Here is a 57671-nt window from a genome sequence, read left to right on the forward strand (position 1 = left end):
ACACGTCCCGCCGAGCCGGCTTTGCCGGCACGATAATTACTAATCCCTTCAGCTAAGCATCTATCAAGAAGCGGGCATTGCTTCGCGTGCCATATCTAAAATCAACGTGTATTAGCGGGACGCTTACTGATAAACGCCTGAGTGTCGGTACCAAACTCAACATCGTCGAAAAAGTGCAAACGTGCTGGGTGCTCCTGGTTCTTCTCCAACTCTGGCCTGTTCTGCGAATACAACTCAGGGTCGAAAGGCAGAATTTCGAAACGTCGCGAGTAGGGGACTTCTTCGTAGATAGGATAGAAACGCTGTTGTTGCTCCGCATCAAATCGCCAGGCTTCGTGATACCCCGATAGCTTTTCAGCAAAGAGATGACCCACGCTAGGGTCGAAGGGAAAGTGAACTTTATCTGTAGGTCTTTCAGGTGGCACTTGCCCGAAGTCGCAGTAACTCAAGGTAGCCATCAGTGCCAATTGGTAAAGATTCAACGCACAGAAACTATCGTCGGTGGAAAATATCGGGCGAAAGGCTCGCAACGGCCGAACCTCAAGAACGGTGTGCTGGTTGGGGAACAGCACGACTCCCGACAATGTCCGTTGCGGCGGGCTGAATCCTAGTTCGGCCATCATTTTCAGGGCATGTCGTTGGGGACGAGAGCCCGTGGGTTCCACCGGGGGTAAATGAGCGATATGCCGAACAAGATCACTTACTTCAACCTGGTAGAACCTGTCCGCTTTGTTTTTCTTGGGATTACTTTTCGTTCGCTGACCATTTGCATTCGAAAAATGCGTTTTCTCCGCTCGAAATTGAAGCTCGGAAATTGGCAGCTGATACGTCTCACGCCCTCTCAGTTGCCTATATGGCTCCTCTTCCCCGGCATATTGTTCATTCAATGTGAGGACTACAGGGCCGCAGTACAGGTTTTGTAGCTTGGCGCCTCCATCGCCATTTAGCCTACCTTCATACTGAACACCAGCACTGTCACAGACCGTAAACGGAAGACCGCCGTAAGGTTTTCCGTCGCCGACTTCATCCACTAGATTGAAACTCACCCAGGCTCCTCGTAATGAACACGCGGGCTTTTTGTCATCGAAAAAAGGTTGCTTCCATGCTTCCTGATCCATGATTCACTCCTTGTTGCTACATGTTGGATAGATGTCGCATATCCGGCCGTCCGGCATTTTTATGGGTTTGAAGTCCGTAGTATTGCCACCGCAATAACCAAACGTATCTTCAAAACTTTTACCCTTACAACGCTTCCACCCACCCGGCACAGCCACCCAGTTATCCTTAAAATAGGGCTGTTCCTCATCTGTCAGCGCCAGCACCATCCTGAGCTTTTTCCCCGCCAACTGGTCTCGCTGCGCCACACCTCCCGCAAGCCTTTGCCGCCCCGTTGCGTCTAAAGAGCGGCACTGCAAAATCTTCCTGATCATGTGGAGCGGGCCGATCGTTCGGAACAACCAATGACATCGTCCAACTAACGTTTGAACACCTGACTCAGGCATACCGGTACCGTGATCCCAACGATCTCGAATACCGATAACTGCACGGTCTCCCCCCATATCCCAGAGGCGCACGCCCCATTTCGCACGAACGTCAAATTCCACACTGGTCAACACCGAAGGGCAGCCTTCAATTACTCGCGACAACGGCAAGTCAAAGCTCACTCGTTCAGCCTCAGGTTTGTATTGAGTGATTAACACCTTGCGCTCCGGCGTCCTGCCCCGACGTTGAGGTAACGTGCAGGTTTCCCCTGCTGCTGGGCTGTACTCGGCGACGGCGACAAAACGAAACTGCGCCGGTAAATCCACCTCCAACGTAAAACTGTCAACCGGCCTGCTCGCACACCCAGCAAGCCCCGCCATTCCCAGCGCAACCAACACATTCAACCTTCGCCTACTCATCCCGTTCCCTCATCAAACGCCACTGTTTCACTACTCGTTCAAAGTGATCTCCCGACGCCTCTCCTGGCATCGGTTGCCACCGAATGACACTGCTGCGAGTAGCCTCCTCTAACCTTCGCACCACCAAAAACTCCAGTTGCGAAGGCTCCCGCCATTGCCAGGCATGGGCCTGCATCAGCACCTGGGTCAGCCAGACCCTCGGGTCCTGGAATTCCATCAATGCCGCCAGGTCTTCACTGTGCTCGGCCAGCAGGTAGCGCAGGACATTCGCGTGCAGGATGGCGCTGGCGTGAGGGTTGGGGATGTTTAGCCAGGGAGCGGAATCGGGCACTGGATAATCGCCGGGGCTCGGGTTGTTACGGCTGTGCCAACCGCCTTCATGCCAGTAGCACACGCTGATCAACGGCCCGAGGAATGCCGGCCAGTGCTCCGGTGCAAGATGGTTCAATGCTCGCGCCAGCGTGCGATTGTCGTGAAAGCGGTACAACGCCGGATTATCCTGCGGCCCTACCAGCAATCGGTCGCGCCAGTGTCGAGTCACGCCCGCCAGGTCCTCGCTGGGCAAACTGCCCAGCCAGCCCGCATTCGTCTCAGGTCGTTGCAAAAGGTCGAGCAACCCGGGCTCGCTCATTTGTTGCAGCAGCACGATCATCGGGCCCCTCGTCTTCAGTTCCGCCACAACGGTCCCGGCATAGAAGCTGCAATATTGCGACACGGTGCGCACCTCCAGCAGCGACTGGCATACGTCGTTGTCACCCTCAAGAACCAGGCACAACCGGTGTCCAGCCTGTTGCTGCCGAGCCATCCATGGGTAGGGAAGGTTCATCAGGCGACCCTCCCATCACTGTCGCGACAGCCTTCGCATACCGGGCAAAAGTCCGCCCCCAGCAGCCTCGCCAAACCCATGATGGAGCCTTGCGCTGCACAAACGTTCTGCACAGCAGCAACCCGGGGATTCGCGAGCTGGGTAGATGACGGTAAACCGCCCAGCGTAATAGGCCGGCTGCTGAAAATACCGCCCGCCTGGATGACCAGATGCTCCCCGCCGGCCTTGAGGCTCAGTTGTGCGCCAGCATCGATCACCAAGCAGGCACCGGACATGAGGTGAAGCTGTTGCCCTGCCTCAACCACCAGCGTTTGCCCCACGTGCATGCGGCTATCGCCTTGTACATCCAGATAGTCGCTCGCCCTGAGAACGACTTTACGGTCGCCAGCGATATGACGATGCTCCTCGTTCTCCAGGTGAACCGTGCTCAGGCCCCGGATGACTTCACGTCGCTGCCCCGCTACCTCAAGACGGCTGTCATGACCAACGTGTTGCTCCAGGTCGCGTTGCGCGCGCAGGTAGATAAGTTCCTCGCCACGGCGGTCCTCCAGGTGCAGCTCGTTGGCGCCGGCGGCGCCCGGGCTGCTGCGACTTCTCAATACGCTGCGGGTCTTGTATCGGGGTAACGGGTAGGCCGGTTGTTGCGATGCATTCGGCAGGCAACCGTTGATCAGTGGTTGGTCCGGGTCGCCTTCAAGGAAGGTGACCAGTACTTCCATACCCACTCGCGGGATCATCATGGCGCCAAAACCGTCACCGGCCCAACCGGACGCGACCCGCACCCAGCAGCTGCTCTTGTCATCGTTCTTGTCCAGGCGGTCCCAGTGAAAGCGCACCTTCACTCGTCCGTATGCGTCACAGTGCACCTCCTCGCCCGCCGGCCCGGTGACCGTTGCGGTCTGGCTGCCGTTGATGGTCGGCTTGGGATGTTTAAGGGGCGGTCGATACGTTGCACGCCAGGGTGTGGCGGTGAACCGGTTGCGATAGCCCTGGAATGTGTGAGCGTCGCAAGTGGCCTCCTCCAACACCTGTGGTTGATAGCCCTCGTGACGTATAGAGGTGATCAGCCACAGGTCGTTGCAGGCAAGATCGGGATGGTCACGCAGCTCAAGGAAATGCCCGCTGCGCAGGACCGCTTGATCACTCTTGCCCAACGCGCGAAAACGGTCGCTTTGATGGCGTTCCAGCCCCCGACGCGCCAGGCGCTGGCCTCGCGCACGGCCAGTAAAACCTGAGGGGTAGTGATAATCCTCAAGCGGTTGTGTCGACACGGGCCCGGCGCTGTCTTGCAGGCGTAGCGAAGGGTGTTCGAAGTCATGATCCCGGCGCACTGTCTTTTGGCCGCGAGTAGCCAAGCGCACATCAAAACGCTGGATAACCTGCGTCTCGGCTTGCGGCCCACCCGCAGCGCAATAACGCTGCGCGGGCAACCGGCGGAAAACCGTCTGGTCGTCACCAAACACCAGCAGATGAGCATCCTGGGTATGGCGAAAGTGATAATGAATCCCCTCCTCTTCACACAGCCGCTGGATGAAGTGCAGGTCGCTTTCGGCGTACTGCACGCAGAACGTTCGCGGTGGATAAACCACGGGACCCAATTCAAACACGTAGGCGTCAGCCAGGATGCCGTGGTGCTCAAGGACCTGCGCGATGATCTGCGGCACGCTGCGCTGCTGGAAAATCCGATGGTCCCGACGATAGGCGAGGCACGCTAGCCGTGGCGCTAAGGTCAGGTGATAACGGGTGAGCCGTCGCCCTGGATCATCCCGGCCAATGGCATGAACCACGCCATGCAGGCCTTCGTTCACCTCGCCGAAATCCAGGTAGGCGGGTTGATGAAGCAATGCCTCCAGGTCAAGGGCAGGGTTTTCACTGACCCACTGCACCTGGATGAAATACGGTTGATCGAGGGCCTCACTGCCTTTAAAGGCAAGCACCTGAAAGTCGTTATTTAAACCTGGAAATACCAACTTGAAACGTGACGAAACAAACGCGCTATCCATCCGCTGTTACCCGCCATCCATTTTCCATACTGAAAGACTCTTTTCGCTCAACTTGAATAAGTTGCCGAGAAAAAGTCGCCTGAACGCCAGGAAGCTTAGCGATTTCAGACAGGAATCGGCCGCCACAAAATAAAAAAGAAGTTTCGTACAAAGAAGCTGCAAGTATCTTTTTACTAAATAAAAGCTCACCCAGCATCCACGCCTTATTAATAAGAAAGGCCCTACGCCGACTTAGTATTTTAGGAACTTACTAATAGAGAATCAGCTGACACTAAGTTAAGCCGTCAGCTGCTTTAAAAGCTCACACTTGCAGGCGCGCAGTCCCGAACAGGCTGACGCTCAGCAACGTCTCGCCTTGAGCAAACAACCTCACCGGCGCAGTGCCGCCTGGCATTGTCACGGCGATTTCGCCAGCCTCGACCCAACCCGCGCGCCACGCCGCACAGGCCACCGCACTGGCGCTGGTCCCGGAAGACGCGGTGGGGCCCTCGCCGCGCTCGAACACGCGGGCGATCACACGGTTGTCGGACTGCCGGGCAGCCCATTGCAAATTGACCCCAGCCCTGCAGGGCTGGCCACCGCCCACTGGGGGAGCAAAGGCAATCGCCTGTAGGGGGGCGAACAGTGGCGGTTGCTGCATCTGTTGATTGTCCGGCAATGCCGACGCTTGCTCGACCAGCGTCACACAATGTGGGTTACCCACCCGCACAAATTGGCTACAAGCCCATTGCGGGTTGATCGCGGCCAGTTCGGTCACATGACTGAGCTCAACCCCGCCCAGGAGCGTTTGCTCCACGCCCTGTGCGCCCACCGCGACCGGACCGAACTCGGGTGTACCCAACGCCAACCAAAACCCCTCGGTGTGCTCGTACACCGCTGGCTCAACCTGAGTGGCCACGGGGGATGGCGCATCCGATTTGTCGTGATGCACCCGCAGCTCACACGCTTCGGTCATCAAGCCTGCGTCACTGAGTGCCTGGGCGAAGATGGTCAACCCGTTACCACTACGTTCGGCCAGGGAACCGTCGGTGTTGACGATCAGCAGGTCAAACGGTGGTTCGGCCTGGAATGGGCCGACCAACAGACCGTCACAACGGTGAGCCTTGCCAGCAACCGGACGCGGACGGGAATCCCAGCCGCATTCGGACGCTACAGCGGACAATGTCCATGACGCACGATCACGCGCTGCCTGCGTTGCGCTCTGAGCAACCGCGATGCCCTGCTGACGCAGGACCTCGGGGCTGACTACCCCGTAAATATTGCCCCGCGCATCGTAGAACATCGTCATGGTGCTGCCTGCCAGAGAGTTTTCATCGGTTAGTCCGTTCGTTCACCTACACACTTGGCTGGCAGCGTATTACAGAACAGGCCTGGTGTGGGCAGCGACCCTGCAAGTCGTTATTCACCGAAAGCAGGCAGGGAACCCGGCTCGCACGGCGCGGCCTGATGTGCAAGGATGTCGCGCCGGACATCGTTCTCTGAACGCAAAACCAAGGATTTTTCATGACTGCCATCCCCACCCCAGCGCCCGTGGTTCCCGGGCGGCTGGAGCAAATGTCGACGCGTATCGCATTTTTCATCGCAGGCTTCGGCATTGCCGCCTGGGCGCCGTTGGTGCCGTATGCAAAGGCCCGCGCCGAACTCAATGAAGGCACGCTGGGGTTATTGCTCTTGTGCCTGGGCGTCGGCTCTATCATCGCCATGCCGGCGGCCGGTGCGTTGGCATCGCGCTTTGGCTGCCGACGGGTGCTGAGCGCCGGGACGATCATGATCTGCCTGGCACTGCCAATGCTGGCCACCGTCAGTTCGATTCCGTTGTTGATGGTTGGGTTATTCCTGTTTGGCGCCGGTCTGGGCACGGTGGATTCCACGGTCAATTTGCAGGCGGTGATTGTCGAGCGGGCCAGTGGCAAAACCATGATGTCGGGCTTTCACGGGCTGTTCAGCCTTGGCGGGATTGTCGGTGCGGCGGGGGTCTCGGGGTTGCTGGGGCTGGGGCTGTCACCGCTACAGGCAACACTGGTGGTGATCGTGATCACGCTGGCAGCGCTGTTCAAGGCGGCGCCCCACTTGTTGCCTTACGGCAGTGAGAGCTCAGGACCCGCCTTTGCGGTGCCCCACGGCGTGGTGCTGTTTATCGGGTGCCTGTGTTTCATCGTGTTCCTGGCCGAAGGTGCGGTACTCGACTGGAGCGCAGTGTTCCTCAGTGCCGAGCGCGGTCTGGATGAAGCCTATGCAGGCCTGGGCTACGCAGCCTTTGCCCTGACCATGACCGCCGGGCGCCTGACCGGTGATGCCATTGTGCGGCGCCTGGGCGCAACCCGGGTGATCGTGATCGGCGGCGCGCTGGCCACCGTGGGGATGCTGCTTACCACCCTGCTGCCAGCCTGGGAAACCGCATTGTTGGGGTATGCACTAGTGGGCGCGGGCTGCTCGAATATCGTGCCGGTGTTGTATACCGCCGTGGGCAAGCAAAAGGTCATGCCCGAACACATCGCGGTACCAGCCATCACGACCCTCGGTTACGCCGGCATCCTCGCGGGCCCGGCAATGATCGGTTTTATCGCCCACGGCAGCAGCCTGAATACGGCCTTTGTATTGATCGCACTGTTGCTGGCAGGCGTGGCCATCAGCGGCAAGATTCTCAAGGTGTAAAAAATACCGCGCAAAGCCAGGGCGCTACCTGGCTTTGTACATCTCATATTGTTCCAGCCAGCGTTCCAGGCTTTTATTGCTGAGGCACCCTTCATGCCTGGGTCGACCAAACAGACGGGGGTAATTGGCGCGTTCCAGCGAACGCAACAATCCCGGCCGTTCAATGATGTTTTTGGCCGTGTAGACACAATGTTCGCTGTACTTTTTACTGGGCAGCCCGGTAGCAGGCTCCAATTTCGGCAACCCCTGGGCATCGGTATCGTCAGGATCATTCATCACCGCTCTAAGGAGGATGATGTCCACATACTCCAACGCATCAAAAAAACCTGCTCGATCCTTGGTCGTGTCCTTCAACTGCTTGAAATAGCCTTGCAGCGCCTGGACGACCTTGGCGTTGCACTGGCCGTGAAAAGGGTCTTGGCTGTAGACGCAGGGGGAACTGTTGCCCCGCAACGCTGCTGCCGCCGCCTTTAGGCTGTCGCGGGTTATGAAGCCCTCGAAATCGATGATTGCGTCGTTCAACAGCGGGCGTTTGAGAATCTCCCTGACCACCAGGATAATGCGGTCCCGCACGTTAATCTCCAGCCAGCTCTTGCGCAGCGATTCTGCGCAGAGACGATTGCGTCAAGCGCCCCTCCTTGAAAAAAGAATGCAGTTCACCAAAGTGCTTATCCAGTTCGCTCGCCAATTGGCTATCAGTCGAATGCGGGCCGGGTGGGGTGGTATTCGCGCGAACAACCGGCGCACTCTGTAACGCCTGATAGCGCAGCGACGACAAGGCACCACGACACACCGCGTGTTGGCTCGGCTGCACATCCCACGCAATGCGTTGATCATCGCAAGGGTTATGGGCGATGGGCATTGCCACAGTTGAACGCTCATCTACCCCACCTCTAACCAGCGGTATTGCGAGAGGTGTTACACCATTAATTGTCATTCTTCATCTCCAGCCATTTACGTATACACGCTTGTCTGGCAGCCACGAAAAGATGGCCAAAGTCATCCAATAGACCCCAGTGAAGCGCGCCATCGATATGTGGTGGGGCGAACGCAATAGTTCCGAATTAAGGGCGCAGAGCAATGACAGCATGTAAACGTTGACACCGCGCGGCCTGAGTCAGTCGAGCTTGAACGCATCAGGCACAGGTCGGTCTTCGCCCCGTTGCCCAGTGCACAGGCTCCTTAACCCAAGCATCACCGAGGCCAGTGCGCCGCGAACGTCTACCAATGAGCCAGTGTCATGAACCGGGCCCTGCCCGGCTGGAAGCATGCCACGGGCAAAATCATCCGCGACAGGGGCCTGGAACCTGTGCCGGCCGGCAAAATCTTTCATCCGCTGGATTTCGCTGGCGTGGCGTACCAGGACTGTCTCTCTTTCCTGCGTGGGTTCTGGCGTTTCGCCATGGGTTCGAATGCTTACGGGTTGCCAATACTCCATCTGGCGAGTGTTCAGGGAAGACGTCGTCATATAGCCCCCAAGGGAAGTCGCCACGGGCGTCTCGTGGCGATCTACCTGTCTAATGAATGAGGCTGCGGCGCGGCTGTATCAACGAGCCATCTGGCGCAGCGTATCTTTGTGAATCCAACCGTCCTTGCCCCAATGATCTCCACCGTCCAGCGCTGCCAATGTATCGGAACGCTTGAGGATCTCCTGTGCGATCCAGGCCGGGTAGCCACTAAGCGGGGGGGAAGATCTGCGCAGCTTGTCGAGACTTATGTACTCCGGGTTATCGCAGTCTTGCAAATCCTCGAAATGTTTAAACATTTTCTGGGCCAATTGCTTGTCGTCCAGATACTTCATAGGACTTTGACTGCCGAGGGTCATTTCGATTTCGCGCCTGTAGATTTTGTCGTTCAATGCACCGGTGGTGCTGTGCCGATCGATTGCTTGTATCAGCTCGGGACGCTGGAGCAGTGCACGTGCAAGGCGGATGTTTTTGTCAGTGGCCTCAATACCTGTCGGGCGCTGCCCCGCAACTCTCTCAATGTCCTGCTTGGTGATATAGGTCCGGCAGCTTGAGTCTCTAAAGGCGTCGAAGTTGTCCAATAACTCGCGGGCAAGTTCATCATTGCGTTCATAGCGGCAAGGCTCAGGTTTACAAGGCGTAGGACGCTCCGGCGGCTTGCCATTGCACGGATCAGGCTTGCATGGCGTAGGACGCTCTGGCGGTTTGCTGTAGCACGGATCCGGCTTGGGCCGCTCAGGCGGGCATGGCTTGGGGGGCTTGGGGGGTTTGGCGTTGCACGGCGCAGGTGGGCAAGGATCCGGTTTTGGTGGGCGCTGCCCACCACACCAGCCTTTCAGGTTCTGCTTGAATTTATCGAAGAATCCCGGCGGCTGGGTATCCGACGCTGCCGACTGGCGGCTACAACCCTGTGACGCGTTACCGTCTGCACGCTCCTTAGTGGTCGACGCGTGAGCAGCAAACACCTTTCCGGGCTTGTCGTCGCTCGAGTTAAAACTGACTCGATCAGCCTTTTGCCCACTGACTAACGAGGGGGAAACGTCCTTACTTTTGAGCTCGGGCTTAGGGGGCAGCGGGCGCGGGGGTGGGTTGGAAACAGGTCTATCGAGGGCGGATACCGACATTTGAATCTCCAGTCCGGCTTTATCACAGGGTTCACCTGCCTATCCAACGTCTTTGCGAGCGCATGAATGCAGGCAATCTCTGTGTGGTGGCCCCGTCCGATTCAGTTCCTGACAGACGCGCCAAATAGCCGAGTACCGGTAGGAGGTTGGATCATCACGCAAAAAAAATCGCAGCATTGCGCTGCGATTTTTCCGTATAGGTTGCAGGTCAGAAACCAACGCTCGCCTGTACGAAGAACGTACGCGGCTCGCCCAGGTACAGGCCGGCATTGTTGTCGCTGGAACGCGTGTAGTGCTGCTGGTCAAATACGTTCTTCACGCCCACGCCCAGTTTGAGGTTGGACAGTTGCGCGCCAAAATCGTAGCCGCTGCGCACGTTGACCGAGACATAACCTGGGATGTCGCCATACCGGCCATCCGCGGTGCCCTGGGTGATGTAGGTCGTGCCAGTGCCCGGCGCGCGTTGGCCGGATTGAGCGTACACGTCCAGGTTGTGGGTCCAGTGGTTGACGTCGTAGCGCAGGCCCAGGGTCGCTACTTCACGGGAGTACAACGGCAGGTCTCGGTCTTTGAAGGGCACGTCGCCTACCGAGGTGGCCTTGGTGTAGGTAAAGCCCGCGTTGGCAGTCAGGCCGTCAAGGCGCGGGTCCAGGTTCGACAGGTCGTAATGGGCCGACGCTTCGACCCCTTCGTGCTTGGTGGCACCCAGGTTGGTCCAGCCTACGGCGTTGCTGACGTATTGCAGTTCATCCGAGAAGTCGATGTAGAAGAACGTCAGCTCGCCGCCCCACACATTGTCGTTGTAGCGCGTACCCACTTCGTAGGTCTTGGCTTTTTCCGGGTTCAGGCCGTTGGCTGTCTGGTCACCCGAGCCGCCTTGGCCCACCTGAAAGTATTGCAGGCTGCCAAACGAGGTCTCGTAGTTGGCAAACAACTTCCAGGCATCGGAGATGTGGTACATCACGCTCAAGGCCGGCAGCGGCTCGTTGCTGTTAACCTCGCGACGTTTTTCGGTGGTGCGGGCACCGGTCAGGGGAACAACCGGGCGGTCGTGCCATTCGGTGCGGATGTCTTCGAAGCGGATACCCGGGGTGATGGTCCACTTGCCGATATCGATCTTGTTATCGACGTAGAACGCGTTGGCCTCAGTGCCGCCAGTACGGTCCTGATAGACATGGCCATCACTGCGCCCGCCAGGCGTCGGCACATTGTTCGTCAGCAACAGGCTGGTGGCCTGCTCGTGCATGCCCTCCTTGAGATAGCGATAGCCGACGCTGACTTCCTGGGTGCTTGGGCCCACATCGAACACATGGGACACACGCGGCTCGATGCCAAAAGTGTAATAGGTGCGTGGGTACGAACCCAGGGTGAGCTGATCGATGTTGGCGATATTGCTGCCACGGAAGCTGTCGGAATAGTAGGTCAGCACTTCGGCCTGGGTACGGTCGTCGATCTGGCGGATGTACTTGAAGGACACGTCCTTGCGCCGGCCAGTGAAATTATCCCAGTCACGCACCGACTGGTACGGGTTGGCATCGAACTGCTTCTGGGTCAGGCCACCGGGCATGTCGGCGCTGGCGTCGTAGTAGTGGAAGTTCAGCGAGAAATCGTCTTGATCGGTCGGCGCCCAATGGGTCTTCAAGATCACGTCGTCGATGTCGTTAGAGTTGTTGCTGTTGCGGTAGCCGTTGCCCTTGACCCCGGAATACAGCAACGCCACGCCGATGCCGTTGTCGGCGGTGCCGCCGATAAAGGCGTTTTCGATGTGCTTCCAGCCGCCGTGCGCGGAGGTTTCCAGGGTGGTGCCGACTTCACCGGAGAATTGCTCGGGGATCGCGCGGGTCACGAAGTTGATCACACCACCCACGTTTTGTGGCCCGTAACGCACGGAACCGGCGCCACGGACGACGTCGATGCTGTCCAGGTTGCCGGAGGAGATCGGCGCCATCGACAGCTGCGGCTGGCCGTAAGGCGCAAACGCGGCCGGCACGCCGTCAATCAATACGGTGGAACGTGGCGACAGGCGCGATGTGAGGCCGCGTACACCGACGTTGAGGGAAATGTCACTGCCGCCGGTGCCGTTGGCTTCCTGCACTTGCACACCGGGGATACGCCGCAGCACGTCGCCGACGTTCATCGCGCCCTGCTCTACCATGGCTTCACGGCGTACCACCGTCCGCGCGCCGGGGTGGTTCTGCACCACTTCGGCATTGGCGTCACCGAGCCAGTCGCCGACCACCTTGATGTCGGTAGCACCCAGTTCCAGCGGCGAGCCAGCGGCACCGGTGCCGCTGCTCAGTGGGCGCAAGGTCACGGAGCCGGCATCGATCTGATAATCCAGGCCGCTGCCTTGCAGCAATTGGCGCAGGGCTTGTTCCGGTGAAAGATTGCCGTCGACTGCAGGCGCTTGCTTGCCGGCAACCAGGTCGGGGCTGAAGAACACTTGCAGGGAAGTCTGCTGACCCAGTTGGCTCAGCGCCGCCCCCAGGGGCTGGGCCTGGATGTGAATGCCGTCGGCAGCGTAGGCCGCAGGTAGCGCGGCGCTGACGGCGAGTGCCAGGGCCAGTGGCGCCCAGCGGGAGAATTTATTGTTGTGAGCGGCGAGTTTTTTCACGTCGAGCCTTGTCCTGTGATCGCAAGTGTGTGCGGCTGTTAATGCAAACCAGTTGCAGTTGCAGGAGAAGACGAAGAACTCAAAAAAAACCTGAATCTCAGCGCGAAATAATTTCCTGGCTGCCATCCGGCAGGTTGCGCAAGGCCACCGGCAAGATGTGCGGCAGGACCTTGAGCAAGGCATCGGTGTCGTTGGCCTTGAACACACTGGTCAGTCGCAGGTCTCTGACCGCCGGCGTGCTCACCCGCAACGGATGCTCTCGATAACGTGAGACTTCCCGAGCGACTTCACCCAGCGAAGCGTTGTTGAACACCAGCTTGCCAGTGCGCCAAGCCGTCAGTTCTTCGGCATTCACAGCGTAGGACGCCGCCACCTGGCCCTTGCTATCCACATGGGTGCCCAGGCCCGCCGTCAGCGTCACCACCTCGTCCGGCGAGCGGCCTCGCACTTTCACGGTACCGGCCTCGACCACCACGCGGGTTTGGTCATCATCACGACGCACATCAAAACGCGTGCCGGTGACTGTCACCTGCCCTACCCCGGCGGCGACCACAAAGGGTCGACTGGTGTCGTGCTCGACACTGAACATGACTTCGCCCTGCTTGAGCTCCACGCCGCGCCGGCCTTTTTCAAAGTGCACCGCGACCACGCTGCGGCTATTGAGGTCCATCACCGAACCGTCAGGCAATGCCACTTGGCGGTGTTCGCCCAGGCGCGTGCTGAATTCAGCGTTGTAGGGCTTGGGATGATCGAGACCGCTGAACAGGCCCAACCCCAAGGCGACGGTGACCAGGCTGGCGGCCACCGCATAACGCAACACGGTTCGGCGCTTGGGCCTTTCGGCCGGGCCGTCGCACAGTGCCCGCAAGCGAGCCCTGGGCAGCAAGTCCGTGGCGCTCCACACGCCTTGCAGCACATCGAATTCGTATTGATGCTCGGCTTTTTCAACACGCCACGCGTCGAACTGCTCACGCTCGCAGGCGCTCAGCTCAGTGTCTTGCAAGCGTACAAACCATTGCGCGGCTTCGTCGCGAGCACGGCTATCCATCATGGAAGGTCCTGTTTCAAAGCGGGCATGAGTCATGGGGCCATCGCATCCAGGCGGTCGCGCAGATGCCGCAGGGTGCGGATCATATACTTTTCAACCATGTTCTTGGACAGCCCCAGGCGCTCGGCGATTTCCTGCTGGGTCAGGCCCTCGATCTTCTGCCAGATGAAAATCTTGCGGCAGTTGAGCGGCAGTTCCGCCAAGGCCTGTTCAATGGAGTCCGCCAATTGGATCGCGTGCATGAAATGCTCCGGGTCGCCGCTGGGGGGCGTCTGATCGAGGGCTCCCAGCTCCATGGCTTCGCGACGGTCTTCGCGTCGATAGGTGTCCACTGCAATATTGCGCGCGGTCTGGTGCAGATAGGCGCGTGGTTGCTCCACCTGGATCGACTTGGCCTCCAGCACCCGCACAAAGGTGTCATGGGCCAGGTCTTCGGCCTCCTGACGGTTTCTGAGGCGGCGCGTCCAGGTCCGGATCAACTCTTCGTAATGCTCGAAAAAGCCTGTTCTGCGGGGCGGCTGAGGGATCATCGCGAGAGCACTGGAGAGGCGGGACGTGAATAGTAATGCTTCCTATTAAGTCGAGCAATTGCTGACTGCCAGGCGATAAAACTAAACCAAACCGGCCGCCTGCTTCAAACGGCTCAATTTCGCGCGGCTGCCGCACACGCTCATCTGGCACCATCGACGCTGCTTGTTCTTGGAGACGTCCAGGAATATCCAATCGCAGTCCGTGGAACTGCAACTCCTTAATGCGTGCAGATCACCAGAAACCAGCAACTGCGTGGCCTCGATGGCCAGGCGCCCCAATAGCATCGCCGTCAGTTCCTGGGCCGTCGCACAGGGTTTCCAGTCCCAGCCCGGCAGCCCGTCGACAGAACGCAGCACTCGCCAAGTCACGCCTTGTTGAAAGGCCAGGTTGATCTGCTGCAAATCCTCATCGGCAGCGGCCTGATCTAATGACAGCGCGTAAAACACGCGGTACAGGCATTCCCTGAACGCAATAATGGCGTCGAGGTTCGGCTGATAGGAAATAGGCGTCTCGAACACCATGGGTTTATAGGTTTCAAACTCCTGGGCAGAGATCACTGATGCATGTACTGCCCATTGAAAGAAGAACTGAAAACTGGTGAGCCGCTCTTCCATCAGGGTAAGTGTGGTGCCAGGACGTCGGCCGTTGTTGGTATTGATAAAGTCCAATGCCCGGGTGCCGCCAATCAAGCGAATCGACTTTGCAGTGCCCGTGAAATGTATCATGCGTACTCCTGGAAAACGGGGGTTCCTCCGATGGCGCAGAGTACCTTGTTTCCAGGAGTTGCAAATACCGTGATCCCCAAGCAAAGACCAACGGTTAAGTTTGCGTACCGCGCTGCGCGATCCACTCAAGAATAGTCACTACCGACTGCTCAACGGACAACGCCTGCGTATTCAAGTGCACTTCGGGAAAGATGGGCACGTCATAGTGAGAGTCGATACCGGTAAAGTGCTTGATCAGCCCCGACCGGGCCTTTTTATATAAGCCTTTGGGATCCCGTTGTTCGGCTGTTTCCAAGGGCGCATCAACATGCACTTCGACGAAGTGCTCGTTACCGATAATAGAGCGTGCGTAATGCCGGCTCGCCGATGAAGGTGAGATCAGCGCCACGATCACAATCAGCCCGGTATCGAGCATCAAGCGCGCCACCTCCGCGACCCGGCGGATATTTTCATCGCGGTCACCCTCGGTAAACCCCAGGTCGCGGCACAACCCGCCGCGCACCGAATCACCGTCAAGGATGCAGGTGAACAGGCCTTGTGCGTGCAACGCGACCTCCAACGCATCGGCAATCGTCGACTTGCCGGAGGCGGAAATACCGGTCATCCAGATGACCAGAGGCTTCTGCTTCATTCGAGTGTGTTCGGCCTGCAGATGGCTGAATGCAAACGCATGCAGGTTTTGGTTTTGACTGTTCGGAAAATAACTCATGGCCGCTCACCCTCCGTTGCTGAAACAGGCTGTTGACCCAACATGAACACCATCACGCACTGCACAAAGAGCAACAGCGCAACCACCGCATACACCATGGAAAACGAGCCCGTCAGGTCCTTGGAAAACCCACCGAGAAAGTTGCCGCACACCCCACCCAAACCAATCAACACATTGGCAATGCCGAAGGCCTGGGTCAGGCGGCTGACCGGCACGATTTGCCCGATATAGCTGGGGACAAGCCCGAAGATCGGGTAAAACGCCAACGCAAACAGAAACGCAGCCAGGTAGAACAGCGGGATGCTGTTGAAGCTGAACACCAAGGTCGCCGCCAGGCCTGCACTCAGAAAACACATCGCCAATGACGCCCGTACCCCGACCTTGTCGGCAATCCAGCCCACCAGGAAACCCGACGCCATGCCCACGGCGCCGATGGTGGTCCAGATAAACCCGGCGTCCTGCACCGACACGCCCAACTCATCGCGAAGAAACGGTGCCAGGTAGGTCTGGAAAGGCAGCAATGCCATGCCATTGAGAAAGGCGATGGCCCAGGTCAGGTACAGCGAACGGCTTAGCCAGGGTGCGTGGCTGTCGAGCGCTGCCGAGCGCTGCCTGGAAAACCCGCTGTCCTCGCCTGCCGCCAGGTTGCGCAACAGGAACCAGGCGATGACACACAGGGCCACCGATATCACACCGGCGGTGAGCCAGATCGAACGCCAGCCGCCGTGCAGCGTCAGGAACGACACCAACAAGCCGTTGATAAACACGCCGTAGCTGGTACCGCTGGAGATCAGCCCCATGACCCGTGAGCGATTGCCGGGGCTGAACCCCTTGGCAACGATCTCCGCCAGCGGGATATACACCGACGCCGAGCAACCGCCGAGCAAGATCAACAACCCTCCAGACAACCAGATGTTGTCACTGACACTCAGCCCCAGCAGCGCCAACGAGGTGATCACCGTGGACACCAGGCTGATCTTCCAGCCCTCGAAGTAACGGCTGATATAGCTCGTGACCGATGAAAACAGCAAGAAGCCAATCTGCGCACCGCCCGTGATCAGCCCGACGGTGGTGTAGTCGAAGCCGATGTCGCGGCGCATGTCCACCACCAGGTTGGCGAACAGGTACACACCAAAGCCATAGGTGCTGGCCACAAACCCGGTCAACACCACCGCCAGCACCACGCTGTCCAGGGTGCGCGGGGTGCTCTGTACAAGTGTGCTCATCGTGCTTCCTTACACAGCGCGTGCAGTGTGGATGACAAAGTCGCAATTCATCATGTCGTAGTTACGCTGGAAATCGCCGTAGCTCTCATGCACGGCAAACCCGGACGCAAGCACCTCAGTGGCCAACTCGCCAGGCAACAACGGGTAGACCTTCAGCCGGTACTGCTCAGCGTTATCGAAGGTGTAGATGAACTCACAGAGGTGCTGATCGACCTGACCCAGGCTGACCGACGCGTTCGTGCCGCAGTAGTAGTAATTACCGCTGGCTTTGAAATTACCCGCGCGAATGGCGAGGAAGTTGCGTTGGTCGACAATCAGCAAACCACCCGGCTTGAGCAAGGCCCGGAACTTCTCCAGCACATTGAGGCGATCATGGGCGGCGAACACATGGCACAACGAACTGCCCAGGCACACCACTGCATCGAACTGCCCCAAGTCCTGGGGGTCGAGGGACAGCCAGTCACGGTAGTGGGATTGAATCTCCAGGCCATGCTCACGAAAGTTCGCCCGGGCCTTGGTCAGCATGGTGCTGCTGCCGTCGGTGGCGACCACGTCAAAACCCGCCTGCTTGAGCTGCACCGCGTGAAAGCCACTGCCCGTCGATACATCGATCACCGACTGCACGCCATGTTCGCGCAGCAGCTTTTCAAAGAAGCCGCCCTCCCCGGCCTTGCGTTTTTCCCAGTCAATCAACTCGTCCCAGCGCTCGACGAAATTCGCCGAATACTGCGCGGAGTAACTGGCCACTTCGTTGTGTTTTCGCCCTGATACTTGATTCATCGCACACCTACCAAGTTGAATTCTTGAAAGACAGGTACTTGCTCGCCAGCTCGCGGGCAAAATCGGCCGACTGCTCGATCGACATGGTTTTCTTGGAGTAGCCCAGCAGCGTTTGCATGATCGCCATGCACTGCGGGTTGAACGTGACGGAACCGTCACAATGGATCTCGTCGATGCCGTCCTGGCTCTGGCAGATGGCGTTGATGCGCACGGCCTCGTCCTGCGGGCAGGCGTCGGAGAACTGCACGTCGATCTGCCCATCGTGCAGCCACACCGGATAACCACCCGGAAGCCCCAGCGGGCCCGGCGCATGCACCAGCACCGGCGTGGGCGAAAACAGACCCTCGATCACCGTCACGGCCGAGCACGCGGTGAGGAACTGCCCATCAACGCCACCCAAGCGCCGGAACTCGGCCTTAACCGTGGAAAACACCGACTCCGCTGGCAGGCGCGTTACCTCTGGCCGGTCGCGCACCTCATACAACAAGCGGTAACTGGCACGCGGCGGCAAGCCACCGCGCGGCACGTAGTGGCTGAAGTAATGCTGGGCATACAAGCGCACTTGCACAGCAGCGGGTTCGCACTCCAGCAACCGGGCGATGGAAAAACGCACCGCAGGGATCAGGTTGGCCACATTGCCCACGCCGATATCCGGCGCCAGGCCGATCCTGGACAGGATCGGGTTGACCGCATCCGGGAAGGCCGCATTGACCGTCTTGGCCGAAATGCCCGAAGCCTTTACCGCTTGCATCAGGTAATGCATCAATGTCAGGTGCATCGGTAGCCACGGGCCAAACTGGGCCTGGTCGAGCTGTTCGAACGTGAGCTTGGGCAAACCGGTGATCACCCGCCACGACTGCAACGAAGCGCAGTTCACCAGGATGTCCGGCGCCTCGTCACGCAGCAGCCGCGTGACCTTGTCGATCTCCGTGAGGTCGGCGATAACCGGCTTGATCGAAATGAACTGCCCCAACTGGGCACATGACAGCGCCACCAGATTGCACAGCCGCAGGGTCGATTCTTCATTGCGGCCCAACACCACAAACTCGAACTGGTTTTTCGGCCCGAGAATTTTCAGGATCTGCAGGCACAAGTTGCCCGCGCCAACCAGCAGCAGCTTTCTCTTGCGTATCGACTGGCTCACCGTGGGTAGGCTCCGTTGTCCACCGGAATAACCCTGCCGGTGATGTGGCGCATGGCATCGTTGACCAACAGCAGGATCACATCGGCGACGCCGCTGGGCAGAATGGGGTCTTTGAGGATTTCCTGGCGGGCGTACTCGTCACGCCGGTAAGTGGGGATGGTGTCGTAGATGGCGGTGTCATGAATCAGCGCCGGGGACACTGCGTTCACTCGTACAAAGGGGGCAAAGTTCCAGGCATTGGCCTTGGTCAGGCCGATGACCGCCGCCTTGGTCGCACCGTAAAGAGCGTCGCAGCTGCCCACCTCACCCGCCACCGAGGCAATGTTGACGATGCTGCGCGGGGCCTCGTGCTTCATTTCCCGCTCGGCAAAGTCCTTTGAGAGGTACACCAGAGCCTTGAGGTTCACATTGAGGATTTCGTCGACTTCATCATCGGAGTAGGCATAAACACTTTTGCCGTGATAAAGCCCAGCGTTATTCACCAGCCCATAAATAGTCGAATGGCGTTCATACAAAGCAGGGATAAAACCCTTGATGACGGCGTTATCCGAGAAGTCGGCAACCTGGGTCTCCAACACATCCGCGCCATATTGATTTTGCAGTACGCGCAACCCTTCGGCATCTTTATCGGCAGCGATAACGAAATACCCTTGTTCAATCGCTTTTATCAACGTGGCCCGCCCAATCCCGTTGGCCGCGCCGGTAATAATCAACTTCTTCATACAACCATCCTTATTGGCAAAATTCGTTCATGCGCGCGTAAAACGTCCGATGGTATTCGTACATCGCCTTTAACTTTGGATACTGATCGAGCGCTTCCGTGTCGGCTGCTTGTTGCTCCGGCAAGACAATACGGTCACTGTTCTCTGCGGCCACATGCCAACTTCGCCAGGTTTTCCACTGGGGCGGGCATTCGCGTTTCCAGGTCATGGCATGGGGCAGGAATTCAATCTGCAAGTAGTCACACAACTTGCGAATGATGCGTTCCGGGTCGGCCGCCAAATCATCCGCATTGATCACATAAGGCACTTTGCCGGTGAGTTTGGTGACGACACAGAATATCTCGTACAAGGCTTTATGCCCGATCGCGTGCAGCGGCATATCGGGATGCACCCGATGGTGGGAAATAATGCTGCTGGCGGGTTCGCGAATAATAAAAATATTTTCTTGTTGCGCCAAAAAGCCAAGATCAACTTTCAATTCATCCAGGCAGTGGTAGCACATGTCCTTGTGAAACACATGAGCGCGCTCTTTCGCCTGGATAAGTTGATCTTTGATACCGGCATACGTCGTGGGCAAACTGTGGTCCCACTCATCCGAAGGAATCGTCGAGTCCTCGGAAAACGCCATGTGGGCAAACGGTTCGTGAAACACCTCAAAATCGCCGCGCTCGATAAACACGCGCTCCAACACGGTGGAACGCGAACGTGGGTGCGCCCATAACCCGACCATCTTGTTCATGCGAGCACCCCGTATTCGGCGGCCAGGATCGCGTTGAGCGACATTTTGTGAGGCTTCGCCGCCGGACAGAGGCGCACGCAGTAGTCGGCCAGGCGCCGATGAGCGCTGTTGGCTTCGTTGCAAGCGTTGATAAACGCCTCATGATTGCCGAAGTCGTACGCTTCAATACCATCGACAAAATAGGCTTCGCAGAAGTACGGAATGCGCACCAATTTTGCGAAGGTCGAAAGCGGTGCCTGCAGCGGTTCGCTGGCGGGCAGCACCGGTTTGCCACGGCTCTCGCGTTCGATCAGAAACTCCACCACGTCCGGCGTCAGCGTGTAGCACGTCGCTGTCAGCCCGGTTTTCTCCAGGTGCCAGCAATGTTTGTTGCCGCGCTCGTCCACATCGACCTTGATGCTGGACAGCAGAGTTTTGACCGGCACGTTGGAGGCGGTTACCAAGGCCTGGATCTGCTCGTAGATCAGCAACTCAGCCCACCGCAGTTCCTCGGCATCCAGCGCCAGGCCACGCTCAGCGGCTTGCAAGGCCAGTTCGGGCTGGCAGGAAAAGCGCCCGATCATGAAGGTGATCACGTATTTACAGTGGCGGGTGTCGACTCCGTTAGTGCGCGCCGTCGCCAGGCCACGTTCTATGGCGTGGATACCGGCCTGAAACTGCGAAACGGTAAAGCAGAAGGTGATATTGACGGAGCCACCCTGGGCCACCAGGCACTCTACGGTTGCCAGCCCTTCCAGGCTGCCCGGCACTTTCACCATCACGTTCGGCGCCAACTGGTGCAGCTCCACCCCACGGGCGGTCATGCGCTCGGTGCAGCGCACATCCACCGGATCGACCTGGGCGGAGATCCAGCCATCCGCCTGGGCCGACTGAACCCACAGCGACTTCAACGTCGCGGCCCCTTCGATGATGACCTCGTCGTAGAGTTTCTTGCGTAACGCCTGGGGCGACAGGCTGGCCAAGTTGAAACGCGACGACCAGTACTCACGTTTGTCGAGAATAACGGCGGTGACCAAGCGAGGATTGGTGGTCACACTGCTGAAGCCTGCGTGCAGTGCGAATGCATCCGGCATCAAGTGATTAATATGAACGGCCGCCGCAGGGTACTTGTCCAGTAAGTGCTGTTTATAGGGTACGTACACCACGGGCGATGAATCCCACCATACCTCTGAACAGGGGTCATTACTCTTAAGCCGTTCTATGTAACCGAGAGTGTTCACAACGCCTCCTTTCCTGAGTAACGCCATCAATTAATAAGGGTCAGTAGTTCACGCATATTGGCAAACGGTACTGCCCCGGCATCGGCCAACTTTCCATGCCGATCCATCGATCCAAAACCCAATACTTTTATATTCGCGGCAACGGCCGCTTGAACACCGGTGACACTGTCTTCAATCACCACGGCATCCGTTACGTCAACGTTGAAGGCCTGGCAAGCGGTTAAAAACACCAGGGGATCAGGTTTCCAACGGCCTAATTCATAACAACTGAATATTCGCCCCTCGAAATAAGAGAACAAACCCGCCACACGCAAGCAATGTTCTATCTTGTTGCGCGGTGCACTGGACGCAACGCAATACGCAATGTCCAGATTTTCCAGCACATCGACTATTCCGTCAGTGGCCTTCAAGTGATGCGTCAAGGCCTCCAACGCTTGCACCCTGAAGTGCGTTTCAAACTGATCATCCAGGCGTACATCCAATACCTGCTCAGCCTCACGCAAACAATCGGCAATCTTTCGCCCACGAAAACGCTCAATATAATACGAACCATCAAGTGCAACAGTGTCCGGGGCATAACTATTCAATAGGGCAATCAATACAGACAGGCTGATCTCTTCGCTTTGAACTAACACACCGTCACAATCGAAGATCACCAACTTAGGCAATGACACTGCCGCCTGTTCTGGTAGTTCCCCTATAACTGCCGATTCATACATGGGCATCTCTTATAGGTGACTCCGCGATGACTTCCGAACTACCAACGGAGCGGGTTGAGGTGTGCCTATAAGACACGCGACAAAAAACCCTGTCAAACGCTTTTGAGCGGTTTTTTAGTATCTTATGGTTATTTTTTATTCTTCTGTTATTCCATTTTTCACCATGGTTGTAGTCGCTAATTTCACAACGGTGAACTTCCCTTGTCCGGCATCAGTCAGCTGCTTGAACTCACGAATTTAAGGTCGGGTGGGCAATGCGAATTTCGTTGGAACAACAAGTGGCGTTGGTGACGGGTGCCAGCTCCGGTATCGGTGCCGGTTCGGCTAAGGCGCTGGCACACGCGGGGGCTGCGGTGGTGTTGAATTACAACGCCCAGGCCGCGCCCGCCGAAGCCCTCGCGGCGCAGATCAATGCCGACGGCGGCCGCGCCATTGCGATTGGCGCAGATGTCTCTAAAGAAGCCGATGTGGAACGCCTGTTCGCCCAGACCCTCGATGCGTTCGGCCACCTGGACATCCTGGTGGCCAACTCCGGGCTGCAAAAAGACGCCAACCTGGTCGACATGACGCTCGAAGACTGGAACACGGTGATCGGTGTCAACCTCACCGGCCAGTTCCTCTGCGCCCGCGCCGCGGTGCGTATCTTTAATCGCCAGGGCGTGCGGGACGGTGTCTCGCGGGCGGCCGGCAAAATCATCCACATGAGTTCGGTGCACCAACTCATCCCTTGGGCCGGCCACGTGAATTACGCGGCCTCCAAGGGTGGCGTGGAAATGCTGATGCGCACCCTCGCCCAGGAAGTCAGTGAACAACGCATCCGCATCAACGGCATTGCGCCGGGGGCGATCCGAACGGCAATCAACCGCGCAGCCACCGAAGGTGCGGCCGAAAAGGAGTTGTTGAAGCTGATTCCTTATGGTCGGGTGGGTGATGTGGAGGACGTCGCCAACGCCGTGGTGTGGCTGGCCAGCGATGCCTCTGACTATGTAGTGGGCAGCACCCTGTTTATTGACGGCGGCATGAGCCTTTATCCGGAGTTTCGTGGCAATGGTTGATTTGAAGAACGAACAACAGAGTGCCATTGATGCCCACGGCATCATCGGCGATATGCGCAGTGCGGCATTGGTAAACGATAAAGGCAGCATCGATTTTTTCTGCTGGCCGGAATTCGACAGCCCCTCGATCTTCTGCTCGCTGCTGGACACCCCCGACGCCGGGATTTTCCAACTCACCCCTGACCTGCCCAACGCCCGCCGCGAACAGATCTACCTGCCCGACACCAACGTGTTGCAGACCCGCTGGCTCAGCGATGAAGCCGTGGTCGAGATCACCGACCTGCTGACCATCAGCGAGGAGATCGATGACCTGCCTCTGTTGATTCGCCGCGTGCGTGTGGTCAGCGGCAAAGCCAACATCCACCTGCGCTGTGCGGTGCGCCATGACTATGCACGCACGCCAACCCAGGCCGCCCTCGACAACGGCACTGTTTGTTTTACTGCGCAAGGCCAACCCGGCCTGCGCCTGTCCAGCAGCCATCCGCTGCACATCAAGGACGGTGCCGCCGTCGCCAGTTTCGAACTGCGCCAGGAAGAAGGCGCCGAGTTCGTCCTCGGTGGCCAGGAAGACGAGCGCGTCGACAGCGGCTGCACCGACTTGGCGCTGGCCCATACCTTGAAGTTCTGGCGCGGCTGGATCGCACAATCGAATTACCGCGGACGCTGGCGTGAAATGGTCAACCGCTCGGCGCTGGCCTTAAAGCTTCTGACCTCGCGCAAACACGGCGCAATCATTGCCGCTGCCACCTTCGGCCTGCCCGAGACACCGGGTGGCGAGCGCAACTGGGATTACCGCTACACCTGGATCCGCGATGCCTCATTTACCGTCTACGCCTTCATGCGCCTGGGCTTTGTAGAAGAAGCCAATAGCTACATGCGCTGGCTCAAGGGCCGGGTCAGCGACTGCTGCGGGCAGCCGACCAAAATCAACATCCTGTATGGCATCGACGGTCGCCAGGAGCTGCCGGAAGCCGAGCTTGACCACTTCAGCGGCCACGGTGGTGCCAAGCCGGTACGCATCGGCAATGAGGCATTCGACCAGATCCAGCTGGATATCTACGGCGAACTGATGGACGCGGTGTACCTGGTCAACAAGTACGGCGAAGCGATCTCCCACGAGGGGTGGAAACACACGGTGGAGGTGGCCGACCAGGTCTGCGAGATCTGGAACACCAAGGACGTGGGCATCTGGGAGATGCGCGGCGAGCAGCATCACTTCCTGCATTCGCGGCTGATGTGCTGGGTGGCGCTGGACCGTGCGATCCGCCTGGCGTCCAAGCGCTCGCTGCCGGCGCCGTTCGCCCGCTGGGACCAGACCCGCCAAGCGATCTACGCCGATATCTGGAACAACTTCTGGAACGAAGAACGCGGGCACTTTGTGCAGCACACCGGCAGCACCGCCCTTGACGGCTCGATGCTGCTGATGCCGCTGGTGCGTTTTGTCGCGGCCACCGATCCACGCTGGCTGTCCACACTGGAAGCCATCCAGAAGAGCCTGGTGCGCGACGGCATGGTCTATCGCTACCGCAACGACGACAGCCAGATCGACGGTTTGCAAGGCACTGAAGGCGCCTTCGCCGCGTGCTCGTTCTGGTACGTGGAATGCCTGGCCCGCGCCGGCCAAGTGGAAAAGGCCCACCTGGAATTCGAACAATTGCTGCGCTACGCAAACCCCTTGGGGCTGTACGCCGAAGAGTTCGACAGCCAGGCACGCCACTTGGGCAACACGCCACAGGCCCTGAGCCATTTGGCGCTGATCAGCGCGGCAACGTTCCTGGACCGTAAGCTGAGTGGAGAGAAGACGACCTGGCAACCCTAGGGCACAATGGCCTGCCCCTCGACCGCCGACAGGAACCCCATGCGCCAGGTACTGCTGATCATCGATGTGCAACCGTCCTTTAACCCTCCCGACTGGCTGGTGGAGGGCATCAATGCCCTGCTCGGCCACCTGCCCTCGGTGGCCACTGTGGAGCGCCACGACGAAAGCGTCACCCCGTTCGCCCGTCAACTGGGCTGGCAACCAGCGCCGAACGACCACAGCCTGATCGCGGCGGATCGCATCTTTATCAAGCACGGTTATGCGCCAACGCCCGAGACCGTCGCATACCTCAAAAGCCTGGCGCCGGAGCGAGTGTTGGTGTGCGGTATCCAGACCGATACCTGCGTCTTGGCGGCTGGGTTCGCTTTGTTTGATGCGGGGTTGCAGCCGACCTTGATCAGCGATTTGACGGTGGGGTCTTCGTTGGATCGATCGGGGCAGTTGGGGGTGGATGTGTGGCGGCATCACTTCAAGCATGTGCTGAGCCGTGCTGACCTTGATCTAGACAAGTAACCCCTGCGCCACACATCGCCCCCCATCCCGTCACGGCAATCGGCTAGAGTTCCAACACCTCTGGCCAGCCGACGAGCCCCATCATGACCACGACCGCCCCGCTGCTCTACGTGCGTACCTCCATGCTCGATGTGGCCTATGAAGCCCACGGCCCCACGGATGGCGCGCCGGTAATCCTGTTGCATGGTTTCCCCTATGACCCACGTGGCTACGACGCGATTGCGCCGGTGCTGGCCGAACAGGGCTATCGGATATTGGTGCCGTACCTGCGCGGTTATGGCCCGACGCGGTTTATCAACGAGCACGTGATGCGCTCCGGGCAGCAGGCGGCGTTGGCCAAGGACTTGCTGGACTTTATGGATGCGCTGTCGATTCCCCAGGCCACCCTCGCCGGGTATGACTGGGGCGGACGCGCTGCGTGTATCGTCGCGGCGTTATGGCCAGAGCGGGTGCGTGGTTTGGTGACGGGGGATGGCTACAACATCCAGGACATCGCCAAGTCGCTCAAGCCCCGGGCGCCGGTGACTGAGCATCGGTTGTGGTACCAGTTCTACTTTCATACCCAGCGCGGCGTAGACGGTTTGACCGCCAATCGCCGAGAGCTGTGTGAACTGTTGTGGTCGCTGTGGTCACCGTCCTGGGCCGAGGGGCCGGGCCTGTATGGGCAGACCGCGCCGTCGTTCGATAACCCGGATTTTGTCGAGGTAGTGATTCACTCTTATCGCCACCGCTTTATGTACGCGCCGGGCGACCCGGCACTTGAAGCCATCGAGCAGGCACTGGCGCTGCAACCGGCGATTTCGGTGCCGAGTATTTCCCTGTGCGGCGCCGATGATGGCGTGGGCCCGCCGCCCGAGGAGGATGACGACGTGGAGCACTTCAGCGGCTTCTATCGGCGCCGGGTGTTGCCCGGCGTCGGCCACAATATCCCGCAGGAAGCGCCTCAGGCCACGCTGGATGCGCTGCTGGAGTTGCTCGGCGAGAAGCGCTCGCGGTAGGCCTGGGGCGTTACCGACAGGGCCCTTAAAAAGCTGCGGCGCAACGTCTCTTCACAACCAAACCCGCATTGCACGGCGATGCGTTTAATCGATGCATTGCTGTCGGCGAGCTGCCGGCGTGCCGTTTCGACGCGGATCAGTTCGACGGCACGCGCCGGGGTTTGGCCTGTCTCGGCGCGGTAATGGCGCACAAAACTGCGCTCGCTCATGCCGCTCTGGGCGGCCAGGGTTGGGATGTTCAAATCCAACGTCAGGTGCTCGGCGATCCAGGCGTGGAGTTCGGCGAAGCGGCTGTCGCTCTTTTGCAGGGACAGGGTCACGCTGAATTGCGACTGGCCGCCGGGGCGCTTGAGGAACACCACCAAGTGCCGCGCCACTTCCAGGGCCACCGCACTGCCCAGGTCCTCTTCCACCAGGGCCAGGCACAGGTCGATACCGGCGGTGACGCCGGCCGAGGTCCATACACTGCCTTGCTGGATAAAGATCGGGTTGGCCTCCACCGTCAGCGAGGGAAATTTGCGCGCCAGTTCCTCGCAGCGCGTCCAGTGGGTGGCCACGCGACGGCCGTCGAGCAGGCCGCTGGCGGCGAGCAGGAAGGCGCCGGTGCAGACTGACGTCATGCGCCGGGTGTGCTGGGCTTTCTCACGCACCCAATCCACCAGCTCCGGGTCTTCGGCGGCGCCGTATACCCCCCAGCCGCCGGCGATCACCAGGGTGTCGCAAGGTGTGTCGGCGGCGGGCAGCGGCTCGGCCACCAGCGCCAGGCCGGCAGAGGTCATCACCGGTTCGCTTTGCGCGGCGATCACCGAGACGGCATAGGGCAGCGGCTCACCGCGCTGACGGGCCAAGTCATTAGTGGAGGCGAACACTTGCAGCGGCCCGGTCACGTCGAGCACCTGGGCGTTGTTGAAAGCGAGTACGTGGATGATTCGCGGCATGATTGGCGTGATCTGTGGGCTCAATGGCGTATTCGCCAAAGCCTAGGCCTCTACAGTGAACCCGTCCACCCCTTTATCGGAGCGCTATCCATGACCTTGCAGATCGGCTTTGTGTTGTTCCCCGGCATCCAGCAACTGGACCTGACCGGCCCCTACGACGTGCTCGGTTCGCTGCCGGACGTGAAGTTGCACCTGGTGTGGAAAGACCTCGCGCCGATCACCTCAAGCACCGGCCTGGTGTTTACTCCGACCATGACCTACGCCGACTGCCCGTCGCTGGATGTGATCTGCGTACCCGGCGGTTCCGGGGTTGGCGCGTTGATGGAAGACCCACTGACCCTCGACTTCCTCAAGGCCCAGGCGCACACCGCGCGCTACGTGACCTCGGTGTGCACCGGCTCGCTGGTGCTGGGTGCAGCGGGCTTGCTGCGCGGACGCAAAGCCACGACCCACTGGGCGTATCACGACATGCTCGCCCCGCTCGGCGCGATCCCGGTGCAAGAACGCGTGGTGCGTGACGGCAACCTGCTGACTGGCGGAGGTATCACTGCCGGTATCGACTTTGCCCTGACCCTGGCAGCGGAGTTGTACAGCGAAGCGACGGCGCAACTGGTGCAGTTGCAGATTGAATACGCGCCGGCGCCGCCGTTTGATTCGGGCAGCCCGCAAACCGCGCCGTTGGCTGTTTTGGAAGAGGCTCGCAAGCGCACGGTGGAGTCGCGCAAAACCCGCGGCGAAATCGTCGCACGGGCAGCCGCGCGCCTGGGCTGACAATACAAAACCTTGTGGGAGCGGGCTTGCTCGCGAATGCGGTGGATCAGTCAACATCTTCAGTGACTGACACCGCGCGTTCGCGAGCAAGCCCGCTCCCACCTTTTGAACTGAGACCGACACAAAAATCGGCCGGTTCCAAGATCGCCATCGCCGGTCATTCAGGTGGGACGTGACATCACCGCCAGCCGCACCGCCAACACCATCAACACCGTCGCCAACCCCCACTTCTGCAGCCAGGCGCTTTTCGAGCGACGGGCAAAAAACCGGCTCAACGCACCACCAAAGCCCCCCAGCACCCCGTGAAACACAGTGGCGATCACGGTTAACACACCACCGAGCACCATCAGTTGCACAGCAATCGACCCCGCCTCCGGCCGCACGAACTGCGGCAAAAACACCACAAAAAACAGCAACGCCTTGGGGTTGAGCAGACTGTTGAGCATGGCTTGCAGAAACACCCGGCCCAAGGGCACGCGGTTGACGTGGGCAGTGTCCATCCCCGGCTTTTTCTGCAGGGTCTTGAACACCAGCCACAGCAAATAGACCACCCCCGCATACCGGATCAGGTCAAAAGACGGCGGCCAACTGGCAACCAGCGCCGTCACCCCCGTGGCGGTCAATGCCGTCAGCAGCAGGTCGGCCACGCTGATGCCCAAGGCTGAGGCCATGCCACCGCGCCAGCCGTGGGTCACGCCATGGCTGATCACAAAGGCCATGTTTGGCCCCGGCGATAGCAGCAACAGTAAAACAGCGCCGGAAAAAACCGCCAGGGTCGCCAGGTCGATCATGCTCAAGCCTTCCATGGTTAAAGCCCGCAGATTAAACAGCGCCTGCCGGGGGTACAAAAAATTGTGCTGGATACATTGCTCGACGGTAATTGCTCATTGCCAGGATCAGCGACTAGAATGCGAAACATTATCAATTAAGACTGTTGCGCCAGGATGCCCATGTCGAGCGACCACCCACTGGACCATGCCGCTATCGGCCAGCTTTACCATGCCCATCACTCCTGGCTGCGGGGCTGGTTGAGCCGGCGCACCGGTTGTCGCGAGCATGCCGCCGACCTGGCCCAGGAAACCTTTGTGCGCCTGCTCAATGCGCGCAAGCAGCAGGCATTGCTGCAACCCCGCGCCTACCTGAGCAGCATCGCCCGCAGTTTGATGATCGACCAATACCGGCGCCGAGAGCTTGAGCGCGCCTACCTCGAAAGCCTGGCCCACTTCCCACAGGTTGAAGTGCCGTCGGAAGAAACCCGACTGCTGATCCTCGACAGCCTGGAGCGCATCGACCGTCTGCTCGACCAGCTCAAGCCTCGCGTTCGCGAAGCCTTCTTGCTGGCGCAACTGGATGGCCTGACCTGCGCGCAAATCGCCCTGCGCCTGGGTGTGTCCAAGGCCACCGTGGAGCGCGACCTGTCCAAAGCCCTGCACGCCTGCTATCGGTTGCGTTATGCCGAACGTTGACCAGCGCCTGGTGGACCAGGCCATCCAGTGGATGATCAAGCTGCGCTTCAATGTGGCCGACGACGCTAGCACCGCCGCGTTTGAACGCTGGTTGCAGGCCAGCGCCGAACACCAGCAGGTGTGGCAGCGGGTGGCGACGATGAATGACGATTTCAATCACTTGCCGGCGCAGGTCGGGCGCCACACCCTCAACGGCGCGCGGCAACGCACCAGTCGTCGGGAGAGTTTGAAGCTGCTGGGGGTGTTTGCGGGTGCCGCAGGGCTGGCCTGGCTGGGCCGCGACTACACGCCCCTGCCCGCCCTGATGGCCGACTACCGCACCGTTACCGGCGAACGACGCTGGGTGGCATTAAACGACGGCAGCAAGATCCAGCTCAACAGCGCCAGCGCCATCGACACCGCATTCAGCAGCGAGCGGCGCCTGGTGCACCTGCTTCAAGGCGAGATGCTGGTGAATACCGGCGCCGACAGCCGTCCCTTCTGGGTGCAAACCCGCGACGGCTACCTGCGCACCCTCGGCACACGCCTTCTGGTACGCGAAGAAGCCCAAGGCACGTTGCTGGCGGTGCAGCAAGGCACCGCGGCGTTGTTTGCCGACCGTCACGACGCCAACGCCCGCCAAGTGATCAGGCCCGGAGAGTCGGTACTGTTCGCGCGCGGCAGCATTCGCCCGGCCCTCGCCAACGGCCTTGACCCCTGGGCCTGGAGCGACGGCGTGATCAGTGCCCACAACATGCGCCTGGACGATTTCCTGGCCGAACTGGGCCGCTACCGCAACGGCCTGCTGCGCTGTAGCGAAGCGGTGGCCGGCCTGCGAGTCTCAGGCACGTATCAGTTGGACGATACCGACCAGGTCCTCGGCCTCGTAGCGCAATCACTCAACGTCGACGTCACTTACCGCAGCCGCTATTGGGTCACCGTCAGCCCGCGCGTTTAATGTATCGAAAATAAATGAGGTGAATTCTCATTGCCGCTCGACCTGTAAGGAAAGGCCGATCAACAGGCCGGTTCTGTTCACTTCTTTCAGGAGCACCCCGCGGTCATGCAAGCGTTTCCCTCCCAACGTTCCCCCCTCAAGCGCGCGGTGCAGGCCGCCCTGCTCGGCGCCTGCCTGAGCGGCGGCGCAGTGCCATTGGCCGTAATGGCCGACACAGCCGCCAGTGACACCCAGGCCCGCAGTTGGACCATCGCCCCCGGCTCCTTGGCCAACGCGCTGGACCAGTTCGCCCGCCAGGCCGGCGTCAGCCTGTCGTACGACGCCAGCAGCGTGGCCGGCAAGACCAGCCCAGGCCTGAGCGGCAACTTCGACCGCCAGCAGGCCCTCGGCGAGTTGTTGCGCGGCCAGGGCCTGCAAGCCCAGCGCCAGGGCGACAGCACCTGGCTGTTGCTGCCACAAGTAGCCGACACCGGCGCACTGAACCTGGGCGCCACCACGATCACCGGCGACCGCTTGGGGGCCACCACCGAGGGCACCGGGTCCTACACCACCGGCGCGGTAACCATCGGCAAAGGCGAACACAGCCTGCGGGAAACCCCGCAGTCGGTCAGCGTGATGACCCGTCAATTGATGGACGACCAGAACCTCACCACCATCGATGACGTGATGGAACGTACGCCCGGCATCACCAGCTACGAGTCGCCCATGGGCGGCAAGTATTTCTATTCCCGTGGTTTCAAGATGCTCGGGCAGTACCAGTACGATGGCGTACCCCTGGACATGGGCAAGGACTACGCCCAAGCCGACAGTTTCAGCGCCAACATGGCAATTTATGACCGGGTGGAAGTGCTCAAGGGTGCGGCCGGCATGCTCAAGGGCGCCGGCACCGCCAGCGGCGCGGTGAATTTCGTGCGCAAGCGGCCCCAGGCCAAGCCCACCACCAGCCTATCGTTGTCGGCCGGCACCTGGGACAACTACCGCGCCGATGTCGATACCGGCGGCCCCTTGAACGACAGCGGCACCGTGCGCGGTCGTGCCGCGATCAGCCAGCAGGATCGCGGCTCGTACATGGACATTGCCAAGCGCAAGGACCAGGCGTTCTATGGCGCCCTGGACTTCGACCTGAGCCCGGACACCACCCTGGGCGTTGGCGCCAGCTACGAAGATGTCGACGCCACCCCATGCTGGGGCGGCCTGCCGCGCTACGCCGACGGCAAAAGCGCCCACCTCAGCCGCTCGACGTGCCTGGGCCAGGCGTGGAACGACTGGCAAAGCCGACGCACCACGTTTTTTGTCGACCTCACCCAGCAGCTCAACGAGGACTGGAAACTCAAGGTCGCCGCCGTGCACAGCCGCAACCTGCAAGACACCAAGTACGCCGCCAGCGAAGGCACCATCAACTACGGCGACCCGGCGCCAACGGCCCTCTCCTATGCCGCGTTGATGGACTACGACCACCGCGACTATGGCCTCGACGCCTACCTGGACGGCAAGTTCGAAGCCTTCGGCCTGCAGCACGAATTGATCCTCGGCGCCAACGGCAGCCGTGGCACCCAGGACGACGTGTATGCGATCCAGAACCTGCCCACGCGCCAGGGCATCTACACCCCCAACCACCATATGCCTGAGCCGGCCGACAACACCTTCTGGCCGAACATGTACCGCGGCAGCACGATCAAGGAAACCGCCACTCAATACGGCACCTACGCCACACTGCGCCTGCGCCTGGCCGAACCGCTGATGTTCATTGTGGGCAGCCGCGTGAGCTGGTACGAAAACCGTCGCCAGTCCTACAGCCTGGGTTGGGGCGAATGGTCGTTGCAGGACGCACGCTCGAAGGAAACCGGTGAGGTCACACCGTTCGCCGCACTGATCTACGACCTCAACGAGCACCTGTCGGTGTACGCCAGCTACGCGGATATCTTCCAGCCGCAAAGCGCCTACGCCACCGCCGACGGTGCGCCGCTCAAGCCGAAAGTCGGTGACAACTACGAGTTGGGCATCAAGGGCGATTGGTTCGACGGGCGCCTGAACAGCTCCCTGGCACTGTTCCGCGCCCTCGAGAAAAACGGTGCCGAAACCGACTTCACCCGCCTCTGCTCCACCTCCGCCGATGGCTTTTGCTATACCGACACCGGCAAGGTGCGGGCCCAAGGCGTGGAGGCCGAAGTCAGCGGCGAACTGCTCGAACGCCTGCAGGTGTTCGGCGGCTACACCTATACCCAGACAAAAGCCCTGAAGACCATCGACAGCAAGATCGAAGGCGGCTCCTCCAACACCTACGTGCCTCGGCACATGCTGCGGCTATGGGGTGACTACCAGCTCGACGGCGCTCTGTCGAAATGGAGCGTAGGCACCGGCGTCAATGCCCAAAGCAGTAACTACCGCATGCAGACCATCAAGCTGGAACAGCCCGGCTACGCGGTGTGGAGCGCTCGCCTGGCCTATCGCCTGGATGACACCTGGACCGTGGCGCTCAATGGCAACAATTTGTTCGATAAAAGCTATTACAACACCGTCGGTACAGCATCCTGGGGCAACTTCTACGGTGAGCCGCGCAATTTCACGGTTAGTTTGAAAGGCAACTTCTGATTCTACGAAAGCCCCGGTGGCAGGGCACTAAGTGCGCCTTGCCACCTTCTTGTCGCCCCCCTTTCCTGCCTCTTGTGGAAAAAGGTTTTTTCTTTATGCAGGAAAAATCTCACATTTGTTCCTACACTCCAAAACACACCCCATAACCGAGTGTCCGGACAAGGAATGTCAATAAAATGCCGCAAAAAAGACTGATTAACCTGTCTAGCATGCCGCCTCCGCACCATCGTCAATTCATTGACAAAGCACATTAAGGGGACACTCCTTTAGTCACTACCCCCGCAAATTCCCTTGGGTTAGATAGGTAATTGCGTATTACCCAGAGCAGCCGTAGTTCGACTTTCCCCCTATAAAGCAGCCTACCGCCTTATAGAGGAAACAACCGAGCAGTGAGTCTGGAGTGCAATGAGGGATGTTTTATGCGAGAGAAGTCGTCCGTCGATAGCTTGTTTTTAACGCGTGCCGGTTTTGTTGAGTTTTTTGTTGTCTTCGTCAAATTCATTCATGGCCTGAGTGCCATTCTGCCCCCGTTGGTCCTGGTGTTTTTCATCGACCCGATGGAGCCCGCGCTGCGCCCTCACTTCCTTGGGCTGCTGCTGTTTTTCGCGGTCCTGACCATCATTCTGTTCCAGGCGCTGGGCATTTACTCCGAAGAGCTGTTCAGCAACCGCCTGCGCCTGAAAACCAAGGTCAAGGCCTGGTCGGCGGCGTTTTGCATCCTGCTGTTTATGTACCAGATCCTGCAGATGTTCCCCCAACTGACCCCACGTAACCTGGCGGTGTGGTACGTCTTCAGCCTGGCGCTGTTTTGCGTGGAGCGCCTGGTGATGCTGCGCCTCTATCGCAACCTGATGCGCAAGGGCAAATACCTGCAACGCACAGTCATCCTGGGCTTTACCGACACTGCCGTGCATGTTGCCGATCACCTGCAGCGCAATGGTGACATTCGCTCCGGCCTGATCGGTTTTATCGACGACCGCACCGAACGCATCCCCAAGGAGCTGAGCAACCTGCCCTTGCTCGGCAACTCCCGTGACCTGGAAAAACTGATCCGCGCCGAACAGGTCAACCAAGTGATGATCTGCCTGCCCTGGGCCGCCGAGCAGCGTATTCACGGGTTGGTCAATCGCCTGCGGCAGATGTCGGTGAATGTGATGCTGGTGCCCGACATGGCGGCCCTGCGCTACGGCCACAGCAAGATCACCGATGTGGGCGGCATCCTGATGTTCAACACCTCGCAACTGCCACTGCGCGGATGGTCGCCAGTGATCAAGCGCCTGGAGGATTTGTTGCTGGCCAGTCTGGCGTTGGTGGCGTTGTCGCCGGTGATGCTGGCAACGGCCATTGCGATCAAGCTCGACTCCAAGGGTCCGGTGCTGTTTCGCCAGAACCGCTATGGCTACAACGACAACGAAATCCGCGTGTTCAAGTTCCGCTCGATGTTCACCGACCAGAGCGACTTCACCGCCGAACGCCAGACCACCCGCCAGGACCCGCGCATCACGCGTGTAGGCCGCATCATCCGCAAGACCAGCATCGACGAACTGCCGCAGCTGTTCAACGTGCTGCTGGGCAATATGTCGATGGTCGGGCCACGTCCCCACGCTACGGCAACCAAGGCCGCAGGCATTCCTTTCGAGGTGGCGGTGAGCGAATACAGCTCGCGGCACCGGGTAAAACCAGGCATCACCGGCTGGGCGCAAATCAACGGGTACCGGGGCGAGACCGACACCCTCTACAAGATCCAGAAACGTGTCGAGTACGACCTGGAGTACATCTCCAAGTGGTCGGTGTGGTTTGACTTGTACATCGTCTTCATGACGGTTCCGGCCGTCCTGTCCACCAAGGAGGTCTATTGATGAATACCCTCAACGGATTGATACCCTGCATCATTTCCGGTGGCTCGGGCACGCGGCTGTGGCCGGTGTCCCGGCAGAACATGCCCAAGCCGTTCATGCGCATGCGTGACGGCCAGAGCCTGCTGCAAAAGACCTTCCAGCGCGCCGCCAAACTGCCCGGTGTGGAAAGCGTGCTCACAGTGACCAACCGCGACCTGTTGTTTCGCACCCTGGATGACTACCGGGGGGTGAACAAGGCCCACCTGCCCCTGGACCTGCTGCTGGAGCCCTTTGGCCGCAACACGGCAGCGGCGATTGCCGTGGCGGCGCTGCATGTGCAGGAGCATTTTGGTGATCAGGCGCAGTTGCTGGTGATGCCGGCCGACCATTTGATCCTTAACGAAGTGGCATTCGCCGAGGCTGTCACCCAGGCCCGCGACCTGGCCGAAGCCGGCTACCTGGTGACGTTTGGCATCCAGCCCGATCACCCGGAAACCGGCTTTGGCTACATCGAACAAGGCGAGGCCCTGGACACCGGTTATCGCGTCAAACGTTTTGTCGAAAAACCCGACCTCGCCACCGCCCAGGGCTACCTCGACGGCGGCAAGCACCTGTGGAACGCCGGCATGTTTTGCTTCAAGGCCAGCACCCTGGTGGACGAACTCGCCGCCCACGCGCCGGATGTACTCACCGCAGCCACCGCCGCGCTGCAACACAGCCAAAGCCTGCAAAACAAAACTTCGCGCCAGCGTGAACTGGACGCGGACGCCTTCGGCAGTGCACCGGATATTTCCATCGACGTGGCACTGATGGAGCAGTCCAAAAAAGTCGCCGTGGTGCCCTGCGACATCGGCTGGAGCGATATCGGTTCATGGGAAGCCCTGCGCCAGCTCACCCCCAGCGACGCCCATGGCAACCAGGTCAACGGCGAAGCGATCTTGCATGACGTACACGACTGCTACATCGACTCCCCCAAGCGCGTCCTCGGCGCCGTCGGCGTGCGTGACCTGATCATTGTCGACACTCCGGATGCGCTGCTGATCGCCGACGCCAACCGCAGCCAGGATGTGCGCTACATCGTTGCCGAGCTCAAGCGCCAGAACCATCCGGCGTACAGCCTGCACCGCACCGTCACCCGGCCATGGGGCACCTACACGGTGCTGGAGGAAAGCAGCCGCTTCAAGATCAAGCGCATCGTGGTCAAGCCCCAGGCATCGTTGTCGTTGCAGATGCACCACCACCGCAGCGAACACTGGGTGGTGGTCAGCGGTGCGGCGCAGATCACCAATGGCGAGCGCGAATTCCTGATCAACGCCAACGAGTCCACCTACATTCCCGCCGGGCACAAACACCGGCTGACCAACCCCGGCATCATCGACCTGGTGATGATCGAAGTGCAGAGCGGCGAATACCTGGGCGAAGACGACATTGTGCGCTTCGATGACATCTACGGCCGTGCGCCCGCCGACGTGAAAAAATGACATGCGTACCTCACTGATCATCCCGACCCGTAACGCCTCCAGCCACCTGGCCCGCCTGCTGCCAGCGCTGAAAATGCAAACCCTGCAACCTGACGAGATGCTGGTGGTGGACAGTGCCTCCAGCGATGACACCGTGGCGCGCTTTCGCGAGTTTGGGGCACGGGTCGAGGTGATCGATGCGCGTGACTTCAACCACGGCGGCACCCGGCGCTGGGCCAGTGAACAGGTGGGCGGCGATGCGTTGATCGTGATGACCCAGGACGCCATCCCTGCAACGCCCGAAACCTTCGCCAATCTGCTGGATGAACTGCAGCAGGATCCACTCAACGGCGTGGCTTACGGCCGCCAGTTGCCCCACCCCGACGCGGGTGTGCTGGGCGCGCAGTCTCGGCACTTCAACTACCCGGAGCACAGCCGCAGCAAAAGCCTGGCTGACGCGCCGGAATTGGGGATCAAGACCTGTTTCAGCTCGGACTCGTTTTCCGTGTACCGGCGCAGTGCGCTGGAGGCGGTGGGCGGTTTTCCCAAGGACGTGATCGGCAGCGAAGACGCATTCGTGGCCGCGCGCATGCTGCTCGAAGGCTACAAGGTGCGCTACGCCGCCACGGCGCTGGTGCACCACTCTCACGATTACAAACTCATGGATGAGTTTCACCGCTACTTCGACATTGGCGTGTTCTACGGTCGCGAACCGTGGATCAAGCAAGCCTTTGGCGACGCAGGCGGCGAAGGCAAGCGCTATGTGCTGGCCGAACTCGCCGCCTTGCGCAAGGCCGGTGCCTTGCACCGCGTCCCCGAGGTACTGGTGCGCAGCGCGTTCAAATTGCTCGGCTACCGGTTGGGCCATCTGGAGCGGCGCCTGCCTCTCGCGATCAAGCGACGCATCAGCATGTTTCCCGGTTATTGGAGGTGAGTCGCATGACCTACAGGAAGTCCCCCTTGATGAAACGAACCGTGCTCGTCCTGGCCATGCTGGCCTTGGCCGCCTGCAATACACCGGCGCGCATCGTGCCGCCGGACAGCCAGACCATCGAAGACGGCAAGCGCGCCCTCGACCAGTTGGCCCAACTGCCGCCGGTGGTGGAGCGCATCCGAATCGGCGACCAGTTGCGTATCGTGCGCGATGCCGGCGAGATGCCGACGCTGTCGGCGTTCAACGTCAGCACCATCTACGAGCTGACGCTGTACACGGTGCAGAACGACGGCAAGATCAACTACCCGTTCCTAGGGCCGATCCAGGTCGCCGGGCGCCAGCCTTCAGAGCTGGCCAAGGAGCTGACTACCCGGCTCGCCAACACCTACCGCGAACCGAGCGTGACCGTGAACATCAACCAGGCGCCGGGCAATTCGGTAATCGTCGGCGGCGCGGTGAACAACCCGACGGCGGTGCAGATCGCCACGGCCAACACCCTGGAACAAGCCATCCTCGGCGCCGGTGGGGTGAACCCGGCGGGCGATGCCAGCATGGTTGCGCTGCTGCGCGAGGATGCCCAGGGCGCTTACCGCGCCTACTTCCTGGATTTCAGCCAACTGCTCAAAACCGGCCCCAACGGGCGCAAACCCGTACGCCTGCAACGCGGTGACGTGGTGTTCGTGCCCAAGTCCAACGTCGGCGAACGCATCCAGGGCGTGGACACCTACTTGAACCAACTGATCCCGTTCACCAAGTCCATTGGGGTTGGCTACAACTACACCCGAACCAGCGGCGGCAATAACTAAAGGAGCGACATCCCATGATCGAGATCCGTTCTTTTCGTGATCTTCTGCGCTTGTTCTTCATCTTCCGGCGTGAGTTCAAACTGGCGGCGATTGCGGCGCTGGTGATCATTCTGCTGGGGGCGTTCCTGCTGCCGGCCAAGTACGAATCCACTGCGCGCCTGCTGGTGAAACCGGGCCGTGATTCGACCTTGCCCATCGAGATCAGCAACCGCCAGGCGCTGGTGATGCCCAGCACCCAGCGTGACCCGATTGTCGATGAGGAACGCCTGCTCACCGGGCGCCCGATTGTGCGCACAGTGGCCGAGCACTACCTGGAACTCATCGAAAATGCACCACCGCCGCAAGGGTTCTGGAAGCTCACCAAGCACTACGTCAAGGAGGGTATTGGCGCGGTGTTCGGCGGCGTTCGCGTGGTGCTTGAATCCATCGGCATCGTGGAAAAAACCACGCCGGTCGAACGCCTGGCCGCCAGCCTGGAGAAAAGCTTTGAAGTGAGCCACGCCGCCGGCTCCACGGTAATGGACATCAGCTTCACCTGGGGCGACCCGGAGATTGCCCAGGCCGTGGTCAAGGACTGGGTCGAAACCTATATCAATGAACGCACCCAGGCCCTGGGGCGCAAGAGTTTGTATGCCTTCTATGAAGGCCAGGTGAGCACCAGTGCCACCGAGATCAAGGGCTACAAGGAACAGATCCTTACGCACCTCAATGAAATCGGCGCGGCGAGCATCACCGACCGCCTGGAAGATTTGTCCGAACGCATCAACGTGCTGCGTGGCGAGACCTTCAACACCACGCGGTTGATCGCCTCTTCCGACAGTGCCATCGCCAGCACCCGCGAGCAGCTCAAGACCCAGCCCAAGGAAGTGACCACGGTGCGCCAGATCGCACTGAACCCGCAGCAACAGGACTTGCGTCGCCTGCTTAACCAGAAGTTTTTGGAAAAGGCCGACATGATGCGCACCTACACGGACAACGCGCCGCCGGTCAAAGCCCTGGATGCGTCGATCCGTGCGATGCAGGCCCAGGTCGCCAGCGAAAGCAACACCGTGCAGGCCTCGGAAAACCGTGCGCCGAACACCCTGGAAATCCACTTGCAGCGAGTGCTGCTGGATGAGACCAGCAACAACCAGGCGCTGCGTACCCAGCTGGTACAGCAGCAAAAACAACTGGTGAACCTGGAAACCCAACGCAAGCAAGCCCTTGAGATCGAGCCGGAATTGACGCGCCTTTCCCGCGAGCTGGGCGCCGCCGAGCGCAACTACGCGCTGTATGTGGACAACCTGGAAAAATCGCGTATCGACCGCGAGCTGGATAACAGCCAGATCAGCAACATCGCGGTGATCGAAGAAGCCACCCTGAACCCAGGCCGCATCTTCCCGAAAACCCTGGTGATGCTGCTGTTGGCGATCCCGTTTGCCATCGTCGTCGGCCTGCTGGTGATCTACCTGTGCTACCTGATGGATCAGCGCATCCACGACGGCGGCCTGGTGGAGCGCAAGTTCGGCCTGCGCTTGTGGACCACCCTGCCGGAGTTGGACACCACCACCGCGCAGAGTACCAACGCGTTCAACGCAAGCATTTACCGGCTGTACAGCCTGCTCAAGCCCGACCGCATTGCCGAGCAGGGCCTGACCCTCGGGCTGACCTCGGCACGCCACGGCGAAGGCGTGACCTTTGTGGTGGAGCAGTTGCGCCAACTGCTGCTGGAGAACGGCGTGAATGTGCGGGTCGGTGGCCTGGCCCCGGCCGAGCCCGGCGAAGTGGTGCTGCTGGACGCGTCGGCCTTGCTGGCCAACCGTGAGGCATTTGTCACCCTGCGTCGTGCCGACCTGATCGCCCTGGTGGTGGAAGCGCACAAGAGCACCGTGCCGGTGGTGGAACATGCGCTGTCGATCCTCAACACCGCGTTCGGCAAGGTGGACGGCATCATCATCAACCGGCGCAAGCTGGAAGTGCCGAGCAAAGTCCTGGAAACCATCAATAAGTACCGGGGAGCGTTCTGATGCGTATCGCCCTGCTCGCCCCGCTGCCACCGGAAAAAAACGGCATTGCCGACTACGCGAACCATTTCCGTGAGGCACTGGAGCAGCTCGGCGTAACGGTGGTGACGCCGATGGCCGAAGTAGCGGGTAACAGCGAGGCGATCAAGCAGGCCATCGGTGGGTTTGACTGGCACTCCGTGGACCTGGTGCATGCCGAACTTGGCGGCGGGCGGCTGGGGGAATTCCTTGCCCTGCGTGAGCTGCGCAAGGCCTACCCGCAGTTGCCGCTAACGGCCACCGTGCATGATCCCGAGCGCATCGTGTGGCGCCGTGAACACCTGCCCTTTCCACTGAACCTGCTGGAGCGTCTGCCCAGCCCGTTGCCGCAGGCAGCGGTCGTGCTGGCCGACCCACTGACCCTGCGCGAAGAACGCCACGTCGCCAAAGGCCTGACCCGCTTGGTCACCCTCACCCGCCTGGGTGCCGATTGCCTGAGCCAACGCATGCAGTTGCCGCCTGGCAAAGTGGCGGTGATCAACCACGCCAACCTGGCGATTGCACCGGCACCGTTGCCGCCCCTCGACACCCTGCGCTTGCTGTACTTTGGGTTTATCTACCGAGGCAAAGGCATCGAGGATCTGGTGCAGGCCTTGGCCAATGCATTCGAAAAAGCCCCCGAACTGCGCGACCGCGTGCGGCTGACCCTGGCCGGCGGTACCGCTGCGGAAATGGCCTTTGGCGCGGGGGGTAACTACCTGGAGCAGCTCAACAGCCAAATCGCCGCACTGGGCCTGACCGATTCCATCGACTGGCGGCTGAACCTGCCGGCGGATGAAATCGCACAAACTATCCAGGCCCACCATGTGATGGTGCTGCCATACCGCGAATCGAAAAAACTCGGCCTGTTGGGACGCCAGCGCGGCACCAGTGGTGCGCTGTCTTGGGCTGCCGCTTGTGGGCGGGGCGCGATCACCTCCGATGCGCGCGCATTTGCCGAAGAAGTCGCCAGCGGCAACGGCGCCATTTACCCCGAAGGTGATGTGGCCGCCTTGAGCGAACAGATTTTGCGCCTGGCGCGCACGCCGCTGCTGGCCCGGGACTGGGCCGAGCGCGCCGGTGAAATCGGCCGCGAACGCCTGTGGCCGTTGACCGCGCTGAAGTTCAAGCAGCTCTTCGAACAGGCCATTGCAGGAGCCCCTTATGGCGCGTAAACCCACCTTTCTTGCGACCCTTGCGGTGGTTGCCGTACTGGGCGTTACCGCGTTCCTGTGGGGGCGCCCGGCCGACGCCGAGAACCATGTGCTCAAGGGCAGCAAGGTGGTGGTGTGGAAGGATTTCCTGGGGGTGAACGCGCAGTTCCTGTGGTTCAGCCCCCAGCGTTACCAGATGCAGATCGACCGCCTCAAGGCCCTTGGGCTGGAGTGGGTGCGCCTCGATTTGCACTGGGATCAACTGGAGCCGGTGGAGAACCAGTACCAGGTCGCCACCCTGGACCAACTGGTGGGCAACCTGCAGAGCAACCAGCTCAAGTCGGTGTTTTACCTGGTGGGCTCGGCGTCCTTCGCCACCACCGCGCCGCCGGGTGCGCCTTATCAGGACCAGTACCCGCCCAAGGACCCGAGCGTATTCGCCACCCGCATGGCGCTGCTGTCCCAGCGCTATCCCAGCGTCGATGCGTGGCAGGTATGGAACGAGCCAAACCTGCTGGGCTTCTGGCGCCCAGTGGCCGACCCCGCTGGTTTCGCCGCACTGTTGACCGCCACGGCGGGCGCCTTGCGCGGGGTGAATCCCACAAAACCGGTGGTCGCCGCCGGCATGGCCTTCTTCAGCGAAATGCCCAACGGCCAGACCATGTTCGACGCCCTCGGCGCCCTGGGCGTCGCGAGCCTGAACACGGTGATTTCCTATCACCCCTACACCCAACTGCCCGAGGGTAACGACCCGGCTAACCTGGACTTTATCGCCAAGACCACCACGCTCAACCAGGCCCTGCGCAACGGCGGCGTGCAAACGCTGTGGAGCACCGAGTGGGGCTGGTCCACTTACCCAGGCCCCAAGGACGCGCAGGACATCATCACCCAACAAGGCCAGGCCGATTACATCGTGCGGCGCCTGGCGCTGATGAGTGCGATGGATTTCGACCGGATCTTCCTGTTCACCTTGAGCGACCTGGACCAGCGCGCCAGCGTGCGTGACCAGTTCTACGGCTTGCTCGACATCGACGCCAACCCCAAGCCTGCGTACACCGCGCTGAAAAATTTCCTCGATGTCAGTGGCCCGCAACTCACCCCCGGCGACCCACCGCAGGCCGACCAATTGCCTGACGGCCTGTTCAGCATCGGCTGGAGCCGCGCCGACGGCAAAAAACTCTGGTTCTTCTGGTCGGCCGAGGGCGGCAACGCGCACTTGCCCGGGCTATCAAGTGCCACCTTGTACGACCCGTTGCGCAGCACGCAAACCCCTGTCAGTGGCAGCGATGGGCTGACCGTCGCGGTAAAACCGAACCTGCAAATTCTGGTATGGGAGTAGAGCCTGCCATGCGCATTTTATGGATCCTGCCCTACTCGCCCTGGCCTGCCACCAGCGGCGGCAAGACGCGCCAGTTCCACCTGCTGCGCAGCCTGGCTGCGCGCGGGCATCGCATCACCTTGCTGCTGCATGACAAACACCCGGTGTCGCCCACCGACCGCCAGGTGCTGGAAGCGTTTCTGGAGCAAGTGATCATCCTGCCGCGTCGCCCCTTGCGCAGCTATAAAACCCTGCTGGCCGGGTTGTTTGCGCCCTACCCATTGCTGGCGAGTGTGAATGGCCTGTCGGGAGCATTGCAGGACACCTTCAACCAGTTGCTGGACGAGCATTGGGACGTGGTGCAGATCGAGCACAGCTACACCTTCCAACCTTACGAGGACGTGCTGGCGCGCCAATCCCAGCCATTCGTGCTGACCGAACACAACGTCGAATCGGCCCTCGGCGCCGCGACCTATGACCGTTTGCCGGGCTGGGCGCTGCCGTTCATTCGCTACGATCAGTGGCGCTACTCGCGGTGGGAACGCCGGGTGATGCGTCAAGCCGCACACGTGGTGGCAGTGACCGACAGCGATGCGCAAGTGCTGGCAACCATCGCCGGCAAACCAGTATCGGTGGTGGTCAATGGCGTGGACTGTGATCACTTCGCTGCGGCCCAGCCCGACCCTTCGACACGCCGTGTGCTGTTCCTCGGCAACTACGAATACGCACCCAATGTGGACGCCATCGAGTGGGCACTGGACGAGATTCTGCCCAAGGTTTGGGCGCGCTGCCCGGACGCGCGCATGAGCGTGTGTGGCTTCGGCATGCCGGGCAGTTGGCGTGAGCGCTGGAAAGACCCACGTATCGAGTGGCAAGGTTTTGTGCCGAACCTGTTGGACCTGCAATCGAGCAGTTCGGTGTTCCTCGCGCCGTTGCGCCATGGCGGTGGCTCCAAGTTGAAAGTGCTTGAAGCCCTGGCCGCCGGCCTGCCGCTGGCGAGTACCGAGCAAGGTGTCTCAGGCTTGGATTTGGTGGAAGGCTTGGACTACTTGGGCGGCCAGACTGCCGCCAGCCTGGCGGACTCAGTGGTACGCCTGCTGCAATTTCCCGAGGCTGCCGCGCCTATGGGCGAAGCCGGCCGTGCCTACGTGCGCCGCGCCCATGACTGGAGCGTTGCCGCCAGCCAATTGGAACAGGTATATGCGACCCTGGCACCGTTGAATCAAAAGGAGCCCGCATGCGTATAGGCCTGGACTACCGCACCGTCGGCACCTCACCGCAATCGGGGATCAGTCGCCAGGTGTACGCGCTGGAAGCGGGCTTGCGGGCCTTACCCAACGTCGAGCTTGAACGCTTTACCGTGGCGCCCCTGGGCGACGAAACCCGCTTGCAGGCCCATTGCCCGGCGTGGGGTTGCGCCAAGACCGCGATGCACCAGCCACACCATCGCCTGCGCTACGAGGCCGGTTTTTTGCCACGCGCATTGCGCGAGCAGCACATCGACCTGTACATCAGCACCTTCAACATGGGCCTGCCGCTGGCGCCCAAGCCAAAGGGTTTGCGCACCGTGGTGCTGCTGCATGACCTGTTCCAGATCACCTTGAACAATTACCACGCCAACCGCATGAAGGCGCTGATCTACAAGACCAGCGATCGCCTGTCGATTGCCTGGGCCGTGCACAGCGCCGACCGCGTATGGACGCCGTCGCAGTACAGCGCCGACGAAACCGCGCGGTTGTTTCCCAAGGCAGCAGGCAAGATTCGCGTGCTGCCCAACCAGGTCGACGGGTTTTTCGAGCTGCCCGCGGAGATCAGCGCACGCCAGTTACCTGAGCGTTATTGGTTGCTGGTGGGCACCCGCGAGTTGCGCAAGAACGTGCCCTTCCTGGTGGACGCCTGGCAGCAGGCGCGCAGCCAATCCCCCGAAATACCCGAGTTGGTGCTGGTGGGTAGCCTGGAGCATTTGCCTGAAGCCCAGCGCACGTTGCCTGGGATTCGCGCGTTGAGTGGCGTGTCGGATGCCGAACTGCACGCGGTGTATCGCCAGGCGTCGCGCCTGTGGCAACCGTCCTATGCCGAAGGTTTTGGCTTGCCGGTGATCGAAGCCCTTAGCGTCGGTACGCCGGTGGCGGTGGCCAGCGGTACCTCACTGGACGAAATCACTCCGCCGTCAGCGCCACGCTTCTCGCCCACCGATGGTGCGGCGCTGGTGCAGTTGATGCTCAGCCTGGCCGCACGCCCGGATGCAGAATCACCCGAGCAACATAGGTTGTGGGCAGAGCGCTTCAACCAGCACGCCTACCGCCAACGCCTGGCCGAACTGATTGAGGAGCTGACGTGAGAGTGAATTTGGCAAGCGTCGTCGCGATCCTGTTCGGCCTGCTGTTTGGTGCGCTGGCCCTATTGCTGTCACCGGCCAAGGCGTTCCTTGCCGTGATCGGCCTGGCGGGGGCGGTGACTATTCTGCGCTTTCCGTTCTGGGGCCTGTTGCTGTTTGCCGTCATGGCGACATTCATGCCGTACTCAACGGTCAACCTGGGTATTCGTACCACGGTGAGCGAGGCGATCCTGGCCCTGACCTGGGGCGCCGTGGTGTGGCACCGGTTTTTGTCGCGTATGCCCGATGGGACGCCGTTCGCCCGGCGCCCCACCGACCAGATGCTGTTGTGGTTGATGCTGTTCAGCGTGTTCCCCTTCATCGTCGGCCAGGTGATCACCCACGCCGACAGCAGCGGCGTGGCGAACTGGCTGCGCTGGTTGCTGAACCTGTCGGGGGTGTTCCTCGCCGCCCAGTTGTTGGTGGACCGCAAGCACCGCGAATCCCTGGTGATTGCCCTGCTGCTCGGCACCCTCGCAATGCTGGTGCTGTCGATTGCAGTGTTCGTGTACACCCGCTCGGGCGCGGGCATCGCGCCGATCCTGGGGTTGTTCAACTACGCCAACTTCGAGACCTTGAAATTCGGCCTGGAGGCGATGTCCCCGCGCATGGGCTCGCCCTGGACCCACCCCAATGCCATCGGCGGGATCATGGCGCTGCTGTTGCCCTTGGCGTTCTGCTACGGCATGACCGAACAAGGCTGGAAACGCGCGCTGGGTTTGGGCGTGGCGTGCCTGGGGGCGGCGGCATTGCTGTTGGCCAGTAGCCGTGGTGCCATGGTCAGCCTGGCGTTGGTATTGTTGTGGATGGCCTCGCGGCGCGTGCCTTACACCGGCCGCCTGCTGATGATCGGCGCGGCGCTGACAGTGGCGCTGGTGATGGCGTACCCACCGTTGCAGGAGCGTCTGGCGACGATTTTCTCGTCGGACAACGCCAGTACCGAGGTGCGTTTCGACGAGTACCGCATGTTCCCCCAAGCGGTGGCGGCGTATCCGCTGGGCATCGGCTTCAAGGTCGACCCACCGGTGCCGGGCACCCATCTGTTGGGGATTTCCAACCTGTGGCTGAACTACATCTACAAGATCGGCATTGTCGGCATGCTGTTCTTCGTCGCGGTGACGGTGCGCTGGTGGCGTGAGGCGCGTCCGGAGAAAGGCCCGATCCGCCTGACCCAGGACAACGCGCTGTGGCTGGGTACCACAGCGGGGATTCTGTCGGCGCTGGTCAGTGGCCTGTTCGACCACTACTTCAGCTTTGCGGTGGTGATGGTGGCGCTGTTCTGGTTGATGGTGGGGATCAATGTGCTGGAGGCGCGGCGCTTGTTCCCGGCGCGGCTGCGCCAGGTCAAGCGCGTGGATGTGGCCGAGCCGCTGCCCGATGGCGTGCGCCACTGATGCTCGGCTCCGCCGTCTGGCTGACCCTGGCGACCCTGCTGGGCCTGTGCCTGGGCTTTGCGCGGGAATGGCTGCTGGTGGCGGCCTGGGGCGCGGGGGAGCGCAGTGATGCGTTCCTGATCGCGCTGTTCTTGCCCGAGGCGCTACGCATGTCCCTCGCTGGCGGCGTGCTGAGCGCTGCCGCATTACCGTTGTACCTGGCGCGCAAGGATGGCGAGCGGTTGGACTGGCTGGCGGTGTTGTTTCCCGCGCTAATGGTGATCGCCTTGGTCACCAGCCTGTTGTTGACGCTATTGGCGCCCTGGCTGGTGCAGTTGCTCGGCCCGGGGTTGGCCGCTTCCGCCACAGCGCTGGCGGCGAGCAACCTGCAGATCGTCGCGTGGTGCGTGCCGGGCTTGATGCTGCATGCGTTGTTCAGCATTCCGTTGCAGGCCAGTGAACGCTTTGTGCTGGCGGGGCTGGGCTCGCTGCTGTTCAACCTGCCGCCGGTGACCTACCTCGCCTTGGCCGGCACTGCGACCCAACCTCACGCGCTGGCCCTGGCCTGTCTGGCCGGCAGCCTGTTGATGCCGCTCGCGATGCTGCCGGCCGTATGGCGCCAGGGCTGGCGGCCGTGGCGTTGGCAGCTTTCATTTGCGCCCTTGCGTGAACTGGGCCAGCGCATCGGCCCGCTGTTGTTGAGCAACGGCGCCAGCCAAGGGTTGGCGTTGATCGAACGGCTGGTGGCGTCGCTACTGGGCGAAGGCGCGGTGACCTGGGTCAACCTGGCGCGCAAGCTGATGAACCTGCCGCTGATTGCCCTGATGAGCCTCAATCAAGTGCTGCTGGGCATGATGAGCCGCCGCCAGGGCGACGAGCGCCTGGCGCTGCTCAAGCGCGGCCTGGAAACCGCCAGCGTGCTGACGCTGCCCGCCGGTGTCGGCCTGGTGGCGGCAGCGCCGAGCCTGGTGGCGTTACTGCTGCCCAAGCAATCGGCGGACTCGCCGCTCCCGCTGCTGCTGGCCTGGTTTGCCGTGCCGCTGGTATTCGGCGCCTGGAACGCACTGCTCGCGCGCTATGCCTACGCCGCGGGCGACACGCGCCAGCCATTGCGCTGCGAACTGTTGGGTAGCCTGGTCAACGTGTTGCTGCTGGGCGCCCTGCCCTTTGTGTTCGGCCTCGCCGGCATCCCCTTGGCCGCGCTGGCCGGGGTGATCTGCACCGCACTGCTGCTGATGCACCGCCAGGCCCTGCTCGATGCGCTGCCCTGGGCGCGGCAATGGCTGCTCAGCGCCGTGCTGATGGGCTTGGCCGCGCTGGCGCTGTTTCGCATTGCAGGCGTGTGGCTGCAACTGGGGCTGAGCACCCTGGCCGGCGCCGTGGTGTTGCTGGGGATGGGGCTGTGGCTCAAGCCATGGCGCAAGGCATGAACATTCGATCGGGAGCACGCAGGTGAAAAATCGCTGGATTCAAATGGACATTGCCAAAGGCATCGGCATCCTGGTGATCGTGTATGCCCACAGCTGGTTCGTGGCCACGTCACGGGAGCTGATGTACCCGATCCTGGCCTCGTTCGTGTTGCCGTTGTTCTTCTTTCTGTCCGGCGTGCTGTTCAAGCCGGAGCAACCCTTCGGCGAGATGGCGATACGCAAGGCCGACGGCCTGCTCAAGCCGTTTTTCTTCACCATGCTGGTCTACGTGATCGTGCGCGACGTGCTACGCGGCCAACCATTGCTGCCGGACATCGGCGGCGTGCTGTACGCCTCGGTGGACACCATTCCGTGGCAGGCGCTGTGGTTCCTGCCGCACTTCTGGGTGGTGATCCTGTTCAGTTGGGCGGTACTGCGGCTGATCCAACGCCTGCCGCTGGCGGTAAATTGCGCGCTGATGGCGCTGATGCTGCTGATCGGCACCTGGATACTGCCGCTGTTCTGGCAGTTGCCGGTGACTTTCGGCGGGCAGACTTGGGTGCTGCCGGGCCTGCCGTTCAGCATCGATATCACCCTGATCAGCAGCGCCTGTTTCATCATGGGCTACCTGCTGCGGGACTGGTTGCGCCGGCATGAAGGTTCGCTGCTGACCTTGCTGGTTGCAGCGGCGCTGTTTGCAGCCGTGTTCCTCTGGCGAGGCGACACCATGGACCTGGCGCAACGACGCTACGATCACTGGGTGTGGACCAGCCTGCTGGCAGTGATTGGCGTGTACGTGTGCTGGGCGTTGGCGCGGGTAGTCATGGTATCGGGGCTGCTGACGCGAGCGATGACCTACGTGGGCCAGTCCACCTTGATCCTGTTGATCTTCCATGGCGAAATCCAGCACAAGACCTTTGATCTGATGGAGCGCGTGGGGCTGCATCCGTTTGTGGCGGCGTGCGTTGGGCTGGTCGTGGCGGTGGTAGTGCCGTTGTTGATCGGGGAAGTGATCAAGCGTGTGGCGTTCTTGCGGTTTTTCTACTTTCCGTTTCCGGTGCGCAAACAATCTGAAGCACGCCGCTGAACCCGATGTGGGAGCGGGCTTGTGTGGGAGCGGGCTTGCTCGCGAACGCGGTGGATCAGTCAGCACATCGTTTGCTGACACACCGCTTTCGCGAGCAAGCCCGCTCCCACATTTGGATGTGTGCCAGGCTCGTTTATGTATTTCAGTCGTCGAGTTGCTGAGCAGGCTGCTTGCCCGCCTTGACCGGTTTGGCAGGCTTTCCGCCCTTGGCCGGGGCGGCCGCTGCAGGCTCAGGCTCAGCCGGCGCGGCGAGGTCTTTTTCAGCCTGGGGCATCTGGTCAATGGCGCTGAAGAATTCCTTCAAGTCGAGGGTATCCGGCGGTACGGTCTTCTCGACTTTCTTCTCGCCATCCTTGCCCACCAGGATCACCTTGGTGCCGCTGCCAGCGCCGAGCTTGAGGGCGCGGATCAGTGCGTTGGTTTCTGGCGGGGTGAGCTTCTTGGCGTCTTTGGGGTCCTTGGCGAACTTCTCGCCTTCGGCACCGATGCTGCCAAACGACACGGTGTAGAACACCATGTTGCGCTCTTCGAAGGACTGCTTGGTGGCAGGGTCTTCCAGTTGCTTCTTCAGGGTGGCCAACGTGGGGTTGCCGGAGTCGAGTTCCACCACTACCAGCGGACGGGCTTTGCCCAGGTCCTGCTTGAGTGGGTTGATATCATCCGCGGCCAGCAACGGCCCCGTAAAAGCCATCAAGGTTGCCAGGGTCAGCGACCGGATGAGCATGCGCACCTCCTTTGAATTCCATGCAGGGTTCTTGAGTTTCATGTCTGCGACAGTCAAATTCAAGGATGATTCCTACAGCGGTTTAAGAAAGCGTAGGTCAGGACGCCCGCTACGCAAGGGGTTGGTCGGGGTCTGGGGTCATTGTTTCCACTGATTGCAGAAACATCATGAGACCTTCCAGTCCGGCCAATGCCGTGCAAACACGGGGGCTACGACGGGGTCGATATCCACCTGCGCCAGCGTCTGTGTAAAGCCCGGCGCCAGCCCGCTCAACGCCTCGCGCGCCTCATCCCAACGCGACACCGCCGCCGCCATCAGGCCCAGTGCATTCGGCGCGCCATTGGGTGCAAACAGCTGCTCGGCGAACTGGTCGGCAAACACCACCCAGGCCTGGTGCAGATAGCGTCGGGTGCCGGTGACCAATTGCGCCTGCACCGTCTCATTGACGTTGCCCAGCCAGCGTTGCGGGTAGTCGATGATGCCGATGGCCGAGTAGCAATTGGCTGCGATGTACACCATGCCGCGAATGATCTGTGCGCGGTTGCCGGCCAGCAGGTCCGAGGCGGGAAATTCCAGGCCGAGGTGAATGAGGATCGCCGCGCTTTCGGTCAGCACCTGGCCATCGGGGGTCAGCAGGGTGGGCACTTGTTTGAGGGGGTTGATGCGCGCCAATTCATCGCTGCCCTCGCCCTCGGCCCATGAAGCGGCATCTATCCGTCGCCACGGTACCGCGCAACGCTGCAGGGCGATTTCGATCATGCAGGAGCCAGAATCGTCGATGCCGTAGAGCGTATACATGGGCCCTTCCTCCTAGCGTTGCAGTTTGGCCTGTAGGCCGGCCTTCACCTGCGGCCATTCTGAATCGATGATGCTAAAGCGCACCGAGTTGCGCTTGCGACCGTCGGGCATGATGCGCTCGTGACGCACGATGCCTTCTTGCACGGCGCCGAGACGCAGGATCGCGGCGCGGGATTTTTCATTGAGTTCGTCAGTGGTGAATTGCACGCGCACGCAGTCGAGCACTTCGAAAGCGTAGGTCAGCAACAGCAGCTTGGCTTCGGTGTTGATCGCGCTTTTTTGCGTGGATTGCGCCAGCCAGGTGTGACCGATCTCCAGCTTGCGATTAACCCGGTCGACTTTCCAGAACCGCGTGCTGCCGACCACCTGGCCGGTGTCGCGACGCACGAGCGTAAACGGGATGACCGTGCCCGCATCCCGTCCGGCCAGGGCGGTGTCGATGTATTTATCGACGGTGTCCGGGCCCGGTACGTTGGTGACCTTGAGGTTCCACAGTTCGCCATCGGCCGCGGCGTCGAGCAAGGCGGCCCTGTGTTCACGTTGCAGGGGTAGCAGTTGAACCGTGGTGCCGGTCAGGGTGATCTCAGTCATGGGGGGCTGCGCCGTGGGGTGGTCGTCAGGCACAGAGAGTGCAGGCTCGCACCCAGACGAATCAAGCGTTTTAAAACAGCCCCATCTGCCCGCCCACCAGGGTGCTGAAATCGTCATCCACGAACGGCAGGATCGCGTCGGCCACCGGTTGCAATTGGCGGGTGACGTAGTGGTCGTAGTCGATGGGCGCTTGGCGCACTTCCAGCGGTTCCGGGCCGTTGACACTGATCACGTAGCTGATCCAGCCACCGCGCTGGTACTGGCGCGGGCGGCCCAGGCGATCGTTGTAGTCGTCGGCCAGGCGCGCGGCGCGCACGTGGGGCGGTACGTTGCGCTCGTAGTCGTCCAAACGGCGGCGCAGGCGCTTGCGGTAGATCAGCAATTCGTCGAACTCGCCACTCACCGTGCGGCGCACGTAGTCGCGGATATAGTCCTGGTGCGGTTGGCGATGGAAGATGCGCTGGTACAGCTCCTGTTGGAATCGGCGGGCCAGGGGCGACCAGTCGCTGCGCACGGTTTCCAGGCCTTTGTAGACCATTTCTTCCGTGCCATCGCTGCGCGTCACCAAGCCGGCGTAGCGTTTTTTGCTGCCCTCCTCTGCGCCGCGAATGGTCGGCATCAGGAAGCGGCTGAAGTGGGTTTCGTATTGCAGTTCCAGCGCACTTTGCAGGCCGAATTCGGTGTGCAGATGCTCGCGCCACCAGTCGTTGACGTGCTGCACCAACGCCTGGCCGATGCGGCTGGCGTCCTCCTGGGAATGCGCGCCGCCAAGCCAGACGAAGGTGGAGTCGGTGTCGCCGTAGATCACCTCATAGCCCTTGGCCTCAACCAGCGCGCGGGTCTGGCGCATGATCTGGTGGCCACGCATCGTGATCGATGACGCCAGCCGCGTATCGAAGAAGCGGCAACCGCTGGAGCCGAGCACACCGTAGAAGGCGTTCATGATGATCTTAAGGGCTTGGGAGAGCGGCGCGTTGTGCTCGCGCTTGGCCTCTTCGCGGCCTTCGGAAACCCGCGCGACAATCGACGGCAAGCAATGCCGGGTACGCGAAAACCGTGCGCCACGAAAGCCTTCCACCGACTCGCTGTCATCGGGGTGCTTGAGGCCTTCGATCAGGCCCACCGGGTCGATGAGGAAGCTGCGAATGATCGACGGGTAGAGGCTTTTGTAATCCAGCACCAGCACCGACTCGTAGAGGCCGGGGCGCGAGTCCATGACAAAACCGCCGGGGCTGGCCTGGGGCGGCTTGTCTCCCAGGTTCGGCGCGACGAAGCCCTGGCGGTGCATCAGCGGCATATACAGGTGAGTGAATGCTGCTACGGAACCGCCGTTGCGATCCGCCGGCAGCCCGGTGACGCTGGCCCGTTCCAGCAGGAACTTGAGCAGCTCGGTCTTGGCAAAAATCCGCGTGACCAGCTCGCAGTCCTTGAGGTTGTAGCGCGCCAGGGCGGGCTTGTCCTCGGCGAACATGCGGTTGATTTCGTCCATGCGCTGGTACGGCGTGGAGATGTCCTTGCCTTCGCCCAGCAGGGTTTGCGCGACGTTTTCCAGGCTGAAGGATTCGAAACTCCAGGTGGCCGAACGCAGGGCTTCGATACCGTCGATGATCAAGCGCCCTGCCGCGGCGGCGAAGTAGTGATTACGGCTGCCGTGTTCGCGCCAGGTCATGGCTTCGCCGCCACGACCCAGTATCAGTGGCACGTTGAGGCGCTGGGCATGTTCGTGGAGTACACGCAGGTCAAACTGCACGACGTTCCAGCCGATGATCGCGTCGGGGTCAAAGGTGGCAACCCACTGGTTGAGGCGTTCGAGCAGTTGGGCGCGGGTGTCGCAGTAGTCGAGCTTGAAGTCGACGGCGCAGGGTTTGTTCGGCGGGCCGAGCATGTACACCTGGCGCTCGCCGCAGCCTTCAAGGGCGATGGAATACAGGTCGCCCTGGGCGGTGGTCTCGATGTCGAGGGACACCAGTTTCAGCGGCGGGCGGTATTCGGGCGCGGGTTTCATCTGCGCCTCCACCAGTGTGCCGTCGGCGTCCGGGGTGCCGCCGAACCATACGGGGGCGGTGATAAAGCGCTCCATCATGTAGCGCTCCGGCGGGCGCACATCGCCTTCGTAGACATCCACGCCGGCAGCGCGCAGGCGTTTTTCCACGTCCATCAACTGGCGGTGCTGTCGGGTATAAAGACCCAGGACGGGACGGTGATGGAAATCGCAGAGCTGCAACGGGCGCAGTTCGATATCGCGCTCGCCCTTGAGCAACCAGTCCAATGGCTTGCGGTGGGCCTCGGGGATAAACACCACGGAGGTCTGCATGGGGAGGCGGATAAACCGGGGGCCGTGGTCGGTCGCCAGCCAGAAGCTGACCTCCGTGCCCGACGGGGTGTCGCGCCAATGCCGGGTCAGGACAAAACCCTGCTGTAAATCCACCGTACCGCACCTCAGGAATCGCTTTCAGGGCGTGATTCTACTCGGCATCCGTGCAAAAGCGGCACGCAGACTGCAATCTCATAAATTTGTTGCAAAACATTAATCGTAATCACTATCATTTGCGCCGGAGTCGTATCCGCGCAGCGAGGACGCGCAACGTTTGTTGCCCTATTCCTCACTTTGACGGTTCGCCGTCAGGATCGACCATGCCCACCCGTATTCCATTCGCTGTGCCGTTTCGCCCGACCCTGCTCGCCCTTTGCTGCTCCCTGAGCCTCGCCGCTCACGCCGCAACCCCAGTCACCCCGCAGGATGCGAACAACAGTCAGGACGGCAATACTCTGGAATTGGGCGCCACCAACATCAACGCCGATGCCCCCGCGCCGAGCGCCCTGCCCCCTGCGTACGCCGGCGGCCAGGTGGCACGCGGTGGCCAGTTGGGTGTGCTGGGCAACCAGGACATCATGGACGTGCCCTTCAGCATGTCCTCCTACACCGAGAAGTTGATCCGCGACCAACAGGCCGAAACGATCGGTGACGTGTTGCTCAACGATTCTTCCGTGCGCCAGGCTTCGGGCTATGCCAACCAGTCGCAAGCCTTCGTGATTCGCGGGCTTCCGCTGAATGGCGACGATATTTCGCTGAATGGTTTGTACGGCATCCTGCCGCGCCAGCTGATGTCTACCGACGCCCTGGAACGCGTTGAGGTGTTCAAGGGCCCCAACGCCTTTATCAACGGCGTGACCCCAGGCGGTTCAGGCATCGGCGGCGGCGTGAACCTGCAACCCAAGCGTGCCGATGACGTGCCATTGCGCCGTTTCAGCACCGATATCAGCAACGATGGCCGGATTGGCGAGCACCTGGATATCGGCCAGCGCTTTGGCGAAGACAACCGCTTTGGCGCGCGGGTGAATATTTCCCAGCGCGAAGGCGACACCGGCGTGGACGACGAGAGCCAGCGCTCCAAGCTGTTTTCGGTGGGCCTGGATTATCGCGGCGATGCGCTGCGGGTGTCGGGTGACTTTGTGTATCAGAAGCAGCAGGTCAACGGCGGGCGTAATTCGGTATTTCTGGGGTCTGGTTTGACCAGCATCCCCAAAGCCCCCTCGGCCGACACCAACTACGCCCCAAAATGGGCCACCACCAGCCTCGAAGACACCTTCGGCATGCTGCGTGGCGAGTACGACCTCAATGACAACTGGACTGCGTATGTTGCAGGCGGCGCCAAGCACACCAACGAGATCGGCCGGTACTCGTCGACCACTGTGAATGACAACGCAGGCAATGCCACCGTGACCGGCTCGCGTATCGCCCACCAAGAAGACAACACCAGCCTGATGGCCGGCCTCAACGGCAAGTTCCAGACCGGCGCGGTCAGCCACAAGCTGAACTTCGGCTTGACCGGCATCTGGACCCATGCGCGCAACGCCTATGACTTCGACTTCACCGGGCACGCGAGCAACATCTACAACCCGGTGGATGTCGCTGAACCGGTCAAAGGCAGTTCCACCGGCGGCGACATGAATGACCCGGGCATCACCGCCAAGACCTTCGCCCGCAGCGCAGCCGTGTCGGACACCTTCGGCTTCATGGACGACCGCTTGCTGTTCACCGCCGGCCTGCGTCGCCAGGAACTGGTGGTGCAGGGTTACGCCTATGGCACCGGCGAACGTAACGCCAACTACGACAAGTCGATCACCACGCCGGTATACGGCCTGGTGTTCAAGCCGTGGGACCACGTGTCGTTCTACGCCAACCGCATCGAGGGCCTGGCTTCAGGGCCGACGGCGCCAGAGACAGCAGCCAATGGCAGCCAATTGACCAACCACGGCCAGACCTACGCCCCTGCCCGCTCGAAACAGACCGAGGCCGGCGTCAAGGTCGATATGGGCAGCTACGGCGCAACGCTTGGGGTGTATCGCATTGAGCAACCGACCCAGGGTTATTCACAGTTGAATGCGGACAACAGCACGACGTATGTATTCCAGGGTAACCAGGTCAACAAGGGCGTAGAGCTCAACGTCTTCGGTGAACCGTTGCCAGGCCTGCGCCTACTGGGTGGCGCGACGGTTATTCATACTGAAGTCAGCGGCACCGCCGGCGGCGCCAACGACGGCAACCGCGCCATTGGCGTGCCGACATTCCAGCTTAACGCCGGGGTGGATTGGGATGTGCCAGGCCTGCAAGGTGTCAGCGTCAACGGGCGCATGCTGCGCACCGGCGGCCAGTACGCGGACGCGGCCAACAACCTGAGCCTGCCGACCTGGAACCGCTTCGATGTGGGTGCACGCTACACCTTCAAAGTGGAACAACGTGACGTCACCCTGGGCGCTGCCGTGGAGAACGTCGCCAACACCAAGTACTGGGAATCGGCGCTGGGTGGCTATTTGACCCAGGGCGATCCACGTGTGGCCAAGCTGTCGGCGACGGTGGACTTTTGATCAACGGCGGGTGGCGGCGATGGCTGCCACCCGCTGCGGGTTACCAGTCGTAGGACACTTGCAAGGACGCCGTGCGTTCCTGCCCGTAGTAGCAACCGAAAGCGTAGTTGCACGCCGACACGTACTCGCGATCAAACAGGTTCTGCACGTTCAGGCTGGCTTCGGCGCCCTTGAGCGTGGGGCTGACACGCCCCAGGTCATAGCTGACCGTGGCGTCATACACCACGAACGATGGCGTCTTGAAGGTGTTGGCCGAGTTGCCGTACTTCTTGCCGGTGTAGCGCGCACCGCCGCCAACCGTCAGGCCGGCCAGGGCGTCACTGGCAAAGTGGTAGTCGACCCAGCTGCTTGCGGTCCAGGGAGCCTGTGATTCATTGCGGTTACCCTCATCGCCATAAGTGCTCTTGGTGTAGAACGAGTCCATATAGGCCACCGCGCCGATCACCTCGAACTGACCGATCCGCGTCTTGCCCTCGAACTCGACGCCGCGCGAGCGCACCTCGCCTTCCTGCAATTGATATTCCGGGTATTCGATGTCGCCGGTCAGCACGTTCTTTTGCTTGATCTGGTACACCGACAAGGTCAGCAACGAACGGTCATTGGGCTGGTATTTCACCCCGGCTTCGTACTGCTCGCCTTCCACCGGTTTGAATGCCGAAGCGCCACGCTGTGGGGCCTGGCTGCCAATGCTCGGGAAGAACGATTCGGCGTAGCTGACGTAGGGGGCCAGGCCAAAATCGGTGAGGTACGTCAGGCCAATGCGCCGGGTGAGCTTCTTGTCTTTCTGGCTGACCGTGCTGTGGGCCAACAGGTCGCGGTTTTCCACTTCGGCCCAGTCCTCACGCAGGCCGACGGTGAGGATGAAGCGGTCCAGCTTGATCTGGTCCTGGGCGTACAAGCCGGTCTGCTTGATGGTGTTGTCCCACTTGGTGGTCAGGGTGGGCTGGCCGAGGGTGTGGTAGTTGGTGGGGTTGTACAGGTCGATTATCTCCGAGCCATACAGGTTGTAGCCCTGGTACTTGCGGGTGAACTGGCGGTAATCGACGCCGGTCAGCAACGTGTGGTCCAGGGCGCCGGTGGCGAACTTGAACTGCAGGTTGTTATCGATGGTGTACGCCGAGTTGTGCTGGTTCCAGTCGAGTTTGGTGCGGGTGGCGCGGGTGTCGTCGGTGCTGCCGTCTGCGCGGGTGACGAAACTGTTCAGGTAAAAGCCTTTGTAGCGATCGTTGACGTCGGTGTAGCGCGCGGTCTGGCGGTATTCGAGGTTGTCGTTGAACGCATGCGAAAAGTCATAGCCCAGTACGTATTGATCACGGATGTAGTTATTCCAATCCGAGTCGCCGAGGAAGATATCGCGGTCGATGTGCTTGCCCTGAGAGTTGCGGTACAGCGTGCCAATGGCGGGCAGCGCCTGGTAGTCGGCCAGGGACTTGTCGCGTTGCAATTGGGCGTAGACGGTCAACGTGGTGTCATCATTCGGTGCCCAGGTCAGGCTGGGGGCAAGCAACGTGCGGCTGTCGGTGGCGTGGTCGACCATTTCGTTGCCGTTGCGCGCCAGGGCGATCAGGCGATAGCTGAGGGTTTTGGCCTCGTCGATCGGACCGCTGAAATCCAGTGCGCCGTTAACCCGGTCATAGCTGCCAATGCCGAATTTGACTTGGTGCCGGGCTT

49 protein-coding genes and 1 pseudogene (1 of these 50 running past the window's edge) are annotated in these 57671 nt (G+C 60.8%); 23 read left to right on the forward strand and 27 right to left on the reverse strand.

What is annotated here, in order from left to right; all coding sequences use genetic code 11:
- Positions 1–125: 125 nt before the first annotated feature.
- The 5 genes and pseudogenes from HF257_RS32015 to HF257_RS32035 form a co-directional block, all read right to left on the reverse strand.
- Positions 126–1118, reverse strand: a pseudogene (locus tag HF257_RS32015) (lipase family protein); the annotation flags it as partial.
- A 3-nt stretch (positions 1119–1121) separates the two neighbouring features.
- Positions 1122–1901, reverse strand: a complete 780-nt coding sequence (locus HF257_RS32020; protein ID WP_185710868.1) for a hypothetical protein — start codon at positions 1899–1901, stop codon at positions 1122–1124.
- Positions 1894–2727 (reverse strand): DUF4123 domain-containing protein, encoded by an 834-nt coding sequence (locus HF257_RS32025; protein ID WP_408635763.1) that lies wholly within the window; start codon positions 2725–2727, stop codon positions 1894–1896. Before HF257_RS32025 ends, HF257_RS32020 begins: the two co-directional genes overlap by 8 nt.
- Entirely contained in the window at positions 2727–4730 is a 2004-nt protein-coding gene (locus HF257_RS32030; protein WP_185710867.1) for a type VI secretion system Vgr family protein, read from the reverse strand. The genes HF257_RS32025 and HF257_RS32030 overlap by 1 nt, the downstream gene beginning before the upstream one ends.
- A gap of 301 nt (positions 4731–5031) precedes the next feature.
- Positions 5032–6018, reverse strand: a complete 987-nt coding sequence (locus HF257_RS32035; protein WP_185710866.1) for a diaminopimelate epimerase — start codon at positions 6016–6018, stop codon at positions 5032–5034.
- Between the two features lie 215 nt (positions 6019–6233).
- Between HF257_RS32035 and HF257_RS32040 the strand changes: the two genes are divergently transcribed.
- Positions 6234–7385: an MFS transporter gene (locus HF257_RS32040; protein ID WP_185710865.1), complete on the forward strand. Its 1152-nt coding sequence runs from the start codon at positions 6234–6236 to the stop codon at positions 7383–7385.
- Between the two features lie 24 nt (positions 7386–7409).
- Here HF257_RS32040 and HF257_RS32045 read toward each other — a convergent pair whose 3' ends face one another.
- Both HF257_RS32045 and HF257_RS32050 read right to left on the reverse strand, forming a co-directional pair.
- Positions 7410–7958: a type III secretion effector protein gene (locus HF257_RS32045; protein ID WP_185710864.1), complete on the reverse strand. Its 549-nt coding sequence runs from the start codon at positions 7956–7958 to the stop codon at positions 7410–7412.
- Position 7959: 1 nt separating this feature from the next.
- Positions 7960–8322: a hypothetical protein gene (locus HF257_RS32050; protein ID WP_185710863.1), complete on the reverse strand. Its 363-nt coding sequence runs from the start codon at positions 8320–8322 to the stop codon at positions 7960–7962.
- Positions 8323–8625: 303 nt separating this feature from the next.
- Here HF257_RS32050 and HF257_RS32055 point away from each other — a divergent pair, with 303 nt between their 5' ends.
- Positions 8626–8913 carry a hypothetical protein gene (locus tag HF257_RS32055; RefSeq protein WP_185710862.1) on the forward strand — a complete coding sequence of 96 codons (288 nt, stop codon included), beginning with the start codon at positions 8626–8628 and terminating at the stop codon, positions 8911–8913.
- An 18-nt stretch (positions 8914–8931) separates the two neighbouring features.
- Here the strand turns inward: HF257_RS32055 and HF257_RS32060 are convergent, their stop codons facing one another.
- The 13 genes from HF257_RS32060 to HF257_RS32120 all read right to left on the reverse strand — a co-directional run bounded on the left by HF257_RS32060 (position 8932) and on the right by HF257_RS32120 (position 22152).
- A complete protein-coding gene (locus tag HF257_RS32060; protein ID WP_185710861.1) occupies positions 8932–9975 on the reverse strand; it encodes a hypothetical protein in 1044 nt (347 codons plus the stop codon).
- 208 nt (positions 9976–10183) lie between these two features.
- On the reverse strand, positions 10184–12589 hold the full coding sequence (locus HF257_RS32065; RefSeq protein WP_185710860.1) for a TonB-dependent siderophore receptor: 2406 nt from the start codon (positions 12587–12589) through the stop codon (positions 10184–10186).
- A 97-nt stretch (positions 12590–12686) separates the two neighbouring features.
- The gene (locus HF257_RS32070; protein ID WP_185710859.1) at positions 12687–13640 is read right to left on the reverse strand and encodes a FecR family protein; all 954 of its coding nucleotides are present in this window, start codon (positions 13638–13640) and stop codon (positions 12687–12689) included.
- A 29-nt stretch (positions 13641–13669) separates the two neighbouring features.
- A complete protein-coding gene (locus HF257_RS32075) occupies positions 13670–14167 on the reverse strand; it encodes a sigma-70 family RNA polymerase sigma factor (protein WP_185710858.1) in 498 nt (165 codons plus the stop codon).
- 81 nt (positions 14168–14248) lie between these two features.
- Positions 14249–14893: a CGNR zinc finger domain-containing protein gene (locus HF257_RS32080; protein ID WP_185710857.1), complete on the reverse strand. Its 645-nt coding sequence runs from the start codon at positions 14891–14893 to the stop codon at positions 14249–14251.
- A 94-nt stretch (positions 14894–14987) separates the two neighbouring features.
- Positions 14988–15602: an adenylyl-sulfate kinase gene (gene cysC / locus HF257_RS32085; protein WP_185710856.1), complete on the reverse strand. Its 615-nt coding sequence runs from the start codon at positions 15600–15602 to the stop codon at positions 14988–14990.
- Positions 15599–16828 carry an MFS transporter gene (locus HF257_RS32090; protein ID WP_185710855.1) on the reverse strand — a complete coding sequence of 410 codons (1230 nt, stop codon included), beginning with the start codon at positions 16826–16828 and terminating at the stop codon, positions 15599–15601. The genes cysC and HF257_RS32090 overlap by 4 nt, the downstream gene beginning before the upstream one ends.
- Positions 16829–16837: 9 nt before the next feature.
- On the reverse strand, positions 16838–17608 hold the full coding sequence (locus HF257_RS32095) for a class I SAM-dependent methyltransferase (protein WP_185710854.1): 771 nt from the start codon (positions 17606–17608) through the stop codon (positions 16838–16840).
- Between the two features lie 7 nt (positions 17609–17615).
- Entirely contained in the window at positions 17616–18752 is a 1137-nt protein-coding gene (locus tag HF257_RS32100) for a Rossmann-fold NAD(P)-binding domain-containing protein (protein ID WP_185710853.1), read from the reverse strand.
- On the reverse strand, positions 18749–19474 hold the full coding sequence (locus HF257_RS32105) for an SDR family NAD(P)-dependent oxidoreductase (RefSeq protein ID WP_185710852.1): 726 nt from the start codon (positions 19472–19474) through the stop codon (positions 18749–18751). Before HF257_RS32105 ends, HF257_RS32100 begins: the two co-directional genes overlap by 4 nt.
- A gap of 10 nt (positions 19475–19484) precedes the next feature.
- Positions 19485–20213, reverse strand: a complete 729-nt coding sequence (locus tag HF257_RS32110) for a sulfotransferase-like domain-containing protein (protein WP_185710851.1) — start codon at positions 20211–20213, stop codon at positions 19485–19487.
- Complete coding sequence (locus HF257_RS32115; protein ID WP_185710850.1) at positions 20210–21433, reverse strand: transaldolase family protein; 1224 nt, start codon at positions 21431–21433, stop codon at positions 20210–20212. Before HF257_RS32115 ends, HF257_RS32110 begins: the two co-directional genes overlap by 4 nt.
- 26 nt (positions 21434–21459) lie before the next feature.
- On the reverse strand, positions 21460–22152 hold the full coding sequence (locus HF257_RS32120) for an HAD family hydrolase (RefSeq protein ID WP_185710849.1): 693 nt from the start codon (positions 22150–22152) through the stop codon (positions 21460–21462).
- Between the two features lie 254 nt (positions 22153–22406).
- Between HF257_RS32120 and HF257_RS32125 the strand changes: the two genes are divergently transcribed.
- The 4 genes from HF257_RS32125 to HF257_RS32140 all read left to right on the forward strand — a co-directional run bounded on the left by HF257_RS32125 (position 22407) and on the right by HF257_RS32140 (position 26537).
- A complete protein-coding gene (locus HF257_RS32125) occupies positions 22407–23207 on the forward strand; it encodes a glucose 1-dehydrogenase (RefSeq protein ID WP_185710848.1) in 801 nt (266 codons plus the stop codon).
- Positions 23200–25026 carry a glycoside hydrolase family 15 protein gene (locus tag HF257_RS32130; RefSeq protein ID WP_185710847.1) on the forward strand — a complete coding sequence of 609 codons (1827 nt, stop codon included), beginning with the start codon at positions 23200–23202 and terminating at the stop codon, positions 25024–25026. Before HF257_RS32125 ends, HF257_RS32130 begins: the two co-directional genes overlap by 8 nt.
- Before the next feature lie 39 nt (positions 25027–25065).
- Positions 25066–25539, forward strand: coding sequence for a cysteine hydrolase family protein (locus HF257_RS32135; protein WP_185710846.1), 474 nt, complete (start codon positions 25066–25068; stop codon positions 25537–25539).
- 83 nt (positions 25540–25622) lie between these two features.
- Positions 25623–26537, forward strand: coding sequence for an alpha/beta fold hydrolase (locus HF257_RS32140; RefSeq protein WP_185710845.1), 915 nt, complete (start codon positions 25623–25625; stop codon positions 26535–26537).
- On the opposite strand, the gene HF257_RS32145 is transcribed toward HF257_RS32140, so the two are convergent.
- Complete coding sequence (locus HF257_RS32145) at positions 26483–27475, reverse strand: GlxA family transcriptional regulator (protein WP_185710844.1); 993 nt, start codon at positions 27473–27475, stop codon at positions 26483–26485. The two genes, HF257_RS32140 and HF257_RS32145, sit on opposite strands and share 55 nt — an antisense overlap.
- A 90-nt stretch (positions 27476–27565) precedes the next feature.
- Between HF257_RS32145 and inhA the strand changes: the two genes are divergently transcribed.
- Positions 27566–28246 (forward strand): isonitrile hydratase, encoded by a 681-nt coding sequence (inhA, locus tag HF257_RS32150; RefSeq protein WP_185710843.1) that lies wholly within the window; start codon positions 27566–27568, stop codon positions 28244–28246.
- A gap of 161 nt (positions 28247–28407) precedes the next feature.
- Here inhA and HF257_RS32155 read toward each other — a convergent pair whose 3' ends face one another.
- Positions 28408–29037, reverse strand: a complete 630-nt coding sequence (locus HF257_RS32155; RefSeq protein ID WP_185710871.1) for a LysE family translocator — start codon at positions 29035–29037, stop codon at positions 28408–28410.
- 159 nt (positions 29038–29196) lie between these two features.
- Here HF257_RS32155 and HF257_RS32160 point away from each other — a divergent pair, with 159 nt between their 5' ends.
- From HF257_RS32160 to HF257_RS32230, 15 genes are all read left to right on the forward strand, one after another.
- Positions 29197–29712, forward strand: a complete 516-nt coding sequence (locus HF257_RS32160) for a sigma-70 family RNA polymerase sigma factor (RefSeq protein WP_185710842.1) — start codon at positions 29197–29199, stop codon at positions 29710–29712.
- Entirely contained in the window at positions 29699–30649 is a 951-nt protein-coding gene (locus tag HF257_RS32165; RefSeq protein ID WP_185710841.1) for a FecR domain-containing protein, read from the forward strand. The genes HF257_RS32160 and HF257_RS32165 overlap by 14 nt, the downstream gene beginning before the upstream one ends.
- Positions 30650–30754: 105 nt before the next feature.
- The gene (locus tag HF257_RS32170; RefSeq protein ID WP_185710840.1) at positions 30755–33241 is read left to right on the forward strand and encodes a TonB-dependent siderophore receptor; all 2487 of its coding nucleotides are present in this window, start codon (positions 30755–30757) and stop codon (positions 33239–33241) included.
- Between the two features lie 419 nt (positions 33242–33660).
- Positions 33661–35100: an undecaprenyl-phosphate glucose phosphotransferase gene (locus HF257_RS32175; protein ID WP_185710839.1), complete on the forward strand. Its 1440-nt coding sequence runs from the start codon at positions 33661–33663 to the stop codon at positions 35098–35100.
- A complete protein-coding gene (locus HF257_RS32180) occupies positions 35100–36560 on the forward strand; it encodes a mannose-1-phosphate guanylyltransferase/mannose-6-phosphate isomerase (RefSeq protein WP_185710838.1) in 1461 nt (486 codons plus the stop codon). The genes HF257_RS32175 and HF257_RS32180 overlap by 1 nt, the downstream gene beginning before the upstream one ends.
- Position 36561: 1 nt before the next feature.
- Positions 36562–37473, forward strand: coding sequence for a glycosyltransferase family 2 protein (locus HF257_RS32185; RefSeq protein WP_185710837.1), 912 nt, complete (start codon positions 36562–36564; stop codon positions 37471–37473).
- A gap of 29 nt (positions 37474–37502) precedes the next feature.
- Positions 37503–38279 (forward strand): polysaccharide biosynthesis/export family protein, encoded by a 777-nt coding sequence (locus HF257_RS32190; protein ID WP_185710836.1) that lies wholly within the window; start codon positions 37503–37505, stop codon positions 38277–38279.
- A 14-nt stretch (positions 38280–38293) separates the two neighbouring features.
- Positions 38294–40285, forward strand: a complete 1992-nt coding sequence (locus HF257_RS32195) for a GumC family protein (protein WP_185710835.1) — start codon at positions 38294–38296, stop codon at positions 40283–40285.
- Entirely contained in the window at positions 40285–41475 is a 1191-nt protein-coding gene (locus HF257_RS32200; protein ID WP_185710834.1) for a glycosyltransferase, read from the forward strand. The genes HF257_RS32195 and HF257_RS32200 overlap by 1 nt, the downstream gene beginning before the upstream one ends.
- Positions 41465–42793, forward strand: coding sequence for a cellulase family glycosylhydrolase (locus tag HF257_RS32205; protein ID WP_185710833.1), 1329 nt, complete (start codon positions 41465–41467; stop codon positions 42791–42793). The genes HF257_RS32200 and HF257_RS32205 overlap by 11 nt, the downstream gene beginning before the upstream one ends.
- A gap of 8 nt (positions 42794–42801) precedes the next feature.
- Positions 42802–44019 carry a glycosyltransferase family 4 protein gene (locus HF257_RS32210; RefSeq protein ID WP_185710832.1) on the forward strand — a complete coding sequence of 406 codons (1218 nt, stop codon included), beginning with the start codon at positions 42802–42804 and terminating at the stop codon, positions 44017–44019.
- Positions 44010–45113: a glycosyltransferase family 4 protein gene (locus HF257_RS32215; RefSeq protein WP_185710831.1), complete on the forward strand. Its 1104-nt coding sequence runs from the start codon at positions 44010–44012 to the stop codon at positions 45111–45113. The genes HF257_RS32210 and HF257_RS32215 overlap by 10 nt, the downstream gene beginning before the upstream one ends.
- A 2-nt stretch (positions 45114–45115) precedes the next feature.
- A complete protein-coding gene (locus HF257_RS32220; RefSeq protein ID WP_185710870.1) occupies positions 45116–46543 on the forward strand; it encodes an O-antigen ligase family protein in 1428 nt (475 codons plus the stop codon).
- Entirely contained in the window at positions 46543–47952 is a 1410-nt protein-coding gene (gene murJ / locus HF257_RS32225; protein ID WP_185710830.1) for a murein biosynthesis integral membrane protein MurJ, read from the forward strand. Before HF257_RS32220 ends, murJ begins: the two co-directional genes overlap by 1 nt.
- A gap of 22 nt (positions 47953–47974) precedes the next feature.
- Positions 47975–49018, forward strand: coding sequence for an acyltransferase family protein (locus tag HF257_RS32230; RefSeq protein ID WP_408635765.1), 1044 nt, complete (start codon positions 47975–47977; stop codon positions 49016–49018).
- Between the two features lie 142 nt (positions 49019–49160).
- Here the strand turns inward: HF257_RS32230 and HF257_RS32235 are convergent, their stop codons facing one another.
- The 4 genes from HF257_RS32235 to HF257_RS32250 form a co-directional block, all read right to left on the reverse strand.
- Positions 49161–49742 (reverse strand): DUF4174 domain-containing protein, encoded by a 582-nt coding sequence (locus HF257_RS32235; protein WP_185710829.1) that lies wholly within the window; start codon positions 49740–49742, stop codon positions 49161–49163.
- Positions 49743–49907: 165 nt separating this feature from the next.
- Positions 49908–50540, reverse strand: coding sequence for a glutathione S-transferase N-terminal domain-containing protein (locus HF257_RS32240; RefSeq protein ID WP_185710828.1), 633 nt, complete (start codon positions 50538–50540; stop codon positions 49908–49910).
- A 12-nt stretch (positions 50541–50552) separates the two neighbouring features.
- Positions 50553–51131, reverse strand: coding sequence for a GNAT family N-acetyltransferase (locus tag HF257_RS32245; protein WP_185710827.1), 579 nt, complete (start codon positions 51129–51131; stop codon positions 50553–50555).
- Positions 51132–51201: 70 nt separating this feature from the next.
- Positions 51202–53559 carry a DNA polymerase II gene (locus HF257_RS32250; protein ID WP_185710826.1) on the reverse strand — a complete coding sequence of 786 codons (2358 nt, stop codon included), beginning with the start codon at positions 53557–53559 and terminating at the stop codon, positions 51202–51204.
- Positions 53560–53765: 206 nt separating this feature from the next.
- On the opposite strand from HF257_RS32250, the gene HF257_RS32255 reads away from it, so the two are divergent.
- Complete coding sequence (locus HF257_RS32255) at positions 53766–56000, forward strand: TonB-dependent receptor (protein ID WP_185710825.1); 2235 nt, start codon at positions 53766–53768, stop codon at positions 55998–56000.
- Positions 56001–56040: 40 nt separating this feature from the next.
- Here HF257_RS32255 and HF257_RS32260 read toward each other — a convergent pair whose 3' ends face one another.
- On the reverse strand, positions 56041–57671 hold the 3' portion of the coding sequence (locus HF257_RS32260; protein WP_233081685.1) for a TonB-dependent siderophore receptor. Its footprint extends 772 nt past the window's final position; the window shows 1631 of its 2403 coding nt (coding positions 773–2403); its start codon lies beyond the right edge, outside the window — the gene reads right to left on this strand; the stop codon is at positions 56041–56043.

It is taken from the genome of Pseudomonas cremoris, from assembly GCF_014230465.1.

Coding starts and splice junctions, on each gene's coding strand:
- HF257_RS32020 (WP_185710868.1), bottom strand. CDS start 1,901: ATGAGTAGGCGAAGGTTGAATGTGTTGGTTGCGCTGGGAATGGCGGGG.
- HF257_RS32025 (WP_408635763.1), bottom strand. CDS start 2,727: ATGAACCTTCCCTACCCATGGATGGCTCGGCAGCAACAGGCTGGACAC.
- HF257_RS32030 (WP_185710867.1), bottom strand. CDS start 4,730: ATGGATAGCGCGTTTGTTTCGTCACGTTTCAAGTTGGTATTTCCAGGT.
- HF257_RS32035 (WP_185710866.1), bottom strand. CDS start 6,018: ATGACGATGTTCTACGATGCGCGGGGCAATATTTACGGGGTAGTCAGC.
- HF257_RS32040 (WP_185710865.1), top strand. CDS start 6,234: ATGACTGCCATCCCCACCCCAGCGCCCGTGGTTCCCGGGCGGCTGGAG.
- HF257_RS32050 (WP_185710863.1), bottom strand. CDS start 8,322: ATGACAATTAATGGTGTAACACCTCTCGCAATACCGCTGGTTAGAGGT.
- HF257_RS32055 (WP_185710862.1), top strand. CDS start 8,626: ATGAACCGGGCCCTGCCCGGCTGGAAGCATGCCACGGGCAAAATCATC.
- HF257_RS32060 (WP_185710861.1), bottom strand. CDS start 9,975: ATGTCGGTATCCGCCCTCGATAGACCTGTTTCCAACCCACCCCCGCGC.
- HF257_RS32070 (WP_185710859.1), bottom strand. CDS start 13,640: ATGATGGATAGCCGTGCTCGCGACGAAGCCGCGCAATGGTTTGTACGC.
- HF257_RS32075 (WP_185710858.1), bottom strand. CDS start 14,167: ATGATCCCTCAGCCGCCCCGCAGAACAGGCTTTTTCGAGCATTACGAA.
- HF257_RS32080 (WP_185710857.1), bottom strand. CDS start 14,893: ATGATACATTTCACGGGCACTGCAAAGTCGATTCGCTTGATTGGCGGC.
- cysC (WP_185710856.1), bottom strand. CDS start 15,602: ATGAGTTATTTTCCGAACAGTCAAAACCAAAACCTGCATGCGTTTGCA.
- HF257_RS32090 (WP_185710855.1), bottom strand. CDS start 16,828: ATGAGCACACTTGTACAGAGCACCCCGCGCACCCTGGACAGCGTGGTG.
- HF257_RS32095 (WP_185710854.1), bottom strand. CDS start 17,608: ATGAATCAAGTATCAGGGCGAAAACACAACGAAGTGGCCAGTTACTCC.
- HF257_RS32105 (WP_185710852.1), bottom strand. CDS start 19,474: ATGAAGAAGTTGATTATTACCGGCGCGGCCAACGGGATTGGGCGGGCC.
- HF257_RS32110 (WP_185710851.1), bottom strand. CDS start 20,213: ATGAACAAGATGGTCGGGTTATGGGCGCACCCACGTTCGCGTTCCACC.
- HF257_RS32120 (WP_185710849.1), bottom strand. CDS start 22,152: ATGTATGAATCGGCAGTTATAGGGGAACTACCAGAACAGGCGGCAGTG.
- HF257_RS32125 (WP_185710848.1), top strand. CDS start 22,407: ATGCGAATTTCGTTGGAACAACAAGTGGCGTTGGTGACGGGTGCCAGC.
- HF257_RS32130 (WP_185710847.1), top strand. CDS start 23,200: ATGGTTGATTTGAAGAACGAACAACAGAGTGCCATTGATGCCCACGGC.
- HF257_RS32135 (WP_185710846.1), top strand. CDS start 25,066: ATGCGCCAGGTACTGCTGATCATCGATGTGCAACCGTCCTTTAACCCT.
- HF257_RS32140 (WP_185710845.1), top strand. CDS start 25,623: ATGACCACGACCGCCCCGCTGCTCTACGTGCGTACCTCCATGCTCGAT.
- HF257_RS32145 (WP_185710844.1), bottom strand. CDS start 27,475: ATGCCGCGAATCATCCACGTACTCGCTTTCAACAACGCCCAGGTGCTC.
- inhA (WP_185710843.1), top strand. CDS start 27,566: ATGACCTTGCAGATCGGCTTTGTGTTGTTCCCCGGCATCCAGCAACTG.
- HF257_RS32155 (WP_185710871.1), bottom strand. CDS start 29,037: ATGATCGACCTGGCGACCCTGGCGGTTTTTTCCGGCGCTGTTTTACTG.
- HF257_RS32160 (WP_185710842.1), top strand. CDS start 29,197: ATGTCGAGCGACCACCCACTGGACCATGCCGCTATCGGCCAGCTTTAC.
- HF257_RS32165 (WP_185710841.1), top strand. CDS start 29,699: ATGCCGAACGTTGACCAGCGCCTGGTGGACCAGGCCATCCAGTGGATG.
- HF257_RS32170 (WP_185710840.1), top strand. CDS start 30,755: ATGCAAGCGTTTCCCTCCCAACGTTCCCCCCTCAAGCGCGCGGTGCAG.
- HF257_RS32175 (WP_185710839.1), top strand. CDS start 33,661: ATGCGAGAGAAGTCGTCCGTCGATAGCTTGTTTTTAACGCGTGCCGGT.
- HF257_RS32180 (WP_185710838.1), top strand. CDS start 35,100: ATGAATACCCTCAACGGATTGATACCCTGCATCATTTCCGGTGGCTCG.
- HF257_RS32185 (WP_185710837.1), top strand. CDS start 36,562: ATGCGTACCTCACTGATCATCCCGACCCGTAACGCCTCCAGCCACCTG.
- HF257_RS32190 (WP_185710836.1), top strand. CDS start 37,503: ATGAAACGAACCGTGCTCGTCCTGGCCATGCTGGCCTTGGCCGCCTGC.
- HF257_RS32195 (WP_185710835.1), top strand. CDS start 38,294: ATGATCGAGATCCGTTCTTTTCGTGATCTTCTGCGCTTGTTCTTCATC.
- HF257_RS32200 (WP_185710834.1), top strand. CDS start 40,285: ATGCGTATCGCCCTGCTCGCCCCGCTGCCACCGGAAAAAAACGGCATT.
- HF257_RS32205 (WP_185710833.1), top strand. CDS start 41,465: ATGGCGCGTAAACCCACCTTTCTTGCGACCCTTGCGGTGGTTGCCGTA.
- HF257_RS32210 (WP_185710832.1), top strand. CDS start 42,802: ATGCGCATTTTATGGATCCTGCCCTACTCGCCCTGGCCTGCCACCAGC.
- HF257_RS32215 (WP_185710831.1), top strand. CDS start 44,010: ATGCGTATAGGCCTGGACTACCGCACCGTCGGCACCTCACCGCAATCG.
- murJ (WP_185710830.1), top strand. CDS start 46,543: ATGCTCGGCTCCGCCGTCTGGCTGACCCTGGCGACCCTGCTGGGCCTG.
- HF257_RS32235 (WP_185710829.1), bottom strand. CDS start 49,742: ATGCTCATCCGGTCGCTGACCCTGGCAACCTTGATGGCTTTTACGGGG.
- HF257_RS32240 (WP_185710828.1), bottom strand. CDS start 50,540: ATGTATACGCTCTACGGCATCGACGATTCTGGCTCCTGCATGATCGAA.
- HF257_RS32245 (WP_185710827.1), bottom strand. CDS start 51,131: ATGACTGAGATCACCCTGACCGGCACCACGGTTCAACTGCTACCCCTG.
- HF257_RS32255 (WP_185710825.1), top strand. CDS start 53,766: ATGCCCACCCGTATTCCATTCGCTGTGCCGTTTCGCCCGACCCTGCTC.